Raw genomic sequence first — 40628 nt, 5'->3', positions numbered from 1 at the left:
GCCGCTTTATTCTCTAATCCACACCGATATCAAGGGCAGCAAACGCTGCCCTTTTTTGCATAAAAGTTTGCGCTGACGCAAACGGAAGTCGAATTTCCCCACCCTGCCCGTTGCCCACTTACACGCTTAAGCGATAATGGCGATATTGTCTGTTCGTCGAGAGTGTCTGTATGACTCAATCCACTTTGGCTATTTGGCTTGATGCCGCTCGGCCCAAGACCTTGCCCCTTGCCATTACCTCTATTTTATGTGGCAGCGCGGTCGCCGCCTCACAAGGGCGTCTTTCTTGGTCGATTAGCGCCATGGCCTTGGTCACCGCGTTATTACTGCAGATCTTGTCTAACCTCGCCAATGATTATGGCGATGCGGTGAAAGGGACAGATAACGCCGCGCGCCTAGGCCCGATGCGCGCTATTCAGTCAGGACACGTGAGTATCGCTACCATGCGGCGTGCGCTCATCCTCAACGTACTACTCACGCTCATTAGTGGTGGCAGTTTAATTGCCATTGCCTGCCAACAACCGACTGATATCGTCAGTTTTCTGCTACTCGGTGTCATGGCCATTGTGGCGGCCATTACCTACACCGTGGGCAATAAACCCTATGGCTATCGTGGGCTGGGGGATCTCTCCGTGTTGATGTTTTTCGGTTGGCTGGGTGTCGCTGGGACCTACTATTTACAAGTTGGACACATTGACTCGCTAGTTATCCTCCCCGCCACCGCATGCGGCTTACTCGCAGTGGGAGTGCTCAACATCAATAACCTACGCGACATTGATAACGATCGCGCCTGTGGCAAACATACGCTTGTGGTACGGTTAGGCCCACATCGAGGTCGCCAGTATCATGTGATTTTGCTTGCCAGTGCCGTGGTTTGCTATTCGCTGTTTGCCGCGCTCACCTTCCAAGCTTGGCTGGGATGGTTGTTTCTCGCCGGCGTTCCCTTATTGATTCGCCATGGCCGTGAAGTGTATCAAGCCGCAAGCGCCACCGCATTGCGTCCTATGATGGGAAACATGGTACGTTGTGCATTGGTCACCAATGGCCTTTTTATGACCGGTATGCTGTTAGTGTAATCAGGGCACAGATTGTCCCCTTTTGCATTGCAAAGCCTTATCGGCCCGTTATACTTGGACTAGCCTTGTTGGCAACCGCATGTTGTCAGCCTTTTTCTGCCTCAACAAGAAGTTAGACTATGGAATACAATACCTCGGAACTATGCGACATGTATCTTGAACAAGTGGATGTCGTGGAGCCAATGTTTAGCTCTTACGGGGGCCGCAGTGCGTTTGGTGGCCAGATTACAACCGTTAAATGCTTTGAGGATAATGGCCTTATCCGCGAGCTTGCTGAACAAGACGGTCAGCAACGAATCATGTTGATTGATGGCGGTGGCTCACTGCGCCGTGCGTTGATTGATGGCGAAATTGCACAGCTTGCTGCTGATAACGATTGGGCAGGTATGATTGTGTATGGCTGCGTCCGTGATGTTGACACCATTGATGAGATTGATATCGGTATTCAAGCACTGGCATCGATTCCGGTCGGCGCGGATGAACAAGGCACAGGGGAAACCGACGTTCCCGTCAACTTTGGCGGTGTGACTTTCCTCCCGGACGATCATGTCTATGCAGATACGACCGGCGTGATCCTCTCACCCGACGCGCTCACCATGGATAGCGTCGACGTTGATGACGAGGAAGACGACGACTAATACGTCGCCTCACGCGGATAGAAAAACAGAGCCAATCGGCTCTGTTTTTGTTTATTCGACGTTCTCAATCTTGCCCAGCAAGCTACGAATACGGTTTTGCCACGCTTCTTGCTCTTCACGCAGTTTGGCGTTTTCTTGCTCGAGGCTTTCACGGCTTTCTTTCACCGAGGCTGCATCACGCTCTAGCGCGTCATTCTTTTCTTTCAGCTCTTCGATTTCCATTTGCAGCAGCGAAATGGTATCCACCGCCATTTGTACTTTTGCTTCGAGTTGTTCTAATACTTCCAATGACATCAAGGCCACCTTATTTCTGACGATTGATCCCGTTACTACTGACATCAGCAGCAACCCGTGCAACGTGATTGTGCACCCCGCTGTTATTGTACCGAGCGCACGCTAGACTGCCACTGTTCTCGCGCCTTGCCAACGCACAAGTGCACAAAAATCCAGCATATTTGGTGTTATTCCTGATCCGGCTGACGTGTATTTCCACATATCCTCTGCTCACAGGCGTACGCAAACGTTTTCTATTTCTGGTAAACTGGCGCGCGCTCACTGGGCTGACCAGTTTTTGTGGCTTTTATCTTGGAGTACTCATGAAACGCGATCTCGCACTGGCTTTCTCTCGTGTCACCGAAGGCGCCGCCCTTGCCGGTTATAAATGGCTGGGCCGTGGCGATAAAAATGCAGCGGATGGTGCAGCCGTTGCCGTGATGCGTACCTTACTGAACCTCACCGAGATTGATGGTGAAATTGTGATTGGCGAGGGCGAAATAGACGACGCGCCGATGCTCTATATCGGTGAACAAGTCGGCTTGGGCGGCGACGCGGTCGATATTGCCGTCGATCCGATTGAAGGCACACGCATGACGGCCATGGGGCAAGCGAATGCCCTGGCGGTACTGGCCGCCGGCGAGAAAGGTAGCTTTTTAAAAGCGCCGGATATGTACATGGAAAAACTGGTAGTGGGACCGGGCGCCAAAGGTGCCATTGACCTGCACAAGCCCCTGCTCGAGAACTTAGAAAATATCGCCATCGCCCTAGGCAAAACCCTAGATACGCTGGTCGTCGCCACCTTGGCAAAGCCTCGTCATGACGCCATCATCGCCACTATGCAGCAACGCGGGATCCGAGTTTTCGCCTTTCCCGATGGCGACGTGGCCGCCTCAATTCTTACCTGCATGCCTGAAAGCGAAGTAGATGTGATGGTCGGCATTGGCGGTGCGCCGGAAGGTGTGGTGTCAGCCGCCGTTATTCGCGCCCTAGGCGGCGACATGCAAGGACGTTTGCTCCCTCGCCACGAAGTCAAAGACGATACCCCAGAGAACCGCGCTTTTGGTGAGCAAGAAATAGCCCGTTGCCAAGAAATGGGGATCCAAGCCCACCAAGTACTGACGTTGTCCGACATGGCGAGCAGCGATAACGTTGTCTTTGCCGCCACTGGGATCACCAAAGGGGACTTGCTAGATGGCATTAGCCGCCAAGGCGATCTGGCCACCACAGAAACCCTGGTGGTACGCGGTCAATGTCGTACCATACGCCGCATCCGCTCGACCCACTATTTAAGCCGTAAAGACGACGCCATCAAGCATCACATCTTATAACTCAGCGGGCAGCCAATGTGCTGCCCTGACTGGTCAAGTGGATTGATTTCGATTACCCTTTTGTAAACACTTTGCTTTATTTAGTTGTGTGCTGCTGGGCAGCGTATTGGGGTAATCACTATCACTACCATCAAGTCTACCGATCGCATTCTCGATACCCTTAAACGAGAAGGCAGTGTCAGCGCAAAAACCCTCGCGCAATCGCTGGGGATGACCACGATGGGCGTGCGCCAACACTTACAGAGCCTTGAGCGAGAAGGGCTGGTTGATTTCGAAGATGTGCGCGCCAAAGTGGGCCGCCCCACCCGCCACTGGTCGCTCACGGCCAGTGGTCATAGCCGTTTTGCAGACAGTCATAACGATCTGTCGATCACCTTGATTGACTCCGTCCAAGACGTGTTTGGCGAGCAGGGCGTCGAAAAAGTGATCGCGCAACGAGAAGCGCGAACCCTTGCGCAATATCAAGATGCACTAAAAGATTGCGATAATTTAGAGGCTAAATTGCAAACCTTGGCGTATCTTAGAGAGAGCGAGGGGTATATGGCCGAGCTCCAACAGGATGGCGCCGACTACATATTGATTGAACATCACTGCCCTATCTGCCACGCAGCCAAAACGTGTCCGGCGCTTTGCCGTTCAGAAATACAATTATTTCAACGCCTTTTAGGTAATGCTTACCGTATCGAGCGCGAAGAGCACATCGTGTCCGGGCAACGTCGCTGTACATATCGAATCGGAGAAAAGACGTGAGGAGGTAATATGGCCACTTGGATCAAGGCTGAAGTTGTGGAGAACCAACATTGGACGAAGGATCTCTTCAGCCTGGTGTTATCCGCCCCTATTGAACCCTTTACCGCCGGCCAGTTTACAAAACTGGGGATGGAGATCGACGGTAAACTCATTCAACGCGCCTACTCGTTTGTAAACCCTCCTCAAAGTAAGTATCACGAAGTCTATGCCACACGTGTCGCCGATGGACTCATGTCGCCGCGACTGCATGCGCTAGAGCCGGGTGAAACCGTGATGATCACCAAAGATCCCGCAGGCTACTTCACCTTGGATGAAGTGCCGCAAGGCCAACATTTGTGGATGCTCGCCACCGGTACCGCCATTGGTCCTTATCTGTCGATTATGGAGCAAGGGGATGTTTGGTCACGGTTTAGAAAGGTTATCTTGGTGCATGCGGTAAGATTCGCGGCGGATCTGACCTATCAAGCACGCATCAACGCACTACAAGAAAAATACCCCGATCAGTTAGTCGTGCAACCGTTCGTGAGTCGCGAGCCCACCGCGGGCGCCCTTTCTGGACGGATCACCCATGCGTTGGAAGATGGCTTGCTCGAACGTGTGGTTGGGCTGCCGCTTCAGCCGGACCATAGTCAAGTGATGCTGTGCGGGAACCCGGCGATGGTCAAAGAAGTGAAGAGCATTTTGGAAGGCAAAGGATTAAGCAAAAACCTACGCCGTAAGCCCGGTAACATTACCACCGAGCACTATTGGTAAGTCGTTGCGCCCCTTTGCTGGGGTGCATACGGTAACCCGTTGTATTTTTATAGTTAAAAATAAGCACTAAAAATCGGTCATTTTTCAGGGGATTGTTTGTGCCACAGTCTGCTTTCCCGTTCAGAGCGCCAAGTGGCTCAGACACCCTGAATTTGATCCCCCCACGCCCCCGACTCATAGTTATTCATACGCCTTGGTAATGCGGTCATCTGACCGACGGCGTATAAAGGAGTAACTTATGAAGACGCTACCTTCTTTTGATGAACTGGCCGCTTTGGCTCAGTCCGATCCAAAAGCTTTAGAAGCTTTGCGCCTCAAGATGAGTGAAGAAGTGATTGCCAATGCCTCACATGCCACGCAACCACAGCTCCACGCCATGCTAAGCCACATCAACCGCGTGATAGAACATGGCAAAAACCCACTGCACGTGAACGTCATGTTATTTCAAGCGCTGTCAAAGCAATACTCACGCTTTGCCACCGCCTTTGAATCACCCGAATCGCTACGTAGCCACAACGCTGAAATCATGGACTTTCGCGTCGGCCAAGCCGCGCGCCAAAGCGCACGCGCAAGCGAATAACGCCCAAATCGGCTCGGGTGGAACGTCCACCCGTTACCGCCTTACCATCGGTTAAACCACAGCTGACGCGACCCGCTTGCTGTAGCTTTTGGTTTCCATATCACGAATTTCAACCGTCAAACTGCTCACGTGACTAGCATGGCGGGATAACACGTCAACCAGCGCTTGGCTAATGGCTTGCTTTTGCGCCACAGTTCGCCCATCGAGCAAGCGAAATTCGACATGAATAAAATCGCCACGGTCGGCTTGTTCTCCAACCCGCCATACGCCGCAGGGCACGGCTCGCGACTTTAGCGCCGCCGGCTCAAACACCTCACTGGCGATGGCAGCTTGATGTAAGGCCTCTACCACCTGATCGATGTTCACTCGTTCAGAAACCGATTCTGTGTATTCCATGATTAAATGCGGCATCACACACTCCTTGTTATTGAGAAAGGCTATGGTGCCGGATTTTTCACCACCACTCTAGCGAGACCATCACAGTTCACTGGCCAGACGTGCCACAAAATGATGAAAATTTACTACTTAGCGGTTCACTTTTGCCAATAAAACGCGTAAAAACGAAGGCATTCTCGCCATTCTATGATTTTAAACAGAGAAGGCCGCGCTACAATAGACTACCTTCTTTACATCTTTTGACTTCAAATCAACTAAACCGCGGAGGAATTCCTATGCGCCGTCCATTGGTAATGGGTAACTGGAAACTCAATGGCAGCAAAGCCATGGTCACTGAACTGCTAAACGGCCTGAACGCTGAACTTAAAGGCGTGGAAGGTGTAGACGTTGCTGTTGCGCCACCGGTCATGTATTTGGCACAAGCCGAACAACTGCTGGCAGACAGCGCCATTAAGCTTGGTGCGCAAAACGTCGACACGCACAACAGCGGCGCATTCACCGGTGATATCTCTGCAGAGATGCTGAAAGACTTTGGTGCCACCCATATTATTATCGGCCACTCAGAGCGTCGTGAATATCACCAAGAATCTGACGAATTTGTCGCGCAGAAATTCGCTTTCTTGAAAGAAAATGGCCTCACGCCAGTACTTTGTATCGGTGAGTCCGAAGCACAAAACGAAGCGGGCGAAACCCTTGCTGTCTGTGCACGTCAGCTTGACGCAGTGATCCAATCACAAGGTGTTGAAGCGCTGAACGGTGCGATCATTGCCTATGAACCTATTTGGGCGATCGGTACTGGTAAAGCTGCGACGGCAGAACAGGCTCAAGAAATCCACGCGGCCATTCGTAAGCACATTGCGTCTTACAGCGAAGACGTCGCAAGCAAGGTTGTGATTCAGTACGGCGGTTCAGTAAAAGCAGGAAATGCTGCAGAGCTATTCGCGATGCCGGATATCGACGGCGCGCTAGTTGGCGGTGCCGCGCTTGACGCAGCGGGCTTTGCCGCTATCGCTAAAGCAGCGGCTGACGCGAAAAAAGCGTAAGCGACTGACGCTAAACATCTAACAAAACGTCCCCAACCTGGGGACGTTTTTTATTGTGCGCCGGCAAATCCTAATTGCCGCCAAGCTTCATAGCCAATAATGGCCACGGCATTAGACAGGTTTAGGCTACGTGCCTCTGGCTGCATGGGAATGCGCAACCGCTGCGCGTCTGGCAATGCTTGGATCAACGCATCAGGCAAGCCGCGCGTTTCTGGCCCAAACAACAACACATCACCGTCCGCAAACGTCGCCTCAGTGTGGAACTGGGTGGCTTTGGTGGTACACGCAAAGATCCGACGACCCGCCATCGCGCTTGCAAACGCCGCATAGTCTTTATGACGTGTCACTCGAGCAAGATCGTGATAATCCAGTCCCGCACGACGGACTTTCTTTTCCTCCAGATCAAAGCCAAGCGGCTCAATCAAATGCAAGTTCGCACCACAGTTGGCACAAAGACGAATGATATTCCCCGTATTGGGGGCAATTTCAGGCTCGTAAAGCGCTATATCAAACATGAGAGTTCATTACCAAAGTAAGCAAGGCAGGTATTGTCGCAACCGTTGGTAGATTGCGCAATATTAACCACTCGGCCATTGCAAGCGCACCACGAGTCCACCTTGTGGATGGTTCGCGGCACTGACTTGGCCACCATGTTGCTGTACGGCTTGTGCAGTAATCGCCAGCCCCAGCCCAGTCCCGCCCGCTTGACGGTCTCGCGCGGCAGACACGCGATAAAAGGGGCGGAAAATATCAGTCAGCATTGTCTCAGGAACGCCGGGGCCATCGTCCTGAATCTCAATATTTAACCCCGCTTGCTCGCTCATAACCGATAGGCAGACATGTTTATTGGCGTAGCGAATCGCATTACGCAGCACATTGTCGAGCGCACTGCGGGCTAAGCGCACATTGACGGTTAATGCGACATCAGGAAAGGGAGTCGCCTCGATCTGCTTACCCTGCTGCCCCGCTTCAAATTGGGCATCGTCAACAACCGATTGCCAGAGTACTTGAGCATTGATGGATTCGCGTTCAAGGTGTCCTTGCGATTGCAGTCGTGACAAGGTGAGTAGCTCGCTGATCAAGGCTTCCAATTGGCTCGCTTCCCGTTCAATCCGCGCTAATACTTCGCTATCGCCCAATTCACGCGCGGCCAAGGCGCGTGCCATTTGTAATCGGGTCAAGGGTGAGCGCAACTCATGGGAAATATCCGACACCAGTTGTTGCTGCCCAGTCACCATCTGATTGAGCGCGGTCACCATTTGGTTAAAGCCTCGACCTGCGTCGCGAAACTCTTTGGGGCCTTGCTCAAGGGTAGGATCAATCACCAACTGCCCCTTGGCAACCCGCTGACTCGCTGTTTGAAACCGCCGCGCGGGACGCGTCAAGGTATATGCCAACCAGAGCAACAAAGGCGTACTGACCAACATTGTCACCACTAATAAGTGCTGTGGTTTTTCCAAAATTTTAAGCACAAACGGCAGCTTGGGTTGCCAACGCCGAGCATGATAAAAGGTTCCGGCTTCACGCGCGGTAGTGACGGGGAAGGGGCCGGCCAACATATTGCGGTGATAAAGGCGCTGCATCGGCGCGTCGATGTCGGTGGTTTGCGATATAAAATGACGTAATTCGCGTGGCAAAGATCCTAATGTCGCGCTATCAGGCACCCAATATAACTTATAGGGCGTGCGACGATGACCGCGATGTTGATTCTGACGTGCAACCATCACCGCAATTGGAATATCACGCTGTTGTGAGATTGCTACCAATTGTTCCAGTTGGGCTTGGATACGGGCTTTTTCCGGCGAGGGAATGGTATGCAAGCTACGCGGATCCTCTCGCTGTGCCCAGATAACCGCCGCCAACACCGCCAGCAGCGTCAGCCAGAAAATGATAAAAACCCGACCATATAAGCTTCCGAGAAAGGGCACCCGTGACCAGCGCTCGGCGAGCTGGCGACGCCAGAGACCTAGTCGACCCATAGATAGCCCTTACCTCTTAGAGTTTTAATCCTAGGTTTGCCATCAAGGCGCTCTGGCAGCTTCTTACGCAAATTGGAAATATGCACATCGACTGCACGGTCAAAGGGCATGAGTCGCTTTCCTAGCACCTGCTCACTTAACAAGGCTTTACTTACCACTTCACCGGGGTGATGAAGCAAACAGGCCAACATTTCGGTTTCCATACCGGTCAACGCCACGGGTTTATCTTGGCACAACGTCTCTAATCGACGCGGGTACACTCGCACATCATGATGGGCCAGTACCGGCTCATCTTCAGGCGGTGCCGACTCTGCGCTTACGACCTGCGTTCGGCGCAAAATGGCCCGCATTCGCGCCAGCAGTTCGCGATCGCTAAAGGGTTTGGCCAAATAGTCATCCGCCCCCAGCTCGAGCCCCATCACTCGGTCTACTTCTTCTCCTCGCGCCGTGAGCATCAAGATCGCGACGTTGGATGTGGCGCGCAGCTGACGTAAGGTTTCCATGCCGTTCAAAACCGGCATCATCACATCAAGTAAAATAATGTCAGGGGGCGAGGCACTCGCCATCTCAAGGCCAGCTTGGCCATTATCCGCACAACGCACCGAAAATCCCTCCAGAGAGAGCAGCTCACTGAGTAAATCCGTCAGTGCGGTATCATCATCGATGATCAAAACCTCTTGCATGGCAATCAGACTCTCTGCCCATTATCAATTAGCCGTAGTTCTATCATAGCTACGCCCGCGGATGAGTGACTTTACCCATCTTTACACCGAATAACGTGACTTTACATCCCAGCCCGTAAGCTAAACAGGTAACCACTCACCACTGGAGAAAAATAATGAAACGTTTCACTATCGGCCTGGCAATAGCCGCCATTGCCCTGCCCACCCTCGCCGCTCCCCACTTTGGTGATGGCATGGACCGCGGGATGTGGCGAGATCTGGATTTAACCGAGGCTCAACAAACTCAACTCCAAGCACTGCGTGATGAGTACCGCACTCAACGTCAGCAGGCACGCGGCGACTTTCAAGCCAAGATGAAAACCTTACTGACCCAAGACACCTTTGATGAGCAAGCGGTGCGCGATTTATTGTCGGCTCAGCCACAGCCGAATATTGAACGCCGCGTGGCCCATGCACGTCATCAACACGCGATGATGCAGGTGCTCACCCCAGAGCAGCAAACTGCGTTCTTTGACGCCATGCATAAAAAGCATGATAAACAAGGCAAAGGGCAGCGTCGTCATCACGGTAAAAAAGGCGATTGTTCACGTTAAACCTGCGCCGTGTCATACCTTTGCCGTGAATGAGATATATACTGAGGGCAGACTTGATTAACCTTCTGCCCTCGGTATGACAAAAAAGTATGCCTTCTGGGTTGAGGCCGCTGCTTGGGCCGCAACCTGCGTCGCCACCCTATTGCTGATCGCCAAGCTGATTGCTTGGTGGCTGACCGGCTCGGTCAGTGTGCTCGCCTCCTTCGTGGACTCGCTACTCGACTTGCTTGCCTCATTAACCAACTTAGTCGTGGTGCGTTATGCCGTGCAACCGGCTGACAATGAACACAGCTTTGGCCATGGTAAGGCTGAGTCATTAGCCGCCTTAGCTCAATCAACCTTTATTGTCGGTTCGGCCTCGTTTTTGCTGCTCAGTGGGCTTGAACGTTTGTTCAAGCCTGTACCCATTGCAGCCCCTGAACTCGGGGTAGCCGTGAGTGTGGGGGCCACGCTCGTGACTTTGGGGTTGGTGCTATTTCAAAAGTGGGTGATCCGTAAAACCGCGAGCCCCGCGATTCGTGCCGATGCGCTGCACTATCAGTCAGATTTGCTGATGAATGTGGCGATTATTGTTGCACTGGTCCTCAGTTGGTATGGGTGGACACAAGCCGACGCCTGGTTCGCGATTGGGATCAGTGGCTTTATTTTGTGGCAAGCAATCAAAATGGCCTACGAGGCAGTCCAGTCGTTACTCGACCGGCAAATTCCGCTTGATGATCAAGAACGCATCGCCGTGCTTTCAAGCTCTGTGGCGGGTGTGCGGGGCATCCACCAGCTGCGTACACGCCAAGCTGGGATGACAACGTTTATCCAACTGCACATTGAGCTGGATGACGAGCTACCCTTAGTAGATGCACATACGATTGCCGATGAAGTGGAAGACCGGTTGCTCATTGCATTTCCCGGCGCGGACATCATGATCCACCAAGATCCCGTATCCGTGGTGGACAAAGAGCGCGCACAATTCTCATCATCGGCAGTGAACAAAAGCCCACAGGGCTGACATGTATCAACTTTTTAGCGACAGTAATTGTAATACTATTACAGAAGTAGGAAAATTACAGTTTAAGCAATAGTCATTGCGGGTACACTGGGGCAAGTAGGTTGCCATTACCGCAATCGGCGCGAAATAAGTGACCAAAAGTCAGAGGGTAACCATGGTTAGAAAAATTGGTGTTTTGACCAGTGGCGGCGATGCGCCGGGCATGAATGCAGCGATTCGTGGAGTGGTACGTAGCGCACTCACCGAAGGACTCGAAGTTTACGGCATCTATGATGGCTTTCTCGGTTTACACCAAAACCGAATTGAGCGTCTTAACCGCACCAGTGTTTCCGACGTAATTAACCGCGGCGGTACGTTTTTAGGCTCAGCCCGCTTCCCGGAGTTCGCGGACGAGAAAGTACGTGAACAAGCGATCCAAAACCTCAAGATGCACGGTATTGATGCACTGGTGGTAATTGGTGGCGACGGCTCATTCATGGGCGCCAAGAAGCTTACTGAAATGGGCTATCCTTGTATCGGCCTACCCGGCACCATTGACAACGATGTAGCCGGTACTGACTACACCATCGGTTACATGACCGCCTTGAACACCGTTATCGATGCGATTGACCGTCTGCGCGATACCTCATCCTCTCACCAACGTATCTCGATTGTCGAAGTGATGGGCCGCCATTGTGGTGATCTCACCTTGATGGCATCCGTTGCGGGTGGCTGCGAATACATCATTACCCCAGAGACTGGCTTGGATAAAGACAAACTGCTGTCGAAAATCAAAGAAGGGATCTACAAGGGTAAGAAACACGCCATTGTCGCTATCACAGAATTGATGACCGACGTAAACGAACTGGCGAAGTTTATCGAGACCGAAACCGGCCGCGAGACCCGTGCAACCATCTTGGGCCACATCCAGCGTGGCGGCCAACCGGGTGCTTTTGACCGTATTTTGGCATCCCGCATGGGTGCATATGCCGTCGATCTTCTCCAGCAAGGTGAAGGTGGCCGTTGTGTGGGTATTCAGAACGATAAAATGGTGCATCACGACATCATCGACGCTATTGAAAACATGAAGCGTCCATTCCGCCAAGATTTGTACGAAGTAGCAGAAAAGCTGTTTTAATCTCGTTCAATATGCGAACAAAAACGGAGCCAGTGGCTCCGTTTTTTTATCGGCTAGATTAGATCCCATCACCAGAGATAAAGGTTTTATGCGAGCCGTTGAATTCTTGGTCCATATCCAAAGACGGCATATGCGAGCTGGGTCGGCCCACAATTTTCGCCGGCACACCGGCCACGGTGGTATGGGGCGGAACAGGGTTGAGCACCACAGAGCAGGAGCCGATTTTCGCGCCTTCGCCAATATCGATATTGCCTAAAATCTTCGCCCCTGCGCCAATCATCACCCCTGTGCGGACTTTTGGATGGCGATCGCCACCTTCTTTACCAGTACCGCCCAAGGTCACGTCTTGTAGGATAGAGACATCGTCTTCAATCACCGCGGTTTCGCCGATCACAATGCCGGTGGCATGGTCAAACATAATGCCACGCCCGATACAGGCTGCAGGGTGCACATCAACTTGACATGTCACCGAGATTTGGTTTTGAAGATAGGTGGCGAGCTCCTTACGGCCCTGACGCCATAACCAATTCGCGACGCGAAAGCCTTGCAACGCATGAAAACCTTTTAGGTATAAAAGTGGCGTTGAATATAGCTCCACCGCGGGATCACGCTCTACCGTGGCACAAATATCGCAGGCGGCTGACTCCGTCACGCAAGCATCATTGGCATAGACTTCTTCGATGACCTCTCGCACCGCCATCGACGGCATCGACGGGGTCGATAGCTTGTTCGCCAAAATATAACTTAACGCACTGGCAAGGTTGTCGTGCTTGATAATGGTGGCATGGTAAAAACTCGCCAACATCGGCTCGCGTTCAGCATGCTCGCGCGCTTCCTTTTTCACCGCTTGCCATACGCGGTGTTGCTGGCATTCTTTTCTGGCCTTATTCACTGCCTTCGTCCTTACAAAAATGACCTACAACCAGGACGTATACACGTCCAGTGCCACTGCCAGTGTATAAAAAAAACGCGCGGTTCTCACCCCGCGCGTTTTAGTTTGCACTCGCTGGGCGATTATTCCGACTTTTTCTCTCGTGCGAGCAAGTCTTTTGCCGCTTGCTGGGCCGCTTTACCTTGGTAAAGGACTTGATAGATTTGCTCGACAATCGGCATTTCCACGCCTGCGCGTTGCGCTAGCGCCCACACTTCTTTAGTGTTGCGGTAGCCTTCAACCACTTGACCAATCTTATCTTGCGCGTCTTGAACGCCCTCGCCCTGCCCGAGCGCTAAGCCAAAGCGACGATTTCGAGATTGGTTGTCGGTACAGGTGAGCACCAAGTCACCGAGCCCAGCCATACCCATAAAGGTATCGCGTGACGCACCCAGCGCCTCCCCCAAGCGTGTCATTTCAGCAAGCCCTCGGGTGATCAGTGCGGTGCGCGCATTGGCGCCAAAGCCAATCCCATCGGAGATACCTGCGCCAATCGCAATCACATTCTTCACCGCACCGCCAAGCTGCATACCGATGAAGTCGTGGTTACCATAAACGCGAAAGCTGTGCTGACAGTGAATGGTGTCTTGTAACTCACTCACAAATGTCGCATCCGGAGAAGCCACCGAAATCGCGGTAGGCAAACCCGCCGCCAGCTCTTTGGCGAAGGTAGGGCCCGACAAGACCGCAAGCGGGATGTTGTCGCCCAGTTGCGCTTCACCTTACCTAACACATCACCAAAGACGTGGCTGGGTACCACAACTAACAAATCGCGGCTGGCATTCACTGCCACCGCTAAGTCAGCACACAAGATCAATGAGTCCGGAAACGCGATATCAGGCAAAAACGCCTGATTGGCACGGTCCGTTTCGAGCTGCGCGATATGCAGGGGATCATGGCCCCACAACACGACATTGGCACCGTTTCTGGCGAGTGAAATCGCCAGTGCTGTGCCGTAAGAGCCTGCGCCTAGTACGGTGATTGCAGCGTCTTGTGTCGGTGCCAACGTGGTCATGGCCAATCCTTACGCTTGCGCGTCTTCGGTTTTTTGCTCGTCAGCTTGCTGTTGCAGATAGTTCATGAACAGCGCATCAAAGTTAACAGGAGCAAGGTTCAATTGCGGGAAGGTGCCTTTGACGACCAAGCTTGAAATGGTTTCACGGGCATACGGGAAAAGAATGTTCGGGCAGAATGCACCCAAGCAGTGTGCCAATTGTGGCGCTTCCATGCCAGTCACTGAGAAAATACCGCCTTGCTGCACTTCACAAAGGAAGGCATTGCTGTCTTGGTTTTTCACTGTCACCGTGAGGCGCAGAACCACTTCATAAATGCCTTCGCCTAGCTCACGGCTTTGCGTGTCGAGATCCAAGTTAACGTCTGGCGCCCAATCTTGTTGGAACACTTCCGGAGAGTTTGGCGCTTCGAAAGACACATCTTTCAAAAACACACGTTGGATAGCGAAATTTTGCTCGGCTTGTTGATTGGTTTCTGCTTCAGCCATGATGGTTAATCCTTACTTTAAATTGGCTCAATGTGCCCAGCACATTAAAAAAAGCGAGCCGCCGCGTCATGCGACCGCTCGATATTTGAGTTGATGATCACTTTTTCTTCTTGGTTTTGCCCTTGCTGCTTTTGGCGCGAACCAGTGGCATATTGGCATCATTCCAAGAGGTGAGACCATCTTTAAGTACATACACAGTGTCAAACCCAGCTTTGACTAGCTGGTTTGCGCTTTCTGCCGCCGTTTGACCTGTTTTACATACCACAATGATGGGGGCATTTTTGTGTTTTTCAAGCTCACCCAGTGAGTTCGATTTGATTTCACTCGGCAAGAGGTTGATCGCACCAGTGATGTGGCCAGCACGGTACTCATCACGACTACGGATATCGACAAACACACCGTTTTCACGGTTGGTAATAATCGCCGCTTGGTTCGGCGCAACCACTTTGTATGCCGCGGTTTTCTGCTTAATTAAGGACATTAGCAGTGCTGCGGCTAAACCTACCCATGCCAAAGTGAGGAGCATGTTGTTGGAGACGAAATCGATATATTCCTGCATAATCTTTGCTCTATACTGCTTGCTGACTCGCGTCGCGAGAATCCATCAAGGGGTGAAAAATGGTGTCGAGTATAACTTGCTCGCCATGGTTTTACAGCCTGTCCGCGTAAATCCGCGCGCTCGCTCACTTGCCAGATGACTAGCACGGTTTTCCCCACCCGCTCAATAACTTGAAAAGAAAGAAGGTTTCACCAATAGCAGAAATCGAGCAAAGCCATTCGCAAGCCGGCTGGATCTTCGCCATAATGAGGGGACTCAAGGGGCATTGGCAAGCCTAACGGTCAACTTGTCAGCAGGGATAATTGATCTTAGCCTACATATCGCGGCGTAAAATGTAGTAAAATTACGCTCATTCAATAACCATTGAGTCATGCTGCTGCTCAGCTCGGGTCGGCATCAAGCCTCAGTGGTTGTCTTATGGCAGCCAATGTCAGTCTTTAGCTTGAATTGAGAGGACGTAATATGTCTGCAAAAAAACCACTCGCACTGGTGATTCTCGATGGTTGGGGTTATCGCGATCCACAAAGCGATAATGCGATCACCAACGCCAACACCCCAGTACTTGATAGCCTGATGGCCGCTAACAGCACCTTGATCTCTGCATCAGGTTTCGATGTGGGCCTGCCGGACGGGCAAATGGGTAACTCAGAAGTGGGACACGTGAACATTGGTGCTGGCCGCGTGGTTTACCAAGACTTGACTCGGATCACCAAAGCCATTGCAGATGGTGAATTTAACCAAACGCCAGCGCTGACTGCTGCCGTTGATAAAGCGGTAGACAAAGGTAAAGCGGTTCACATTATGGGTCTGATGTCACCAGGCGGTGTACACAGTCATGAAGACCATATTGCGGCTATGGTTGAGCTTGCCGCTGAACGCGGTGCCGACCAAATCTACCTGCACTGCTTCCTCGACGGGCGTGATACGCCACCACGTAGCGCCAAAGCATCACTTGAGCGTTTTGATACCCTGTTTGCCAAACTCGGTAAAGGCCGCATTGCATCTTTGGTGGGCCGTTACTACGCGATGGACCGAGACAACAACTGGGACCGTGTTGAGCGCGCTTATGACCTGCTTACCCAAGCTCATGGCGAGTTCACGGCGACCAGCGCGGTTGAGGGCCTAGAGGCTGCGTACGCCCGTGAAGAAAACGATGAGTTTGTCGCGCCGACCGAAATTTATCGCGACGGTGACAATAAAGCGACTATCAACGACGGCGATGCAGTCATCTTCATGAACTTCCGTGCCGACCGTGCGCGTCAAATGACCCGCGCCTTTATGCCGGATTTCGATGGCTTTACGCGTAAAAAATACGCTGAGCTGTCTGACTTTGTGATGCTGACAGAATATGCAGCCGACATCGATACCACGGTCGCCTTCCCACCAGAGAGCTTGTCCAACACCTTGGGTGAGTGGCTCTCGAAAAACGGTAAAACCCAGCTGCGCATTTCTGAAACTGAGAAGTACGCTCACGTGACTTTCTTCTTTAACGGCGGTATCGAGACCGTGTTTGAAGGCGAAGAACGTGCGTTGGTTGCCTCACCAAAAGTGGCAACCTACGATCTGCAGCCTGAAATGAGCTCAGAAGAGTTGACCGACAAGCTCGTTGCGGCGATCAAATCTGGCAAGTTCGATATGATCATCTGTAACTACCCGAACGGCGACATGGTCGGCCACACTGGCGTGTACGATGCCGCGGTGAAGGCATGTGAAGCGGTAGACCATTGCATTGGTCGCGTGCTGGAAGCGATTAAAGAAGTGGACGGTCAGATGCTGATTACCGCCGACCACGGTAACGCCGAGATGATGGTGGATCCAAACACTGGTGGCGCTTACACCGCCCACACCAATTTGCCAGTGCCACTGATGTATGTGGGCAGTAAAGACATCACGTTGAAAGAAGGCGGCAAGCTGTCTGATCTGGCCCCAACCATGCTGGCCTTGACCGGTATGGAGATTCCAGAAGAGATGACTGGCAAGCCGGTGTTCGATCTGAAATAATCCCCTCATGCGGGAGAAACGAACACGCTTTTTGACAGCCCTCCGCGCCAGTGCCTTGTGCACTGGCGTTTTTCTGTGCCTGCTCACTTTTTCAACGAGCGCCAATTCCCAATTGGAAGGCGTCAGTGATGAAATCGCTCGCCAACAATCGCAATTGGCCGCACACAACAAAAAACTGAATCACCTGCAACGGGATTTAAAAGCGCAAGCCACGCGGATTGAAACGCTATCGAAACGAATTCGCTCTGCACAGAGCGCTCTTGGTGATACAGAGGCCGAGATTGAGACGCTCACTAAAAAACAGGCCCGTCTCCAACAAGAGATGATTGGCCAGCAAGCCTTACTGGCCGACTTACTGGACGCACAATACCGTCAAGGCCAACACGATCAGCTCCAGCGCCTACTCAGTGGCGACGACATTGCACAATTAGACCGACTCACACGTTATGCCGAAACCTTGGCACAATCTCGTCAAGCTGCGATTGAATCCCTCGCCGCCACACGTACCGAATATCAGTTAACCGCGCACCAGCTGAAACAACAACGCGATAAGCAGTCTGCTTTGGTCGCCGAACTGCAAGAGAAAAAGCGGGATTTGGAAAGCGAGCAAAACGCACAAAGTCAAACGGCGAAAAAAATTCGCGCACAAATTGCCAGTGACAGTGCCTACCTTGCGGAACTCAACGCGAACAAACAACGTTTACAAGAAGAAATCGCCGCGGCGGCACGACGCGCCACCGTGAAGATGGCAGGGATTGCGAATGCCAAAGGCAAGCTCACTTGGCCCGTCAAAGGCACGTTGTTACACCGTTTTGGCGAACGTCAGTCCGGCCAAGTCAGTTGGAACGGTGTGGTGATTGGCGCCAAGCGCGGCACCGAAGTGAAAGCGGCGCATGCGGGTAAAGTGGTGCTATCGAGCTGGTTGCGTGGCTATGGCCTATTGATTGCCGTAGACCACGGTAAAGGTGACATGACCTTGTATGGTTATAACCAAGCCTTGCTAAAAGATGTGGGCGATACCGTGACCGCCGGTGAGCCTATCGCCTTGGTCGGCGACAGCGGTGGCCAATCCACCCCTTCCTTGTATTTCGAAATTCGCCGCAAAGGCAACACCACCAATCCACTCCCTTGGCTGGATTAAAAACGCCCACCAAATAGGTGGGCGTGCGGATGTTTTGCGCGCTTCAGCGCCGCTAAACCAGAGGCGTTAGCGCTGCCAATCGAGGATCACCTTGCCAGATTGTCCTGAACACATCACATCAAAGCCTTGTTGGAAGTCATCCACGCTGTAGTGATGGGTGATGATCGGGGTTAAATCCAAGCCAGATTGAATTAACGATGCCATCTTGTACCAGGTTTCGAACATCTCGCGGCCGTAGATACCTTTGATCACGAGCCCTTTAAAGATCACCTGATTCCAATCAATGCCCATATCACTCGGTGGGATGCCAAGGAGCGCAATCTTGCCACCGTGGTTCATGGCCGCCAACATGCTATTAAACGCCGTCGGCACCCCAGACATTTCGAGGCCAACATCAAAGCCTTCCGTCATGCCAAGCTCTGCCATTACCGACTCCAGAGAGGACTCAGCCACATTGACCGCACGTGTGACACCCATCTTACGAGCAAGCTCGAGGCGATATTCATTCACGTCAGTGATCACCACATGACGCGCCCCAACATGACGGGCCACCGCAGCGGCCATGATGCCAATCGGCCCCGCGCCGGTGATCAACACGTCTTCGCCCACCAAATCAAAGGACAGCGCCGTATGCACGGCATTACCGAATGGGTCGAAAATCGAGGCTAGGTCATCGGAGATCTCATCGGGGATTTTGAACGCGTTAAACGCGGGGATCACCAGATACTCCGCGAAGGCACCTTCGCGGTTAACGCCCACACCAACGGTGTTGCGACATAAGTGAGTGCGACCACCACGACAGTTACGGCAGTGTCCACAAGTGATATGCCCTTCTCCTGAAACCCGATCGCCCAGAGAGAAGCCACGCACTTCCTGACCAATGCCGACCACTTCACCGACATATTCGTGGCCAACCACCATAGGCACCGGAATGGTCTTTTGCGACCACTCATCCCATTTGTAAATGTGCACGTCGGTGCCACAGATAGCCGTTTTTCGAATCTTGATCAGTAGATCGTTGTGCCCCAGCTCGGGAAGCTCGGTCTCCGTCATCCAAATGCCGGGCTCCGCTTTGAGTTTCGCCAAAGCTTTCATGGTTGTTTGTGTCATGACATTACCCAATCAGTTGCATCTCTTTGCCTACTTTAATGAAGGCATCAATAGCTCGGTCCAATTGCTCACGTGTATGCGCGGCTGACATCTGGGTGCGGATACGAGCTTGACCTTTCGGTACCACTGGGTAGGAAAAGCCCACCACATAGACGCCCTCTTCCATCATGCGCTCGGCAAACTCACTGGCGACTTTGGCATCGCCAAGCATCACAGGAATAATGGCGTGATCGGCCCCTGCTAGCGTAAAGCCAGCTTCCGTCATGCGTGCACGGAAGTGCTTGCTGTTGTCCCAAAGCTGCTCACGCAAGTGGTCACTTTCGGCCAGCATATCCAGTACGCGAATAGAGGCAGACACAATCGCAGGTGCCAGCGAGTTGGAGAAAAGGTAAGGACGCGAACGCTGACGCAGCCAATCGATCACCTCTTTTTTGCCTGACGTGTAACCCCCTGACGCGCCGCCCATCGCTTTACCCAAGGTGCCGGTGATGATGTCGACACGATCCATCACTTGATGGTATTCGTGCGTCCCTCGGCCATGCTCGCCCATAAAGCCAACCGCGTGGGAATCATCCACCATGACTAACGCGCCATATTGCTCCGCCAGGTCACACACAGCCGGTAAGTTCGCGACCACGCCGTCCATCGAGAAGACACCATCAGTCACAATCAATATGTTCGCTACACCGGCGGCTTTCGCAGCTTGAAGCTGGGCTTCCAGCTCGTCCATATCGTTGTTGGCATAACGGAATCGCTTCGCTTTACACAAGCGTACGCCATCGATAATCGACGCATGGTTTAGCGCATCAGAAATAATGGCATCGTCAGGGCCGAGAATGGTTTCGAACAAGCCCGCGTTGGCATCAAAGCATGAGGAATACAGGATGGTATCTTCCATCCCGAGAAAGTCAGATAACTTGGCTTCCAGGGTTTTGTGTGCATCTTGCGTCCCACAAATAAACCGTACCGACGCCATACCAAAACCGTGCTCATCCATTCCTGCCTTGGCAGCCTTGACCAACTCAGGATGGTTCGCCAACCCCAAGTAGTTATTGGCGCAAAAGTTCAGTACCTGCTGCTCATGATTGACGGCAACACTGGCCGCTTGTGGCGAGGTAATAAGACGTTCACTTTTGTACAAGCCATCAGCTTTTACTTGCTCAAGCTGGTGACGAATTTGCTGATAGAAGGCAGCCGTCATCGCAATCTCCATGCTGTGATGATTACTTTAGGAAGGTCGCTGCCTAACGGTGGCAGCGAATGATGGCGGCTATCATGGCACGTTAAATACCCGGGTGCCAATAAGGGATGTCAGACAGTGATTCATATCGTGTAATCGCTGTCATCTTGTTTGAATATCGCGCAGCTAGGCAGGCAAACCGTCGAGCTACTCAGTTCAGCGTGTCTAAAGCATGCTTATCTTGGCGAACTAATTGCTTGCGATAGTGGTCTATTAATACACCAATGGCGGCTTGCCCTTGTGCGGTAGTTAAGGGCCTGAGGAGTTCTAGCATTTGCAGAACCCCTTTATAAATCACCCCCGCGTGAATTTGCGTTTGGGGAGCCTGGGCGCTTTGGTAAAAAATCCAGCTCGACGCCACCAACTTCAGGGTTTCGCCAACGGCACTAAGGGCACTTTCATCCAGCGCGAGCCAGCCTGCTTGGCTATAGTGTTGAAGTATGGTCATTAAATTAACTTGCAGCTGTTGCTGGGCGGCCAAGTACTTTTGTTGCAAAGCTTCATCTCGGCGCAGGATGTCGGGCAGGTTGGCGTAAAAAAACCGATACCGCCACATCAGGCTAAACGTCGCATCTAAATAATGCTGCAACAGGGCTTGGGTATCGTCGCGGGGCTGATGAGGATCAAACGCCAAGGCGAGATCTTGCGCGTATTGGTCGAATATACTGTGTATAATCGCCTCTTTATTGCGAAAGTGATAGTAAAGGTTGCCCGGGCTGATACCGAGGTCAGCCGCAATATGGTTTGTGGTAATATTTGGCTCGCCATGTTGATTGAACAAAGCCAGTGCAGCATGGATAATTCGATCGCGGGTTTTCATGTATGGTTCTGTCCTCTGCCCGGTTGATGCTAAACCATACTATCACAGACAACAGCGAAGGCGACGGCGTCTGTCGTCAGGCAAAAATTTAGGTAATGATATGATAATTGTGACAGGTGGCGCCGGCATGATCGGCAGCAACTTAGTAAAAGCACTCAACCAGCAAGGCTATCGCGATATTGTGGTGGTCGATAACCTAAAAGACGGCACCAAGTTCGCTAACCTCGTTGATCTCGATATCGCCGACTACATGGATAAAGACGATTTCCTCACCCAAATTATGGCGGGTGATGATTTTGGTCCTATTGAGGCGGTTTTCCACCAAGGCGCCTGTTCTTCCACCACAGAGTGGGATGGTAAGTACATGATGCTCAATAACTATGAGTACTCCAAAGAGCTACTCCATTATTGTATTGAGCGTGATATTCCATTCTTATACGCCTCGTCAGCAGCCACTTACGGCGGACGCGACAGCGATTTCATTGAATCGCCCGACTATGAAGGGGCACTCAATGTCTATGGCTATTCGAAACAGCAATTCGATAACTATGTTCGTCGCGTATGGGACGATGCGGCAGCTCATGGTGAAACACTGCCACCTATCACCGGCTTTCGCTACTTTAATGTGTATGGCCCGCGCGAGCAGCACAAAGGCAGTATGGCCTCAGTGGCCTACCACCTTAACCAACAAATTCTAAATGGTGAAAATCCCAAACTTTTTGAAGGCAGTGATACCTTCAAGCGTGATTTTGTCTATGTCGGCGATGTTTGCGCAATGAATATCTGGTTCTGGCAGCAGCAAGTCTCTGGGATTTTTAACTGCGGTACCGGCCGTGCTGAGCCATTCAGCGCCGTTGCCAATGCAGTGATCGCATTTCACGGCAAAGGCGAAATCGAAGAGATTCCATTTCCTGCCCACCTGAAAGGCCGTTACCAAGCCTACACGCAAGCCGATCTCACCAAGGTTCGAGAGGCAGGCTACACCGCAACATTTAAAACCGTTGCTGAAGGTGTTGCCGCGTACTTGGCCGAAATTAATCGCTAATAACAATAGTTCGCCCCGGTGAGGCTGGGGCGTGAGAAAGAGCAATGACAAAACAGCGACACGATTACGACGCGCATGCCTACAACCCAGAATTTTCGCGTGCCTATCTGGCGCCCAAATACTGGGGCACATGGCTGATGCTTTTGGTTGCCCTTCCCGTTTGTTTACTCACTCCGGCTAAGGCGAAGTATCGCTTTTCTCGCTGGGTCGCCAACAAACTGGTAGCAAAGAAAAAAGGTACCATTTTGAATGCATGGCTTAACCTCGAAGCCTGCTTTCCTGACAAATCCGCCGAGGCTCGTCAGGCGATTTTGGTAGAAACCTTAACCACGGCTGGGGCCTTTTTGCTTAGCTTTCCGCTGATCACCTTGCGAAGCCGCCATTGGTTTCAACACCACTGTGACGTCGCGGGCATGGAGCATATCACTCGCCACACGGATAATGGCGAAGCGGTGATCCTATTTGTCCCCCACACATGGGCCATTGATGCCGCAGCCATTCTGTTTGCTTCTCAAGGGCTACCAGTGGCGGCCTTTTCTAAACGACAAAAGAATCGCCTGCTGGATTGGCTGATGCATCGCCAACGCGTGCAATACGGCGGGAATTGCTACGAACGTGAAGCCGGAATTAAACCCTTTATTCGCGCCGTTAAACGCGGATTTCTAGGTTACTACTTGCCTGATGAAGATATGCGTGATGAAAGCAGCGAATTCGTGCCGTTTTTTGCCACCACCAAAGCCACCTTGCCAAGTTTGGGCAAGCTAAGCAAAGTGACCCGTTCCCATATTGTCCCGGTATTGTCCGGCTTTAATGCCCAAACAGGGCGATTTAACATCACCGTTTATCCCGCATTCAACGACTTTCCGACAGGCGAAAGTCAGACAGATGCACGCGCTATGAATGCGCAAATCGAGACAATGCTAGAAGGACAGCTAGACCAATATATGTGGATTCTTCAGCTTCTCCGGACCCGAGAAGATGGCCGCAACATTTATCAAGAAGCAAAAAAGAAGGCGGCAGCATGATGAACGTACTGGTCATTGGTCCCTCTTGGGTAGGCGATATGGTGATGTCACAATCACTGTATAAAACTATTAAGCAACAGCACCCTAACGCCAAGATTGATGTGATGGCACCAGCTTGGTGTGCCCCAATCTTGGCACGCATGCCTGAGGTCAATCGCAGCATTGAGATGCCGCTCGGCCATGGCGAATTTGCGCTCGGTAAACGTCGCCAATTAGGTAAAGCACTCGCAAAGCACCACTATGATCACGCCTATGTGTTGCCTAATTCGGCCAAATCGGCACTGATCCCTTGGTTTGCCAATATTCCAGTGCGCACAGGCTGGAAAGGTGAAATGCGGTATGGCTTGCTGAATGACTTACGCCCCAACAAGAAAGCCTTTCAGTACATGGTTGAGCGCTATGTCGCATTGGCTCACCCTCGTGCTGAGATGCAAAGCTCAGCCTCACTCGGCGGTCTTGAAGGCCTGCCAAAACCTGAGTTAACCATTGACCCTGACGCACAAGCGGCCGTGGTCAAAAAACTGGGGCTGAATCAAGATAAGCCCGTGCTTGGTTTATGCCCAGGGGCCGAATTTGGCCCAGCGAAAAAGTGGCCCGAACGCCACTATGCCGCGGTCGCACAAGCAATGATTGCACAAGGCTACCAAGTGTGGCTGTTCGGCTCGGCAAAAGACGTTGAAACCTGTGAAAACATTGCCGCACAGTCTGGCCAGCAAGATGACATGTATGTGTTAGCGGGAAAAACCAGCCTGATTGAAGCCGTTGACTTACTCGGCGCCTGCCAAACCGTGGTCAGCAACGACTCGGGTCTGATGCATATCGCTGCCGCGGTAAATTGTCATGTCATTGCGGTATATGGCTCCACATCCCCGGAGTATACGCCCCCATTAACCCATAAAGTCGATATTATTCACACCGATATCGACTGCCGCCCATGCTTTAAACGCGAATGTCCGTTAGGGCATTTAAAATGTTTAAACGATTTGGACCCACGCCAGGTAATTGATCTAGTGGCAAGGACAGGGAAGCCATCATGACCAAAACAACTAATACTCTTGCCGTCGCACTGATTGTAAAAAACGAGGCACACAATCTCGAGCCGTGTCTACAGTCCGTAGATGGCTGGGTCGATGAGATCATCATTCTTGATTCTGGCAGCACCGATCAGACGCTCGATATTGCCAAACAATATACGGACAAAGTCTATATTGAATCAGATTGGCAAGGTTTTGGTAAGCAGCGACAGCGCGCACAAGCATATGTGGAAAGTGATTTTGTCTTGTGGCTAGATGCTGATGAACAAGTCACTCCTGAATTAAAAGAAAGCATCTTAAGTGCCATTAATAGCCAAAAAACGAACATAGTTTATTATGTGAACCGACTATCCCGTGCATTTGGCAAGGAAATAAAACACTCTGGTTGGCACCCTGATTGGATCTGTCGTCTCTATAAAACATCTGAGGCTCAGTATTCTGACTCGCTAGTCCATGAACATGTTTTAGTACCCAGTACACATCAAAAAGTCTATTTAGATGGTTTATTAAAGCATAATACATTTCATTATCTTCATGAGTACACCGCGAAGACTAACCAGTACATAAAGCTTTGGAGTGATCAGAGGGAAGGTAAAAAGTCGTCGAGTGTATTAAAAGCGATTAGCCATGCACTATTTCGATTCATAAAAATGTATATATTAAAAAAAGGCTTTTTAGATGGTCGACATGGGCTTGTCCTTGCACTACTCAGTGCTAATGTCGTCTTCACACGCTATGCCGATTTGTGGTTGAGAGACTATGTTAAGAGGCAATCTTGATCATGCACATTTGCCATGTCAATCTTGCATCTGGGTTTAGCGGCGGTGAGCGACAAACACTCACACTGATCAAACAACAGCTCGCAATGGGTTATCAACTCACTGTGGTCGCTAACCCCAAAAGCCCGTTTGCTGATGAAATTCGCGCACTTGAACAGTGCCAATTAGTGCTTTGTAAGCATTATACTCGCTCGCATCAGCGCTCAATCACCGCTGACTGCGATGTGGTACATGTTCATGAAGGCCGAGCCATCTATTGGGCGCTGCTCCAGCGCTTGATACATGGCGTACCCTATATCGTCACACGACGCATTGATAATCCCTTAAAGCGTAAATGGCTATCTCAACTTGCCTATACACGTGCAAGTACGTTGGTCGGGCTCAGTTCGGAGATTGTCCGCCAGATAACTCGGCGCCACCCCCAAGCGAATGTGGCAACTATTCCTAGCTCTCCGGTTCAGTATCCGGTATCAGACGCTGACGTCGATGCGATTAAGGCGCAGTTTGCTAATAAGTTTTTGGTCATTCAAGCCGCGAATATGTACGCCCATAAGGGCTTTGATGTCACGATTGGCGCCGCCAAGGAGCTCGAGAAGCATTCTCCTCAGGTTCACATCTGCTTACTAGGCGATGGTAAAGCGCGCGCTGAGCTCGAAAAACAAGCACAAGGCCTTGGCAACATTAGCTTTATGGGTAAACAAAGCGCAATGGGGAACTGGTTCGCAGCCGCCGATTTGCTGGTTCATCCTTCGTATAGTGAAGGGCTAGGCTCTGTGATCCTCGAAGCGATGGCCACAGGCTTGCCGGCAGTTGGTACGAAGGCAGGCGGGATCCCTGATATTATTAATCACGAGACTAATGGCTATCTGATCCCGTCTGGTGATGCTGCATCACTTGCTCACTATATTGAAACACTATCTCAAACACCTGAGTTGTTAGAATGTATGGCCCGAGAAGCATTAAATACAGCCCAAAAATTTGATATCTCAATATGTGCAAAAAAGTATCAAGATATTTACCAGCACGTCATTCATGAAAAACTATAGCTTATCTAAACCGTTGTTTGCCCAGAATGCTTTATTTCTCACGGTTTCTTGAAAGATGTCCTGATTGATAGATGGCCTTTTAAGCTCTTGGTGATAAAGGTGCAGTAATGCTGCACCAAATTTTAGTGCTTTTGTTTTTATACCAACGCCATTCAAACGAAATTCAATATCTGTATCTTCACCCACTGCAGGCGCTTCATAGTTCATATCAAATCCGTTGATTTTCTTGAAATCGTCTTTAAACAAAGAAAAATTACAACCGATAATAGACTTTTCTAAACGCCTTTTTAACATTAGATTTCTGAGAAACTTTATATGAATACCGTTTTCAATGTGTTTACCGGTAACGTCTGTATCATAGCCTAACAGATTAAACCACAAATAACGGAACATCATTGGAATAAAATAAACATGACTAAACGTTGACTTCTTTGGCGAAGAACATAACTTTTGAGTATACTTTTCAGACAGTTCAACACGACGCCCACAAACAACCTTCCCTTTTTCTGCAGCATACAAATGATCTTGTACAAAACCAGATTGAGGAACACAATCGCCATCGATAAAGATTAAATAATCAGTTTTAGACGCAGCAATCGATTTATTCAAAATTCGATTTTTTCTAAACCCTTTATCTTCATGCCAGACATGAAACACGCGAAAAGGAAGCAATTTAATATAGTCTTTTAACCATGAAGTGATATCATCGGATGATCCATCATCGGCAACAATCACATCAAAATTATAGTTTGATTCTTCTTTGAGTGATTGAAAAATCATACTTAATGCCTTTTTATTATTGTAAAAAGAAATAATGATTGTTGCTTTTTTATAATCCATAATATTTTGCAATCGTTTGGAAAGTCATAATTTGTTTAGTAGTATAACAATTATGTATAAAGTTTGGGACTGATTCGTGCGCTGGCTATACACCTTTATCCTGACTCTTATTGCCCCGTTGTTATTAGTGGGCCTGTACCGAAAGCGTCCCGGGAAACCCGCCGTCGGTGCGCGATGGCGTGAGCACTTTGGTCGTACGCCGGCTGTTGAGGGGCAGCCGATTTGGCTGCACGCGGTTTCTGTGGGCGAAGTGCTCGCCGCGAAACCCGTGATTGCCGCGTTGCAGCAGGCCTACCCATCCATTCCTCTGCTCGTCACCACCACGACCCCAACCGGCGCCGAACAGGCAGAAAAGATAGAAGGCATTATCCATCGCTATATGCCAGTCGATTTTAACGTCGCTGTCCGTGGGTTTTTGCGCGCAGTCAATCCCCGCCTGTGTGTGATTATGGAAACCGAGCTGTGGCCAAACACTCTCGCTAATGTCCATCAAGCCGGTGTGCCTATCGTGGTCATCAATGCGCGCTTGTCCGAGAAAGCGTGCCGCGGCTATAAACGGATCGCACCGCTATTTCGTACCATGAGCCAAAATATCGATGTGATTTTATGTCAGCACGACAGCGATAAGGCCCGTTTTGCCGAATTGGGTGTTGCCGACAATAAGCTCGCGACGGTCGGCTCCGTCAAATTTGATATTAAAGCTACGGATCCTCATCTGGGCCAATCACTGATTGATGACATTGGTGCTCGTCCATGCTGGGTTGCCGCCAGTACGCATGAGGGAGAAGATGCCATCATGCTCGACGCCCATGCCGCTTTGCTCCGTGATTATCCCGATGCCTTGTTAATCTTGGTTCCCCGTCATCCGGAGCGGTTTGATGGCGTAGAGGCGCAGATCCACACCCACGGACTCAGCGTCCAGCGCCGTACAAGTGACGCGCCAATCGCCCTTTCCTCGCAAGTCTATTTAGGGGATACCATGGGAGAAATGATGACATATCTGGCTGCTGCGAACGTGGTTGTCATGGCGGGTAGCTTTCTCGGCCCTAAAGTCGGTGGGCATAACTTGCTCGAGCCTGCCGCGCTCGCAAAGCCGCAATTAACGGGACCCAGCTACTACAATTTCCAAGTGATTGGTGACACCTTGATTGAAGCAGGCGCCTTGCAAGTGTGTAATGACAGCCGAGATATTGCCGCGAAGATCGGTGCCTTTTTCTCGTCCCCACCCCTGGGCGCGCAAGCAGGACAAGCGGGATTGCAGGTTGTTGAGCAAAACCGAGGGGCAGTCGAACGTACCTTGCAAGCACTGGCGCCTTGGTTAAATCGCTAACCCCTATTTGCGAATCTTGTTATAGCCTTTTAGCACGGCGGCCCAATCTTCGGGCTGCCAGTGGATTTGACGCTTTTCCTTCTCTTTTTTAAACGAGCGATGCAAACGCGCTAAGTTGTCTTCTTTCCACTGCTCACCGTCACGCTGCTGACATTTGTCGAAATCAATTAACCACAACTTGCCTTTCTTATCGCGAAGAATGTTGTGAATATTGAGGTCAGTGTGACAAACTCCGGCATCGTGAAGCCGTCGCACGAGTCGTCCGATAGCTCGGTAGTCATGAGCCAATAGTGCATGTTCACAGAGGATAGCTACAAGATCACGCGCACCTGGCACTTTTTCAACCAGAATATCTGCCCGATACGTGCGCCCAGATTTGACCGCGCGCGCCGCAACCGGTCGAGGCACTGGCAACTTTTTCGCCCGCAAGTAGGCGAGTAACGTCAGCTCCGCCCCGCAACGGGTTGTCTCCCAACCGGTGAACCAGTATTGATCTTTTACCAGCTTACCGAACAAACCGCCCCGGTAATAATGGCGCAATGCCATCTCCATCTTAGGGCCACGCACAAAAAACGTCGTGCCGCGTCCTTTTGCTGAACCCGTCACCGCGGCTTGCTGATGCCAATAGTGAATATCGAAATAGTGGCGTGGGTCCCCTTCCACTAACTCAGGGTCAAACCAAATACATTCGTTGTCGCTCTGTTCTACTTCTATACTCACTGTTTTTCCTATCTTGCGGTCGCTGCAGCGCCTATCAGTGTAACGCGCCTATTTTCAGATTCACAGACGCGCCACAATGAAGAACAATGCGTCTCGACGCATGATTTGATAACCTCTGCCCAGATAACACATCAAAAGGACAACCCTGTGACCAAGAAACAACTGACCCGTGTGATTTACCCGGGCACGTTTGACCCCATCACCAATGGCCATCTTGATTTGGTTGAACGCGCTGCAAGCATGTTCGATGAGGTCATCGTCGGCATTGCCGCAAGCCCCAGTAAAAAGCCCCTGTTTGATCTGGACGAACGCGTCGCCTTAACTCAAGCGGTGACCAGTCATTTGCCCAATGTCTCTGTGGTCGGTTTTTCTGGGCTACTGGTGAATTTTGCCAAGCAATACCAAGCCAATATTTTGGTACGTGGTCTACGTGCTGTCTCTGATTTCGAGTACGAGTTCCAACTGGCCAACATGAATCGTCGTTTGATGCCTGAACTTGAAAGCGTATTTCTCACCCCATCGGAAGAGCACTCATTTATCTCATCAACCTTGGTCAAAGAAGTGGCACTGCACGGCGGCGACACCAGTGAGTTTGTACACCCTGATGTCTTAACCGCACTTTGCAATAAGCTTCACGTCAACACGCCATCATAGTGGCTGGCAATGCGGGCAGAATACCGTTGCCCGCTGCCCAATCACCACACGCTCTAATACCGTCTCGCATTGCGGACAAGGTTCGCCGGCTTTGCCGTAAACCCGAAGCTCCTGAGCAAAATAGCCTGCTTTGCCATCTGCATTGGTAAAGTCTTTTAGGGTTGTGCCCCCTTGAGCAATCGCCGCCGCGAGCACGGTTTTTATCTCATCGACAAGACATGCTGCTTCTGAGTGCGTCAGGCTCCCTGCTGGACGTTTGGGGTGGATCCCCGCACAAAAAAGAGATTCATTGGCATAGATGTTCCCCACGCCAACGACCACCGCGTTATCCATAATGAAGGATTTCATCACCAGTTTTTTACCCTTGGCACGCGCCAGTAAATAATCAGCGTTAAAAGCGTCACTTAATGGCTCGGGGCCAAGCTTGCTCAGCACTTTATGCATTGTATCCTGCGCTTGCCACAGCCAAGCGCCAAATCGTCTTGGGTCGTGATAACGGATCATCATATTGTTGCTGAGGATGACATCCACATGGTCATGCTTTTCTGGGGCTAAGCTGGCGGGTAATACCCGTAAACTGCCCGACATTCCAAGATGCACAAGCGCCGTCCCCAGATCGCACTCGAGCAATAAATATTTGGCACGACGTGTTATCCGGCGAATCACTTGGCCTTGGAGCAATTGCAATTCATCAGGCACCAGCCAGCGCAGCTGTGGTTGGCGAACAATAATTTGGGTGACGGTCTGACCTTCAACATAGGGAGTGATCCCCATGCGACTGACTTCAACTTCAGGTAATTCAGGCATGATAAGGACTTTTACTTACGACTTAGTCAACGGAAAAAGGTAACGGCTATCAACAGACACCGCCAGCCATTGGCCTTGCTCATTTTGCATTAACCAAAATTGCGGCTGCTGATAATAGGTAATACGGATAGGTTCTTGATCAGGACTACGCAGTAGCTCAAGCGTCCGCGGTGCGGTCAGTTGCGGCCGCAGTGATTGTAAAGTGGCGTCATTCACTTGTGTCCCTTTCAGTCCCAGCCAACGTTGAGCGAGCTCCGTGGGGCTAATCAATAACGGCTTATCGGTTTGCCAACCATCAAGTGTACGCGTCAAGGTTAAGTGAGAGAAGCGCAGCGCGAGCACCTCACTGCGTGACGTCACCAAGGCAATCACACCGTCAGGCATCTCTCGAGCGTGACGTTGGTGGCGCAGGTAGTCAGGTAATAGCATCAAACCGAAAAAAATCACCACGGAAAAAATGAGGATGTTGTTCCACGTTTTTCGTTTTAGCTTCATGAGACACCGCCACTGGATACCCGACTTTGTTAATCAGCAGTATATACACAAATGAGGCTGGCGTTGATAGCTAAGCGACCGGATGGTCCAGCGAGGGAAAATAGATATAAAAAAACCCAGCCTAGGCTGGGTCTTTCTCGAAACTTTCAACCAATTACTTGATTTTGGCTTCTTTATACATAACGTGCTTGCGAACTACGGGATCAAATTTTTTGATCTCGAACTTGCTTGGCATGTTACGTTTGTTCTTATCTGTGGTGTAGAAGTGACCAGTACCAGCAGAGGATACTAGACGAATCTTCTCGCGAATGCCTTTAGCCATTCTCTAAGTCCTCTTATACTTTCTCACCGCGGGCACGCATTTCTGCTAGTACAGAATCGATACCTTTTTTGTCGATGATGCGCATACCTTTAGTAGATAGACGCAGTTTAACGAAGCGTTTTTCGCTTTCTACCCAGAAACGATGAGTTTGCAGGTTCGGCAGAAAACGACGCTTGGTGGCGTTATTAGCGTGAGAGCGGTTGTTACCAACTACAGGACGCTTGCCAGTTACTTGGCATACTCGTGACATGAAAGTCTCTCCAAAATCGTTTCAGCTCGATATCAACCTTGTCCGCCAGTCCTGCAAATTCAAGGTCAGGCTCAAGGTCAAGGCTATCAAAGGTGGCGCATTATACTAACTGAATTCACATTGCTCAAGTCCCGAGCAGATCCTTTTGCGCTCTTTTTGATCGTTTTTTTCGCCAAAGGCGATCCTCAAAGGGATAACAACCAACCTCGTTCGGCGAAGGATACCACTTCTCCGTCCCCAACCACCAGATGATCAAGCACACGAATGTCGACTAATCCCAACGCTTGAACAATTCTTTCGGTGATTTGGCGGTCGGCCTGACTCGGCTCTGCCACACCCGAAGGGTGATTGTGGGCCAATATGAGCGCCGACGCATGTAATTCGAGTGCACGGCGCACAATTTCACGCGGATATACACTCGCCGCATTGTGAGTGCCCTCAAAAAGTTGCTCATCGGCAATGACACGGTGTTGATTGTCGAGAAATAACACATAAAACGCTTCGCGGGGCCGGTCTCGAAGCAACGTCGACAAATAACGGCGGGTATGATCAGGGCTAGTCAGAGCATCGGTTTTACTTAACGTTTCTTTTAAATAACGGCGGCTAAGCTCCAATACCGCCTGAAGCTGGGCATATTTCGCGCTTCCTAGCCCTTTATGCTGACAAAACGCAGCTTGGTCAGCACCCATCAGCGCACGCAACGAGCCAAAGTCATTTAATAGGTAGTCGGCCAGCTCGACCGCACTCATCCCCGTCACCCCAGTTCGCAAAAAAATCGCCAGTAACTCGGCATCAGACAAGCTCTGTGCCCCTCTACTCAGCAAACGCTCTCGTGGGCGGCAATCTTGCGGCATGGTTTTTAAGCTCATGATCGTTCTCCCTTTGCTGAGCCAGTCGTCGGCTACGACAAAGCCGATAGTAGGGAGAGGACGCCGCCTTGATACAAGCGCATCATGGCAAGGTTGCGTTACAGTCGCCTATTTTTATTCCCCGTTGCGTGTGCTTTTCAGCAGACATCAGCCCATATCACAGCCAACCTGGCTCACACCGTGCGAGGATTCATGCGCTTGAACAAGCTTTTTACGCTAAGGATTATGGTATGGTTGCGCCATTCACTGACAACGATATCACGCATTATGGCCAGTTCTTCACAACAGCCAGCCCAGACGCTGGCAGGAAAACGTATACTGCTCGGTATGGGCGGCGGCATTGCCGCGTATAAATGTGCCGACCTCACTCGACGTCTTATTGAACGTGGGGCGACGGTCAAGGTGGTGATGACTCGCGCAGCAAAAGAATTCATCACCCCGCTGACCATGCAAGCCGTTTCCGGTCACCCGGTATCAGATAGCTTACTTGACCCCGCTGCTGAAGCGTCGATGGGCCACATTGAATTAGCCAAGTGGGCAGATTTAGTCTTGCTCGCCCCCGCGACCGCTGACTTAATTGCACGCGTCCATGCCGGCATGGGCAATGACCTGCTCACCACGGTGTGTCTCGCCACCGATGCGCCGATTGCGATTGCACCCGCAATGAATCAACAGATGTACCGTGCAGCTGTCACGCAAGCCAATATCGCCGCCTTGGGCGCGCGCGGTTGCCTGATTTGGGGGCCCGACAGTGGCGCACAAGCCTGTGGCGATGTCGGCCCGGGGCGCATGCTAGAGCCGATGGCGTTAGTGGCAGAATGTGAGCACTGGGCCGGTCCCACACCTCTGGCTGGCAAGCACATCATGATCACCGCCGGGCCAACCCGAGAAGCACTCGACCCGGTGCGCTATCTTTCCAACCATAGTTCGGGAAAAATGGGCTATGCGCTCGCAGAAGCCGCCCGCGCACTGGGTGCCACGGTCACCCTAGTCAGTGGGCCAGTCGCACTGCCAACGCCCACCGGCGTGCACCGTGTTGATGTGACCAGTGCACAACAAATGTATGAAGCCGTCCATGCCAGCATTGCCTCACAAGACATTTTTATCGGCTGTGCAGCCGTGGCGGATTATCGTCCCCAAACCGTTGCCGAGCAAAAGCTGAAAAAACAAGCCGATAAAGATGCCATGACAGTCACCATGGTGAAAAACCCTGACATTATCGCCTCGGTAGCTGCGCTGTCGGATACACGACCTTTTACCGTTGGTTTTGCGGCAGAAACACAGGATATCGAAACCTATGCACGCGACAAACTGGCACGTAAAGGGCTCGACATGATTTGTGCTAACGATGTCTCGCTTTCAGACCAAGGGTTTAATAGCGATCACAACGCCTTACACCTTTTCTGGCCGAACGGTGATCTCGCACTACCGTTAACAGAGAAAGCACACTTGGCGCGCGCTGTAATGACGCACATCGCCACCCGTTATTACAAGGCGGATACCAGCGCGTAACGCAAAAAAACGCCGTTACATCAAGTGTAAAAGCGTGCGCCAAGGCCACGCTTTTTGCTTTTAATACAGGCACCTCACCGCTAAGATAAAGGGCATGACTAACACGCTTGGTGGCACCTCGTCCTGATGCTTCCTTTACCGCCCGCCAACGTGAGAATAAAAGACAAAGGAATCGCATGAATGGCAGCCCCGAAAAAAAATAATCGCCGCGAAGAGATCCTCCAAGCGCTCGCGCAAATGCTGGAATCCACGCAAGGCAGCCAGCGCATCACGACCGCCAAATTGGCCGCCCAAGTTGGCGTCTCCGAGGCCGCACTCTATCGTCACTTTCCCAGCAAAGCACGCATGTTTGAGGGCTTAATTGAGTTTATTGAGGACTCATTACTGTCCCGCATCAACCTGATTATTGATGAAGAGAAAGACACCTTAGTGCGTCTTAAGCTCATTCTGCAGTTGCTGCTTGGATTTGGTGAGCGCAACCCAGGGCTGACGCGTATCATGACAGGCCATGCGTTGATGTTCGAGCAAGACCGCTTACAAGGTCGCATCAACCAATTGTTTGAGCGCGTTGAAGCGCAACTCAAGCAAGTACTGCGGGAAAGACGTTTGCGAGAAGGGAAAGGCTTTCCGCTCGATGAAGCGGTGCTCGCTAGCCAGCTAATTGGCCAAGTTGAAGGCAGTTTGTGCCGTTATGTACGCTCCTCTTTCAAACAACTGCCTACCGCCAACTTTGAACAGTACTGGCAATTGCTCACCAGTCAGCTGCAATAAGCCATGTAAGCAATCAGGCGCGCCGTGGCGCGCCCAGTAAAGGTTAAATACCATACTCTGCTTGATAAGCTTTGACCGCCGCCAGCTGCGCCGGGTCAGCATCGCTTTGCTCCAGATAGGTCACTAAGTCACTCAAACTAATGATAGAGACAACGCGGCAGGCAAAGTCACGTTCCACTTCTTGAATCGCAGACATTTCTCCCTGGCCCCGCTCTTGGCGGTCAATCGCCACCAAAACACCGGCCAGTTGCGCACCTTGCGCTTGGATCAGTGCCATAGATTCACGAATAGCAGTACCTGCCGTGATCACATCATCCACCAACATCACGCGACCTGCGAGCGCACTCCCCACTAACTGGCCGCCCTCGCCATGATCTTTTGCCTCTTTGCGGTTAAAACAGTAAGGCGTGTCCACATCATGATGATCGGCAAGCGCAACCGCGGTGGTGGTCGCAATCGGGATCCCCTTGTACGCAGGGCCAAATAGCACATCGTAATCAATCCCGGCATCCATTAATGCAGCGGCATAAAAACGACCCAATTTTGCTAAATCACGTCCGGTATTAAACAAACCTGCATTAAAGAAATACGGGCTCTTACGGCCGGATTTCAGGGTAAATTCACCAAACTTTAAAACCTGCTTTTCAAGGGCAAACTCAATAAACTGGCGCTGGTAGGCTTTCATTCCATCCTCTCACTATTAAAACGGTTGTGACGGTTATGTCACGGGCTCCATCCTGTTCTCAGGGCAAAAAAATAGCCCCCAATGTGGGAGCTACTCAATCTGTTATGCGTCGGCTAACGCCGATTTTTGGGCAACGACAATGTCATCAATGCCCTTCTTGGCCAGTACCAACATGGCATTGAGCTCATCGGGGGTAAATGGCTCTGCCTCAGCGGTACCTTGTACCTCAATCATACGGCCATCTTCGAGCATCACCACATTCATGTCTGTGTCTGCCGCGGAGTCTTCGACATATTCCAGATCGCAAATTGGCGTTTGCTGATAAATACCCACCGACACCGCTGCAACGTGACCTTTCATGGGGTTCGCGGCAAGTTTGCCATCACGCACCATGGCATTCAGTGCGTCAGCCAGTGCAACGCTCGCCCCCGAAATAGATGCAGTACGCGTGCCGCCGTCGGCCTGAATCACATCACAATCAACCGTGATGGTGTACTCACCCAACGCGGTTAAATCAACCGCGGCACGCAGGCTGCGCGCAATCAGACGCTGAATTTCCATCGTGCGGCCGCCTTGTTTACCAGTCGACGCTTCTCGACGATTTCGCGTATGCGTGGCACGTGGCAACATACCATATTCTGCCGTCACCCAGCCTTGGCCCTTGCCTTTTAAAAAGCGTGGCACACCCTCTTCGACAGTGGCGTTACAAATGACTTTTGTTTCGCCAAAGCAAACCAGCACAGAGCCTTCTGCGTGGGCAGTAAAACCGCGGGTAAAGCTAACGGGACGAATTTGGTCGAGCGCTCTTCCACTTGGACGCATGCAAGTAACCTTTTAGGCAGATGAAATTTGCCCGCGATTATACGTGTTTCTTGCCACGCTTGCGATCCCTGTCGGCACATCTTGCCAACACAGCTGACGCATTGCAGGTGGATGCGTATAATCAAGCCATTCACTCTTTGCACACACAAGCAGGTACCAATGATCCACAGCATGACCGCCTACGCGCGACACGAAATCAAGGGCGATTGGGGCAACGCCGTTTGGGAAATTCGTTCCGTCAACCAGCGCTATCTCGAAACCTATATTCGCATGCCCGAGCAACTGCGCAGCCTTGAGCCCGTCGTGGGCCGGGGGTGATGGAAGCCCCAGAGCAAGATACCGACGAGCTGCATCGTGCCCTAATGACCGGTCTGGATGAGGCACTCGACGCCTTTATCGCCGCGCGTGCGAGCGAAGGTGACAACATGAAAGTGCTGATTGAGCAGCGATTAGATGCGATTAGCGCTGAGGTCATCAAAGTGCGCGAAAAGATGCCTACCGTGATTGAATGGCAGCGTGAACGCTTAACCACACGTTTGGAAGAAGCCAAAGTGGAGCTCGATCCAACTCGCATCGAGCAAGAAATGGTGATGCTGGCGCAAAAAGTAGACGTTGCGGAAGAGCTTGATCGCTTGGACTCACACGTTTCAGAGGCGCGCAAAATCCTCAAAAAAGGCGGCGCCTGCGGCCGACGCTTGGACTTTATGATGCAAGAGTTCAACCGCGAAGCCAACACCCTCGCCTCCAAATCGATCAGCACCGAGATCACCGCCTCCGGCGTCGAGCTTAAAGTGCTTATCGAACAAATGCGCGAGCAGATCCAAAATATCGAATAAGGTTTTTTGAGTCTCTTTGAGCTTACTTAATCTTACCAAGCCCCTGTAAATAGGGGCTTTTTTGTTTTCAGAAGATTTCAGGTCTTTGCCTCTGTTTTCAACCAACTGGTGAGTTTAGTGGTGAGTAGGATTGATCTAGTATGCCCTTAAATGGTGAGTAACTTTCCATACCTAAGGAGAACTATATGGGCAAGCTCAATGCACGCAAAGTCGCCGCTTTGGCCAAAGATGAACCACGCAAAACCGCAGATGGTAATGGCCTCTACTTCGTTGTACCCGCCTCTGGAGAACCTTTTTGGATCTTGCGATTTTCAATCAACGGCAGCCGCCCAGAAATGACACTTGGATCCTATCCAGAACTATCCCTGGCTGACGCACGTGATGCCGCCTTCCAGCAGCGAAAGCTCATTAAACAAGGCATAAATCCACTGGCCGAACGTCAACGCCGTCAATGGTCAGGTATAGAAACCGTCGAGCAACTGTTCGATGATTGGTATAAAAACGATCTTCAAGTAAGACTGCAACACGCCAACATCCCCAAGCGTATCTACACCAAAGAAATCCACCCAGTGATGGGCAAAATAAGAATCGATCAAGTCACTGCTCTTGATGTAAGAGAAGTAATCAAGCGCGTCGTAGATAGTGGCCGCAAAAGCATCGCAAATGACACCTTGATGTACATGAAACAGCTTTTTCGACATGCAAACAAACTCGATCTCACACAGTTCAACCCGGCAGCAGCTTTTCGTGTCAACGACGCAGGAGGTGTTGAAAAAAGTCGAGAGCGTGTTTTGACCGAAGACGAGATAGCAACTGTGTTTCGAGTGTTCAGAGAGAACAATGTAAGCTTTACACGAGAAAACTATCTAGCTTGCTGCTTATATCTAGTGCTAGGCGTCAGAAATAGCGAGCTCTGCCAAGCGCCTTGGGATGAGTTTGATTTAGATAATGGGATCTGGGAGCTCCCCAAAGAGAGAACCAAAAATGGCATACCATTAACTATCCCACTTCCTCGCCAAGCTGTGGAATGGCTGCAAGAACTCAAAATCAGAGCTCTTGATTCCGATTATGTATTTCCGAGTAGAAGGAGGAGCAAAAATCCATACATGGGCTCAGATACAATAACCACCGCTATTAAATATTTGTTTGGTCGTGACAAAGAGAGGCCAACCAAAAATAAAATGGAAGGGGTTGATTACTTTGTTGTCCATGACCTGCGTCGTACCTTCAGAACACTGGCTTCAGCCGAGGGCATTGATGGTCAAGTGGCTGAAAGGTGTCTAAATCACAAACTCAAAGGGGTTGAAGGCATCTACAACCGCCACGATTTTCTGGAGGAGCGACGAGAAGCACACCAGAAAGTTGCAGATCGTATATGCCACTTACTGTGATCGACAAGGGTACGCATTCTTAAATGCATCATACAAATTTACCCTTAAACCAGGCCCTGTAAGCAATGTACTGGGCTCTGGAGTAAAATCAGGCTGTTCTCGATACAGCAGCTCAAGGGATCGATCGACATGAGATCTTACTGATTCAAACTGAATGTTTCTTGGTAAGCAAAGCTGACCATTATCTTGAGGCATACTGACCCAACGCACGACATCATTTGCTCTTTTAAGATCAGGGCGAAGTAACGCCGCATCTTCAACCCACTGACTCCAAAAAGAAGCTGATTGCAAAAAACCTTTTAGGAAAAAGTTGCACGCTTGGTTAGGCTGACCACACATCTGCTTCCAGTCACCATATGTGAGCTCATAACTAGGCACAGCATATGCTTGGGCAGATAAACCTACCGATAAACATACACTGAGGACTTTCAACGGTACACCACTTCTCATTTTTCTTTTAAGTGCAAACTTACTAGGCATTTTTGCTCTCCATGACTATTCCATCAACCACAAAGCTTAGATATCCTAAGTATACAGAATCATAAAAAACTTAGAAGATCTAAGCATCTAGAGATTGTCGATGAATGTGATTTGCCAAACCCAAGCCCCCTACCAATACGCCTTAAAGAGGCAAGAACGCGAGCAGGCATCAGCCAAAAAACGCTCGGTATTCGTATTGGTATGGACCCAAGTGTGGCGAGTGGACGCATGAACCATTATGAGAAAGGCCGCCATACGCCTGATATCAACACGTTAAGACAAATGGCAGAAGAACTAAACGTACCCATTGCGTTCTTTTTCTGTGATTCGCAAAAGACAGCTGAACTTCTATGCCTTATAGAAAATCTCTCAGAAGAAGAAAAAAGCACACTAATTCAAAAATTAGCTAGTAACCAGCCACACACCTCAAGTAAATCCTAAATTCACTGGGAAATTGGGATACGTGGGAAATAGGGAAAACTATCCATCCTTGTTACTCCCACCCCGCTTTGCCTGATATGCGGCATACCAGTAGACACATCCAACAGCACCAACTGTCAAAAGCAGACCTGCGAACCAATACCAAAGCAAATCCATACAACCTCCTTAAATCGTTGAATCAAATAGGTCGCAGCTAATACCACCACAGTCAAAACTGGTATCAATGCTAGTCATACTGTCATCCCCAAACACATTACCGCCGATATCAATGCAGGAGTTTTCCACCATGGGAAGACCGCTTGCTGGATTGGTATAACCACACCAAAATGATGGGCTCGAATCAGAACTGGAATCTGCGATATCAGGCATCAATTCTGCACTCGCTGCACTGACCAATCCAGCTCGGTATACTCCTGAACTTGATAAGCCAGATAACGAACCATCTCGCATCGACATTTGTCCATGTCCAGCGAACCTTCGCCCCCTTCTTGATCTGCCATAACGTCGATGTAGCTTGTTCACGTAATAAGTTGCGGTAAACAGGATAATCAAAAATGAAATTGGGCTGGGCAAGGCAAACAACAGCGTCACAAAAAGAACCAATTTTACTATCACTTTGAGCGGCCAAAGCCAATCAACACGCATCGTTGTCTCCACCTCTTTTTCGGTGAAAGCATGAGGTTCAATACCAGCACTGCCAGGGTGCTTTGAAGACACGTCAGCAGAAACGGCGTTCATCTTCAGAATCATGCCGCCTCCTTAGTCATAGAGTGACTCAAATGGGAAAAAACTGTCACGACCAGCGAGTGAGTCTCCTGTGGCACTAGCAAGAAATATAGATCTCCCGTCGGGTGGTGCCAGACTTGGCTGCCATCGTCTCCGTACTTCAGCAGTTTCTGAAATCGTGTACGTTCTGAGAGTCTCGCTTGGCGCAATTCGGGGTTACAAAGCTGTCG

At 50.8% G+C, this 40628-nt stretch carries 46 protein-coding genes and 2 pseudogenes (1 of these 48 only partly in view); 24 read left to right on the top strand and 24 right to left on the bottom strand.

All coding sequences use genetic code 11. From position 1 onward, the window contains the following. Positions 1–170 precede the first annotated feature (170 nt). Together BZJ17_RS04300 and rraA are read left to right on the top strand one after the other, a co-directional pair. Positions 171–1076, top strand: coding sequence for a 1,4-dihydroxy-2-naphthoate polyprenyltransferase (locus BZJ17_RS04300; RefSeq protein WP_069590837.1), 906 nt, complete (start codon positions 171–173; stop codon positions 1074–1076). Positions 1077–1195: 119 nt separating this feature from the next. Continuing rightward, on the top strand, positions 1196–1714 hold the full coding sequence (gene rraA / locus BZJ17_RS04295) for a ribonuclease E activity regulator RraA (RefSeq protein ID WP_069590839.1): 519 nt from the start codon (positions 1196–1198) through the stop codon (positions 1712–1714). Positions 1715–1765: 51 nt separating this feature from the next. On the opposite strand, the gene zapB is transcribed toward rraA, so the two are convergent. Then, positions 1766–2008 carry a cell division protein ZapB gene (gene zapB / locus BZJ17_RS04290; RefSeq protein WP_069590841.1) on the bottom strand — a complete coding sequence of 81 codons (243 nt, stop codon included), beginning with the start codon at positions 2006–2008 and terminating at the stop codon, positions 1766–1768. 302 nt (positions 2009–2310) lie between these two features. On the opposite strand from zapB, the gene glpX reads away from it, so the two are divergent. The 4 genes from glpX (at position 2311) to BZJ17_RS04270 (ending at position 5401) form a co-directional block, all read left to right on the top strand. Further along, positions 2311–3318 (top strand): class II fructose-bisphosphatase, encoded by a 1008-nt coding sequence (gene glpX, locus BZJ17_RS04285; RefSeq protein ID WP_077639873.1) that lies wholly within the window; start codon positions 2311–2313, stop codon positions 3316–3318. A 129-nt stretch (positions 3319–3447) separates the two neighbouring features. Continuing rightward, entirely contained in the window at positions 3448–4068 is a 621-nt protein-coding gene (locus tag BZJ17_RS04280; RefSeq protein ID WP_077455151.1) for a metalloregulator ArsR/SmtB family transcription factor, read from the top strand. A gap of 9 nt (positions 4069–4077) precedes the next feature. Then, complete coding sequence (locus BZJ17_RS04275) at positions 4078–4821, top strand: ferredoxin--NADP reductase (protein ID WP_069590846.1); 744 nt, start codon at positions 4078–4080, stop codon at positions 4819–4821. A 238-nt stretch (positions 4822–5059) separates the two neighbouring features. After that, positions 5060–5401: a DUF3135 domain-containing protein gene (locus BZJ17_RS04270; RefSeq protein ID WP_069590849.1), complete on the top strand. Its 342-nt coding sequence runs from the start codon at positions 5060–5062 to the stop codon at positions 5399–5401. A gap of 51 nt (positions 5402–5452) precedes the next feature. On the opposite strand, the gene BZJ17_RS04265 is transcribed toward BZJ17_RS04270, so the two are convergent. Beyond that, positions 5453–5812 (bottom strand): 5-carboxymethyl-2-hydroxymuconate Delta-isomerase, encoded by a 360-nt coding sequence (locus BZJ17_RS04265; RefSeq protein ID WP_069590851.1) that lies wholly within the window; start codon positions 5810–5812, stop codon positions 5453–5455. A gap of 260 nt (positions 5813–6072) precedes the next feature. Between BZJ17_RS04265 and tpiA the strand changes: the two genes are divergently transcribed. Then, positions 6073–6840, top strand: coding sequence for a triose-phosphate isomerase (tpiA, locus tag BZJ17_RS04260; protein WP_069590852.1), 768 nt, complete (start codon positions 6073–6075; stop codon positions 6838–6840). A gap of 50 nt (positions 6841–6890) precedes the next feature. On the opposite strand, the gene BZJ17_RS04255 is transcribed toward tpiA, so the two are convergent. The 3 genes from BZJ17_RS04255 to BZJ17_RS04245 all read right to left on the bottom strand — a co-directional run bounded on the left by BZJ17_RS04255 (position 6891) and on the right by BZJ17_RS04245 (position 9502). Continuing rightward, positions 6891–7355, bottom strand: a complete 465-nt coding sequence (locus tag BZJ17_RS04255) for a tRNA (cytidine(34)-2'-O)-methyltransferase (RefSeq protein WP_069590854.1) — start codon at positions 7353–7355, stop codon at positions 6891–6893. A 63-nt stretch (positions 7356–7418) separates the two neighbouring features. Further along, positions 7419–8819, bottom strand: a complete 1401-nt coding sequence (cpxA, locus tag BZJ17_RS04250; RefSeq protein ID WP_077639872.1) for an envelope stress sensor histidine kinase CpxA — start codon at positions 8817–8819, stop codon at positions 7419–7421. Next, positions 8807–9502: a response regulator gene (locus BZJ17_RS04245; RefSeq protein WP_069590857.1), complete on the bottom strand. Its 696-nt coding sequence runs from the start codon at positions 9500–9502 to the stop codon at positions 8807–8809. Before BZJ17_RS04245 ends, cpxA begins: the two co-directional genes overlap by 13 nt. Positions 9503–9657: 155 nt before the next feature. Between BZJ17_RS04245 and BZJ17_RS04240 the strand changes: the two genes are divergently transcribed. From BZJ17_RS04240 to pfkA, 3 genes are all read left to right on the top strand, one after another. Further along, positions 9658–10095, top strand: a complete 438-nt coding sequence (locus BZJ17_RS04240) for a Spy/CpxP family protein refolding chaperone (protein WP_077639871.1) — start codon at positions 9658–9660, stop codon at positions 10093–10095. 76 nt (positions 10096–10171) lie between these two features. Further along, positions 10172–11098, top strand: a complete 927-nt coding sequence (fieF, locus tag BZJ17_RS04235; RefSeq protein ID WP_077639870.1) for a CDF family cation-efflux transporter FieF — start codon at positions 10172–10174, stop codon at positions 11096–11098. Positions 11099–11252: 154 nt separating this feature from the next. Next, positions 11253–12215: a 6-phosphofructokinase gene (gene pfkA, locus BZJ17_RS04230; protein ID WP_069590862.1), complete on the top strand. Its 963-nt coding sequence runs from the start codon at positions 11253–11255 to the stop codon at positions 12213–12215. Between the two features lie 58 nt (positions 12216–12273). Here the strand turns inward: pfkA and cysE are convergent, their stop codons facing one another. The 4 genes and pseudogenes from cysE to BZJ17_RS04210 form a co-directional block, all read right to left on the bottom strand. Beyond that, positions 12274–13107 (bottom strand): serine O-acetyltransferase, encoded by an 834-nt coding sequence (gene cysE, locus BZJ17_RS04225; RefSeq protein ID WP_069590864.1) that lies wholly within the window; start codon positions 13105–13107, stop codon positions 12274–12276. A gap of 122 nt (positions 13108–13229) precedes the next feature. Next, a pseudogene (locus BZJ17_RS04220) lies at positions 13230–14161 on the bottom strand (NAD(P)H-dependent glycerol-3-phosphate dehydrogenase). A 9-nt stretch (positions 14162–14170) separates the two neighbouring features. Further along, the gene (gene secB / locus BZJ17_RS04215) at positions 14171–14647 is read right to left on the bottom strand and encodes a protein-export chaperone SecB (protein ID WP_069590868.1); all 477 of its coding nucleotides are present in this window, start codon (positions 14645–14647) and stop codon (positions 14171–14173) included. Positions 14648–14744: 97 nt separating this feature from the next. After that, a complete protein-coding gene (locus tag BZJ17_RS04210) occupies positions 14745–15206 on the bottom strand; it encodes a rhodanese-like domain-containing protein (RefSeq protein ID WP_069590870.1) in 462 nt (153 codons plus the stop codon). A gap of 462 nt (positions 15207–15668) precedes the next feature. On the opposite strand from BZJ17_RS04210, the gene gpmM reads away from it, so the two are divergent. Further along, entirely contained in the window at positions 15669–17207 is a 1539-nt protein-coding gene (gpmM, locus tag BZJ17_RS04205; RefSeq protein ID WP_077639869.1) for a 2,3-bisphosphoglycerate-independent phosphoglycerate mutase, read from the top strand. Positions 17208–17238: 31 nt separating this feature from the next. Further along, a complete protein-coding gene (locus BZJ17_RS04200; protein WP_241836756.1) occupies positions 17239–18348 on the top strand; it encodes a peptidoglycan DD-metalloendopeptidase family protein in 1110 nt (369 codons plus the stop codon). Between the two features lie 66 nt (positions 18349–18414). Here the strand turns inward: BZJ17_RS04200 and tdh are convergent, their stop codons facing one another. The 3 genes from tdh to BZJ17_RS04185 form a co-directional block, all read right to left on the bottom strand. Beyond that, positions 18415–19443 (bottom strand): L-threonine 3-dehydrogenase, encoded by a 1029-nt coding sequence (tdh, locus tag BZJ17_RS04195; RefSeq protein WP_108743775.1) that lies wholly within the window; start codon positions 19441–19443, stop codon positions 18415–18417. Positions 19444–19462: 19 nt separating this feature from the next. Then, on the bottom strand, positions 19463–20659 hold the full coding sequence (locus BZJ17_RS04190) for a glycine C-acetyltransferase (protein ID WP_077639866.1): 1197 nt from the start codon (positions 20657–20659) through the stop codon (positions 19463–19465). A 190-nt stretch (positions 20660–20849) separates the two neighbouring features. Next, a complete protein-coding gene (locus BZJ17_RS04185; protein ID WP_069590877.1) occupies positions 20850–21518 on the bottom strand; it encodes a TetR/AcrR family transcriptional regulator in 669 nt (222 codons plus the stop codon). Between the two features lie 100 nt (positions 21519–21618). Between BZJ17_RS04185 and rfaD the strand changes: the two genes are divergently transcribed. Genes rfaD through BZJ17_RS04160 form a run of 5 tightly spaced genes read left to right on the top strand, consistent with a single transcriptional unit; the run spans position 21619 to position 26447 of the window. Beyond that, entirely contained in the window at positions 21619–22563 is a 945-nt protein-coding gene (rfaD, locus tag BZJ17_RS04180) for an ADP-glyceromanno-heptose 6-epimerase (protein WP_077639865.1), read from the top strand. A 44-nt stretch (positions 22564–22607) separates the two neighbouring features. Beyond that, positions 22608–23588 (top strand): lipid A biosynthesis (KDO)2-(lauroyl)-lipid IVA acyltransferase, encoded by a 981-nt coding sequence (locus BZJ17_RS04175; protein WP_077639864.1) that lies wholly within the window; start codon positions 22608–22610, stop codon positions 23586–23588. Continuing rightward, positions 23585–24625, top strand: coding sequence for a lipopolysaccharide heptosyltransferase II (gene waaF / locus BZJ17_RS04170; RefSeq protein ID WP_077639863.1), 1041 nt, complete (start codon positions 23585–23587; stop codon positions 24623–24625). Before BZJ17_RS04175 ends, waaF begins: the two co-directional genes overlap by 4 nt. Further along, complete coding sequence (locus BZJ17_RS04165; protein ID WP_077639862.1) at positions 24622–25401, top strand: glycosyltransferase family 2 protein; 780 nt, start codon at positions 24622–24624, stop codon at positions 25399–25401. The genes waaF and BZJ17_RS04165 overlap by 4 nt, the downstream gene beginning before the upstream one ends. A 2-nt stretch (positions 25402–25403) precedes the next feature. Continuing rightward, positions 25404–26447 carry a glycosyltransferase family 4 protein gene (locus tag BZJ17_RS04160; RefSeq protein WP_077639861.1) on the top strand — a complete coding sequence of 348 codons (1044 nt, stop codon included), beginning with the start codon at positions 25404–25406 and terminating at the stop codon, positions 26445–26447. Here BZJ17_RS04160 and BZJ17_RS04155 read toward each other — a convergent pair. Then, a complete protein-coding gene (locus tag BZJ17_RS04155) occupies positions 26442–27287 on the bottom strand; it encodes a glycosyltransferase (RefSeq protein ID WP_077639860.1) in 846 nt (281 codons plus the stop codon). The two genes, BZJ17_RS04160 and BZJ17_RS04155, sit on opposite strands and share 6 nt — an antisense overlap. A gap of 76 nt (positions 27288–27363) precedes the next feature. On the opposite strand from BZJ17_RS04155, the gene waaA reads away from it, so the two are divergent. Next, on the top strand, positions 27364–28617 hold the full coding sequence (gene waaA / locus BZJ17_RS04150; RefSeq protein ID WP_077639859.1) for a lipid IV(A) 3-deoxy-D-manno-octulosonic acid transferase: 1254 nt from the start codon (positions 27364–27366) through the stop codon (positions 28615–28617). Between the two features lie 3 nt (positions 28618–28620). Here waaA and BZJ17_RS04145 read toward each other — a convergent pair whose 3' ends face one another. Next, the gene (locus BZJ17_RS04145; RefSeq protein WP_069590907.1) at positions 28621–29331 is read right to left on the bottom strand and encodes a 3-deoxy-D-manno-octulosonic acid kinase; all 711 of its coding nucleotides are present in this window, start codon (positions 29329–29331) and stop codon (positions 28621–28623) included. A 153-nt stretch (positions 29332–29484) separates the two neighbouring features. Between BZJ17_RS04145 and coaD the strand changes: the two genes are divergently transcribed. Next, the gene (coaD, locus tag BZJ17_RS04140) at positions 29485–29991 is read left to right on the top strand and encodes a pantetheine-phosphate adenylyltransferase (RefSeq protein ID WP_069590889.1); all 507 of its coding nucleotides are present in this window, start codon (positions 29485–29487) and stop codon (positions 29989–29991) included. Here the strand turns inward: coaD and mutM are convergent. The 5 genes from mutM to radC form a co-directional block, all read right to left on the bottom strand. Further along, the gene (gene mutM, locus BZJ17_RS04135) at positions 29986–30798 is read right to left on the bottom strand and encodes a bifunctional DNA-formamidopyrimidine glycosylase/DNA-(apurinic or apyrimidinic site) lyase (protein ID WP_077639858.1); all 813 of its coding nucleotides are present in this window, start codon (positions 30796–30798) and stop codon (positions 29986–29988) included. The two genes, coaD and mutM, sit on opposite strands and share 6 nt — an antisense overlap. A 15-nt stretch (positions 30799–30813) precedes the next feature. Continuing rightward, entirely contained in the window at positions 30814–31293 is a 480-nt protein-coding gene (locus tag BZJ17_RS04130; RefSeq protein WP_069590893.1) for a hypothetical protein, read from the bottom strand. Positions 31294–31447: 154 nt separating this feature from the next. Continuing rightward, entirely contained in the window at positions 31448–31615 is a 168-nt protein-coding gene (gene rpmG, locus BZJ17_RS04125) for a 50S ribosomal protein L33 (RefSeq protein ID WP_069590895.1), read from the bottom strand. Between the two features lie 13 nt (positions 31616–31628). Then, complete coding sequence (gene rpmB / locus BZJ17_RS04120; RefSeq protein WP_069590897.1) at positions 31629–31865, bottom strand: 50S ribosomal protein L28; 237 nt, start codon at positions 31863–31865, stop codon at positions 31629–31631. 185 nt (positions 31866–32050) lie between these two features. Further along, a complete protein-coding gene (gene radC / locus BZJ17_RS04115) occupies positions 32051–32734 on the bottom strand; it encodes a DNA repair protein RadC (protein WP_077455068.1) in 684 nt (227 codons plus the stop codon). 267 nt (positions 32735–33001) lie between these two features. Here radC and coaBC point away from each other — a divergent pair, with 267 nt between their 5' ends. Next, positions 33002–34246: a bifunctional phosphopantothenoylcysteine decarboxylase/phosphopantothenate--cysteine ligase CoaBC gene (gene coaBC / locus BZJ17_RS04110; RefSeq protein ID WP_108743773.1), complete on the top strand. Its 1245-nt coding sequence runs from the start codon at positions 33002–33004 to the stop codon at positions 34244–34246. Between the two features lie 180 nt (positions 34247–34426). Next, on the top strand, positions 34427–35017 hold the full coding sequence (slmA, locus tag BZJ17_RS04105; RefSeq protein WP_069590901.1) for a nucleoid occlusion factor SlmA: 591 nt from the start codon (positions 34427–34429) through the stop codon (positions 35015–35017). A gap of 43 nt (positions 35018–35060) precedes the next feature. Here slmA and pyrE read toward each other — a convergent pair whose 3' ends face one another. Together pyrE and rph are read right to left on the bottom strand one after the other, a co-directional pair. Further along, positions 35061–35702, bottom strand: a complete 642-nt coding sequence (gene pyrE, locus BZJ17_RS04100) for an orotate phosphoribosyltransferase (RefSeq protein ID WP_077639856.1) — start codon at positions 35700–35702, stop codon at positions 35061–35063. A 102-nt stretch (positions 35703–35804) separates the two neighbouring features. Continuing rightward, positions 35805–36524 carry a ribonuclease PH gene (rph, locus tag BZJ17_RS04095; RefSeq protein ID WP_077639855.1) on the bottom strand — a complete coding sequence of 240 codons (720 nt, stop codon included), beginning with the start codon at positions 36522–36524 and terminating at the stop codon, positions 35805–35807. A 159-nt stretch (positions 36525–36683) separates the two neighbouring features. Between rph and BZJ17_RS04090 the strand changes: the two are divergent. Then, positions 36684–37360: pseudogene (locus BZJ17_RS04090) on the top strand (YicC/YloC family endoribonuclease). A gap of 185 nt (positions 37361–37545) precedes the next feature. Then, positions 37546–38751, top strand: a complete 1206-nt coding sequence (locus BZJ17_RS04085) for a site-specific integrase (protein ID WP_017042237.1) — start codon at positions 37546–37548, stop codon at positions 38749–38751. Here the strand turns inward: BZJ17_RS04085 and BZJ17_RS04080 are convergent. Next, positions 38743–39231: a hypothetical protein gene (locus BZJ17_RS04080; protein ID WP_077639854.1), complete on the bottom strand. Its 489-nt coding sequence runs from the start codon at positions 39229–39231 to the stop codon at positions 38743–38745. The two genes, BZJ17_RS04085 and BZJ17_RS04080, sit on opposite strands and share 9 nt — an antisense overlap. 111 nt (positions 39232–39342) lie before the next feature. Between BZJ17_RS04080 and BZJ17_RS04075 the strand changes: the two genes are divergently transcribed. After that, a complete protein-coding gene (locus BZJ17_RS04075) occupies positions 39343–39672 on the top strand; it encodes a helix-turn-helix transcriptional regulator (protein ID WP_077639853.1) in 330 nt (109 codons plus the stop codon). A gap of 165 nt (positions 39673–39837) precedes the next feature. Here the strand turns inward: BZJ17_RS04075 and BZJ17_RS17380 are convergent, their stop codons facing one another. Next, on the bottom strand, positions 39838–40422 hold the full coding sequence (locus BZJ17_RS17380; RefSeq protein WP_218277622.1) for a hypothetical protein: 585 nt from the start codon (positions 40420–40422) through the stop codon (positions 39838–39840). Beyond that, positions 40419–40628, bottom strand: partial view of a hypothetical protein gene (locus BZJ17_RS04065; RefSeq protein WP_241836757.1) — the 3' portion only. Its footprint extends 501 nt past the window's final position; only the last 210 of its 711 coding nucleotides appear in the window; its start codon lies off the right edge, out of view; it ends in the stop codon at positions 40419–40421. Before BZJ17_RS04065 ends, BZJ17_RS17380 begins: the two co-directional genes overlap by 4 nt.

It is taken from the genome of Salinivibrio sp. IB574, assembly GCF_001996205.1.
In the GTDB taxonomy this organism is placed as follows: Bacteria; Pseudomonadota; Gammaproteobacteria; order Enterobacterales; family Vibrionaceae; genus Salinivibrio; species Salinivibrio proteolyticus.
The sequence above is the reverse complement of the archived record's forward strand: the minus strand, read 5'-3'. Positions and strand labels throughout refer to the sequence as shown.

Excerpts from the sequence above, each read along its gene's own strand:
- BZJ17_RS04210 (WP_069590870.1), bottom strand. The coding sequence starts at position 15,206 with ATGCAGGAATATATCGATTTCGTCTCCAACAACATGCTCCTCACTTTG.
- secB (WP_069590868.1), bottom strand. The coding sequence starts at position 14,647 with ATGGCTGAAGCAGAAACCAATCAACAAGCCGAGCAAAATTTCGCTATC.
- pyrE (WP_077639856.1), bottom strand. The coding sequence starts at position 35,702 with ATGAAAGCCTACCAGCGCCAGTTTATTGAGTTTGCCCTTGAAAAGCAG.
- rpmB (WP_069590897.1), bottom strand. The coding sequence starts at position 31,865 with ATGTCACGAGTATGCCAAGTAACTGGCAAGCGTCCTGTAGTTGGTAAC.
- fieF (WP_077639870.1), top strand. The coding sequence starts at position 10,172 with ATGACAAAAAAGTATGCCTTCTGGGTTGAGGCCGCTGCTTGGGCCGCA.
- BZJ17_RS04185 (WP_069590877.1), bottom strand. The coding sequence starts at position 21,518 with ATGAAAACCCGCGATCGAATTATCCATGCTGCACTGGCTTTGTTCAAT.
- BZJ17_RS04275 (WP_069590846.1), top strand. The coding sequence starts at position 4,078 with ATGGCCACTTGGATCAAGGCTGAAGTTGTGGAGAACCAACATTGGACG.
- slmA (WP_069590901.1), top strand. The coding sequence starts at position 34,427 with ATGGCAGCCCCGAAAAAAAATAATCGCCGCGAAGAGATCCTCCAAGCG.
- coaBC (WP_108743773.1), top strand. The coding sequence starts at position 33,002 with ATGGCCAGTTCTTCACAACAGCCAGCCCAGACGCTGGCAGGAAAACGT.
- glpX (WP_077639873.1), top strand. The coding sequence starts at position 2,311 with ATGAAACGCGATCTCGCACTGGCTTTCTCTCGTGTCACCGAAGGCGCC.
- BZJ17_RS04165 (WP_077639862.1), top strand. The coding sequence starts at position 24,622 with ATGACCAAAACAACTAATACTCTTGCCGTCGCACTGATTGTAAAAAAC.
- rfaD (WP_077639865.1), top strand. The coding sequence starts at position 21,619 with ATGATAATTGTGACAGGTGGCGCCGGCATGATCGGCAGCAACTTAGTA.
- BZJ17_RS04245 (WP_069590857.1), bottom strand. The coding sequence starts at position 9,502 with ATGCAAGAGGTTTTGATCATCGATGATGATACCGCACTGACGGATTTA.
- rraA (WP_069590839.1), top strand. The coding sequence starts at position 1,196 with ATGGAATACAATACCTCGGAACTATGCGACATGTATCTTGAACAAGTG.
- BZJ17_RS04175 (WP_077639864.1), top strand. The coding sequence starts at position 22,608 with ATGACAAAACAGCGACACGATTACGACGCGCATGCCTACAACCCAGAA.
- BZJ17_RS04300 (WP_069590837.1), top strand. The coding sequence starts at position 171 with ATGACTCAATCCACTTTGGCTATTTGGCTTGATGCCGCTCGGCCCAAG.
- BZJ17_RS04155 (WP_077639860.1), bottom strand. The coding sequence starts at position 27,287 with ATGGATTATAAAAAAGCAACAATCATTATTTCTTTTTACAATAATAAA.
- BZJ17_RS04190 (WP_077639866.1), bottom strand. The coding sequence starts at position 20,659 with ATGACGGCTGCCTTCTATCAGCAAATTCGTCACCAGCTTGAGCAAGTA.
- rpmG (WP_069590895.1), bottom strand. The coding sequence starts at position 31,615 with ATGGCTAAAGGCATTCGCGAGAAGATTCGTCTAGTATCCTCTGCTGGT.
- BZJ17_RS04080 (WP_077639854.1), bottom strand. The coding sequence starts at position 39,231 with ATGCCTAGTAAGTTTGCACTTAAAAGAAAAATGAGAAGTGGTGTACCG.
- cpxA (WP_077639872.1), bottom strand. The coding sequence starts at position 8,819 with ATGGGTCGACTAGGTCTCTGGCGTCGCCAGCTCGCCGAGCGCTGGTCA.
- BZJ17_RS04265 (WP_069590851.1), bottom strand. The coding sequence starts at position 5,812 with ATGCCGCATTTAATCATGGAATACACAGAATCGGTTTCTGAACGAGTG.
- waaF (WP_077639863.1), top strand. The coding sequence starts at position 23,585 with ATGATGAACGTACTGGTCATTGGTCCCTCTTGGGTAGGCGATATGGTG.
- BZJ17_RS04160 (WP_077639861.1), top strand. The coding sequence starts at position 25,404 with ATGCACATTTGCCATGTCAATCTTGCATCTGGGTTTAGCGGCGGTGAG.
- BZJ17_RS04130 (WP_069590893.1), bottom strand. The coding sequence starts at position 31,293 with ATGAAGCTAAAACGAAAAACGTGGAACAACATCCTCATTTTTTCCGTG.
- BZJ17_RS04270 (WP_069590849.1), top strand. The coding sequence starts at position 5,060 with ATGAAGACGCTACCTTCTTTTGATGAACTGGCCGCTTTGGCTCAGTCC.
- rph (WP_077639855.1), bottom strand. The coding sequence starts at position 36,524 with ATGCGTCCAAGTGGAAGAGCGCTCGACCAAATTCGTCCCGTTAGCTTT.
- BZJ17_RS04255 (WP_069590854.1), bottom strand. The coding sequence starts at position 7,355 with ATGTTTGATATAGCGCTTTACGAGCCTGAAATTGCCCCCAATACGGGG.
- BZJ17_RS17380 (WP_218277622.1), bottom strand. The coding sequence starts at position 40,422 with ATGATTCTGAAGATGAACGCCGTTTCTGCTGACGTGTCTTCAAAGCAC.
- tpiA (WP_069590852.1), top strand. The coding sequence starts at position 6,073 with ATGCGCCGTCCATTGGTAATGGGTAACTGGAAACTCAATGGCAGCAAA.
- BZJ17_RS04240 (WP_077639871.1), top strand. The coding sequence starts at position 9,658 with ATGAAACGTTTCACTATCGGCCTGGCAATAGCCGCCATTGCCCTGCCC.
- radC (WP_077455068.1), bottom strand. The coding sequence starts at position 32,734 with ATGAGCTTAAAAACCATGCCGCAAGATTGCCGCCCACGAGAGCGTTTG.
- pfkA (WP_069590862.1), top strand. The coding sequence starts at position 11,253 with ATGGTTAGAAAAATTGGTGTTTTGACCAGTGGCGGCGATGCGCCGGGC.
- BZJ17_RS04085 (WP_017042237.1), top strand. The coding sequence starts at position 37,546 with ATGGGCAAGCTCAATGCACGCAAAGTCGCCGCTTTGGCCAAAGATGAA.
- mutM (WP_077639858.1), bottom strand. The coding sequence starts at position 30,798 with ATGCCTGAATTACCTGAAGTTGAAGTCAGTCGCATGGGGATCACTCCC.
- zapB (WP_069590841.1), bottom strand. The coding sequence starts at position 2,008 with ATGTCATTGGAAGTATTAGAACAACTCGAAGCAAAAGTACAAATGGCG.
- tdh (WP_108743775.1), bottom strand. The coding sequence starts at position 19,443 with ATGAAAGCTTTGGCGAAACTCAAAGCGGAGCCCGGCATTTGGATGACG.
- gpmM (WP_077639869.1), top strand. The coding sequence starts at position 15,669 with ATGTCTGCAAAAAAACCACTCGCACTGGTGATTCTCGATGGTTGGGGT.